Here is a 56951-nt window from a genome sequence, read left to right on the forward strand (position 1 = left end):
CCGGCGGCGGCGCGCCGCTGACACACATGGGCAAGTACGAGGCGCGCGTGCTCGGCGCCCGACTCGCCGGCGCGCACGAGACGCCGCCGCCGCGTGACGTTCCCGTCCCTCAGGTCGTGTTCACGGACCCGCAGGTCGCGGCGGTCGGCTCGAGCGAGGCTCAGGCGCGCGAAGCGGGGCATGACGTCGTCACCGTCGCGGTGCCGTTCGCGAGCGCCGCGGGTACGGCTCTGCTGCGTGACGACGGTGTGGGGAGCGCCAAGATCGTCGTCGACCGTGCCACCGGGTGCCTGCTCGGCGCGACGTTCGTCGGCCACGAGGCGGCCGAACTCGTCCACGCGGCGACGGTCGCCATCGTCGGCCAGGTGCCGGTCGGCGTCCTTCGGCACGCGGTGCCGAGCTACCCGACGTCGTCGGAGCTCTGGCTGCGCCTGCTCGAGGAGCTGCCGACGAACCTGCGCTGACGCGTGACGACGGGGCGCTCGGGGGCATGACGGGCGCCCCGTCGAGCACGCACAAAGGGACGGTTGCGTCGTACATCACAGGGCAAGAGCTACGCGTTGACGGGCGGCACCGGCGTCGCGGGCTCCGGTACAGCCGGCACGCCGAACGGCGGCTGCAGTGGTCCTGCCGGTTCAACAGCCCAGGTCTGCAACACGTACATCGGCATCTCACTCACGAACTCCTCCGGCGCGAGCAGCGCCAACCCGGCCTCCGTGTCGCTCAGTTACCTCGTGACTGTCGACGGCTACGGCACGACAACCGTGACGCTCAACGTCGCGTCCTTCATCAAGGACGGCACCAAATGGGCGGGGTCGGGCGTCACGTTCTGCTGACCATCGGAGCGCCGTGTCGGCTCACAACGCCTCCCCACCCAAGGATGGTGTGTCATGAACGCGCGCTATTTCGCGCTTTCGTGACACAACATGGGCCGTCTCGATGCTCATTCTGCTCGGAGCGCCTGAGCCCCGACGGGGCCTGAACGGCCGCCTGTTTCGCCACTTTCGCTGACAGGACCGGTGCGACGTCAGCGCCTCAGCGCACCCGGTAGTCGATGGGTTTGCAGACGCCGGCGTTCGATTTCTCGGCCGAGCAGGCCGTCAGCCCGACGAACAGGTCGGCTTCGGCGCGGATGGCGAAGACGTCGCCCGCCTGCGTCGGCGGCGGGTCGATGTGCAGTTCACCGTCGGGGCTCGTCCACACGTCCATGAAGATGTTGAGCGTCGTGCCGATGTGGTCGGGCGCGACGCCGACGGGTTCGAGCGCGCCGCACAGGTTCGCGAAGCAACTCGGGTGCGGGGCGCCGTCGAACTCGGGGTAGAGGATGTCGAACGTCTGCTGGCTGCACGGCGTCACCGTCATGTCGTGGATGCCCACCGAGTCCGCGACGATCGTCGCCATGACGCTGCTGCGGTTGCTCCACAACCGGTGCCCCGTCGATGGGTACAACGTGTTGTTGTAGTCGACGGTGCGCCCCGCCGAGAAGCACTCGGCGATGTCGTCCTGCATGACGGCGTAGAAGTCGCTCACCTGCTCACCACACGGGTCGACGACCTCGAGCACCTGACCGGCCGCCAGCGGCACGAGCACCCCCGTCTGCGGGGCGATGCGCGACCAACCGTCGGCGGGAGCTTCGGGGCCGCCCGCGTACGGCGGCCGCGGCGTCGGCGGGTGGGGGGAGCGCGGGCGTCGCGGGTCAGTCATCAGGATTCTCCTTCGAAGGGTGCGCGGTGAACGGGGCACGCCAGTCGTCCTCCACGTGCCGCCCAGAGTACTGACGCGCCTCCGACGAGCGTCCATGATCAGTGACGACCGGATTGATCGAACCCTGCAACGCAGCATCGCGGCGGCGGATCGCGTCGCGCATCCGGTCGAAGCCGCCGTCAGCTCGCAGCTGCTCGAACTGATCGTGCAGGTTGAACACGACCGTCGTCAGCGGAGCACGGCGCGCGATGCGCGAGGCCTGCGGATGCAGCCCGACGAGGAAGAACGGCACGCCGCCGAGGCTGAAACTGAAGTGCGGTGACGTCGTGTCGGGCGACACGCGCTCGGCCCACGGCGCGTCGTCACGATCGTGCAATCGCTGCAGCATGCCCCACAGGAGGTTCTCGAACTCCCGCTCGTCGCCCACCCGCGGGCGACGGAAGACGGCGATGAACGAGCCGAACTCGCGCGGGCCACGCTCGATCGCGGCGAAGTCGGCCAGCTCAGCGCTGAGCGTCGAGAGACACGCGTCATCGGTCATGTCGTCGAAGACGCGGACGAGCGCGCCGTCGCGTTTCAGCGCCGAACGCGCTCCGAGGCACGGAAACCGAGGGTGCTCGATCATCGCGCCGATGACGTCGCGGATGGCTGCCTCGTCCGCGCCCTCGAGGCCCGCGTCGGCTTGTTCGGCGAGCCAGTCGGCGAGGTCAGGGGCCTGCGACTCGTCGTCATCGGTTGGGTGCGTCGACGAGCCGGATGATGAGGTGGGTGCCGCAGCTGGCGGCCAGTGATCGTCAGACACATGACCACCGTAGCCGCGCGCCAGACCCCACAACACGGCTTGAGGGCGCGTCTGCACGTCCATCGCGCGGTAGGCGCCTCTGATGTGCGACTTGACGCTGTTGACGCTCAGGTGCAGGCGCTCGGCGATCTGCGCGTTCGGCATGCCCGAGCAGATGAGATCGACGATCTGCGCCTGACGTGCGGTCAGCCCGTCGGAGGGGACGGTCGGCCGCGCGTCCGTGGGGGAGGGTCGAAGCACCGCGGGGCGGACGATTCGGCCCGCGACCACGTCATCGACCCCGGCGCGCAGATCGGCGGCGCTCGCCGACCGTCCGACGACTCCCGACGCGCCGTGCGCGAGGAGCCGGCTGATGGCGGCCTCGTCGGTGTGCAGCGACGACACGAGCAGCTTCGTCGTCGGGTTCGCGGCGTGCAGCGCGCGTAGTTGATCCCAGGCGTTGCGGTTGGGTTCGTTCCACTCGAGCACGGCCACGTCGGCATCGAGCGCGAGATCCTCGGCGCGCAGGCCCGGGCCACGCACGAGCACGAGGCGTGTCGCGACGCCGAACGCGTCGAGAGCCGCCATCGCGCCGCATCCGAACAGCTCGCTACGTGCGACGACGGCGACGGTGAGGCGGGGCACAGCTCTCCTTCGAGCGATCCGACGATCAAGGGTCGTGAGGTGTCGGTGGTGATGAGAAGTGTTGTCGCTCACCGTGTTTCGCGCCACACCCGCAAGGAGGTGAAGCGTCGGCTGCCTGATGGACCGCCGTTGCGCGGCGCCATGCTGGAAAGTGGTGAGCGCGTCAGGGCCGGCCGTCGACGTGCAGTCCGCGGGCGACGCCCCACAGCACCGCCTCGCTGCGGGAGGCGACGCCCATGGTGCGGTAGGCGGAGCGGATGTAGCTCTTGAGCGTGTTGAGGGAGACGTTGAGTTCGTGCGCGATCGCGCCGTTGGGCAGGCCGCGGCAGATGAGCGTGACGGCCTGCGCCTCTCGCTCGGTGAGCCCCTCGGCGCGCCCGGGCCACCAGTCGTCACCCAGCTCGACGGGGAACGCGGGGTCGACGACGCGCTCGCCGCGGGCGACGCGTTCGAGTGCGGTGACGAGCTCGTCGGCCGTCGCGTGCTTCGTCAGCACGCCCGCGACGCCGAAGTCGGTGAGCGCACCGACGTGCGCCTGCGGAGGGTCGTTGGTGTAGACGACGAGGCGCGCGACGGCGGCTGTGTCGCGCAGGCGCGCCAGCGTCGCCCACCCCGGCTCGGGGGCGGCGAAGCAGTCGAAGAGCGCGACGTCGGTGGGTTCGGTGGGCACGCCGCGGCTGCACGTCGCCTCGACGCGTGCGGCGTAGGGCGCGAGCAGTGCCTGAAAACCGGCCATGACGAGGGCGTCGTCGTCGACGAGGGTGACGCGCAGTGCGCGGGGTGCGGGCGTGCCCCTCGACTCCTCACCCGTCGCCAGACGGAGGTGTGCGGCTCCATCCGGGCTCGGGTGGGACGACATGGGGATACCTTGCCAACATGTTGCGACACAAGGAAATCAACCATGACGAACTTCCGACATCCACCGAGTTGCGTCGGGCTGGTCGCGCGCACGGTGACCTCCTAGGCTGACGGTGACACCCGTTCTCGCAGACCTGCAGGAGGTCGATCATGGAATCGCGCGACAAGTTCGTCACCAGCTACGTCGCTCATCACTGGGCCGCATCGAAGGGTGGGCTCGACCTGTTCGAGCGCGCGTCGCGCTCGCAGAGTTCGGCGCGCACGCGGAAGGTGCTCGCGACGCTGACGCGGGAGATCGCCGAGGACCGCGCACGCCTGCGCGTCATGGCCGACGCGCTCGGGGTGGGTGAGGCGCGGCTCGCGCAGCTCGCGCTGAGCGTCGGCGAGACCGTCAGCCGCGTGAAACTCAACGGCCGTTTCGTGCGCCGCTCGCCGCTGAGCGACGTGCTCGAACTCGAGGCGCTGCTGGCGGCCGTTCGTGGCAAGCGGGCCGGCTGGGAGGGCATGCGCGTGCTCGCGATCAACGATGCGCGCATCGACGTCGCCGAACTCGACGACCTCATCGTGCGCGCCGACAGCCAGATCGAACGCCTCGTCGCCGCCCATGCCGAAGCGGCCGCGACGCTGCGCTGAGCTGACATCCGCTGCGCTCCGCTGGCGAGCCGTCGGACGAGTCACCCCGCTGGACCGCGCGGGCGCCTCGCCCTGCCTGACCGCCCTGACGCGGCCTGACCCCAGCTGCCCAGGTTGGTCGGTGGTGTCCGCCATGTGTGGCGTCCCTCCCGAGGCGCTTTCATGGGCGCCACCTGCTGGCCAGTAAAAACAAGGGTCATTCAAGTATGGCGCGCACCACAGTGCATGCCGCCGCTACATTCGAGGTGAAGTTCATCAGCACCCTGCTGTGCAACGTCATCGACGGCGAGGCACACGGGGAGGGCCGACTGGATGTCGTCAACCCCAGCACCGGCCAGGTCGTCGCGACGTCGCCGATCAGCGGCGCCAGGGACGTCAACGCCGCGTTCGACGCGCCGGGAAGGCCGCGAAGACGTTACGGGCAGGTCAAGGTCACCGAGGTGGCGCGCAAGGCCGTCGCCGCGTTCATCGCGACCGTCGTAGCCGGCCCCAGAACGCACAGCCGTGCCAACGTCGGCATCGACAAGCCCCGCACCGACGGCGACAGGCCGGCCTGGTACTGCGCGGCCCCAGGTGTTGTGATTCCAAGCTCCGGGGGAGCGGGCGGCCGCTGCGTCACCTTCGACGATGGGATGGCGGGTGACTCACGGGTCGGCGCGTAGTTGCGTGCCTACCCGTGAGTTACCCGCTCTCCCGTCGTATGGCCGGGGGTGGGGCCGACGCGCTCAACCCATCGCGACGATGCGCTTGGCTTCCTCGACGGCGCCGTCGAACGCGAGCTCGGGGCGGGTGCGCAGCAGGTCGGTCGCGCGAGCATGTTCGGTGACGGCCGCGTCTTGGCTCCGGATTGCCGACGGGACCGCTGGGACGGCGGCGTCGCCGAGAGCCAGCAATGCGATGCTCAACGCCATCTGCGTGCCGGCGTCCCCACGGCCGAACTCCTTGACCAATTCGTCAGCGAGAGAGCCATGTTGACTCTCCGGGGCCAGTGCGGCGGCCGCGCGCCAAGCGGTGCGGGCGAGATCGTCGTCGGCGTCGTGCAGGAACTCGGGCGTGATCCAGGGCCATGCGCGCCCGTCGCCGACCTTCGACAGCACGTGCAACGCCTGCGTGCGCGCCTGGATGTTCTTCGACGCCAGCTCGCGCTGAACGCGCGGCAGGACGTCGTCAGCCGGCAGGCGCGTCAGCGCCCAGGCGAGGGTCTCGCGGACGAAGAAGTCGGGCTCGACGCCGCAGCGACGCACGAGCGTCTCCAGCAGATCGGGATGCGGATGCGTGCCCGCCGCCATAGCGGCCTGCAACCGCACCGACTGATCCTGCACGTCGAGGGCGCGGGCGATGTTCGCGGCGTACTGCTCGGGCGTCATGCTCACTGCAGCGCGCGTCGCGCCCGCACTATTCCGCGCACCATTTCAGGCGGCGCCGCCTGCACGTAGAACGCACGATGGCGGGTAACTCACGGGTCGGCGCCTAACCGCGCGCCTACCCGTGAGTTACCCGCCGTCCTGTGGTGGCCGGGCGGCCGGGTGGCCCAGCGTCTCGGTGGACGCCGACCCGATCCCAGGCCGTCAGTGCGTCAGGGCTTGAGGACGACCTTCTGGCAGCCGTCCTGCTTCTTCTGGAACACGTCGTACATCGTCGCCGCCTCGTCGAGCCCGACGCGGTGCGTCGCGAGCTGCTCGACGCCGAACGGGTCGGCGTCGACGAGCACGTCGCGCAGCTCGTCGGTCCACTGCTTGACGTGGCACTGGCCCATGCGCATGGCGATGCCCTTGTCGAACATCTGCATCATCGGCATCGGGTCGAGCGCGCCGCCGTAGACACCGGAGACGGAGACGGTGCCGCCGCGGCGGACGCTCTCGATCGCGGCGTGGAGCGCGGCGAGACGGTCGATGCCGGCCTTCTTCGCGAGCGGCTCCGAGATCGCCGACGGCAGCTTGCTCACGGCCGACAGGCCCGCAGCGGCAACCGGGTTGCCGTGTGCCTCCATGCCGACGGCCTCGACGACGCCGTCCGCACCGCGCCCGTCCGTCAGGTCGCGCACCGCGTCGCCGACGGCGGTGACCTGCGAGCCGTCGAGGTCGTCGAGGTTGATCGTGCGGGCGCCGCGGGCCTTCATGCGCTCGAGGCGCTCCGGCACGCGGTCGACGACGATGACGTCCTCGATCCCCAGGTACTGCGCGCTCGCGACGGCGAGCTGACCGACGGGGCCGGCACCCATGACGGCGAGCGTGTCGCCGGGGCGCACGTTCGCCCATTGCACGCCCTGCCACGCGGTCGGCAGGATGTCGGACAGGTAGAGGTAGCGCTCGTCCTCGCCGGCCTCAGGCACCTTGATGGGGCCGAAATCGGCATGCGGCACGCGGACGTAGTCCGCCTGGCCGCCGGGCACCGCACCGTACAGGCTCGTGAAGCCGAACAGGCTCGCGCCGGTGCCCTGGTCGACGTTCTGCGTCGTCTCGCACTGCGCGAACAAGCCTCGGCTGCACATCCAGCAGTGGCCGCAGGAGATGTTGAACGGCACGACGACGCGGTCGCCGGGCTTGAGGTTCGTGACGCCCGAGCCGACCTCCTCGACGATGCCCATGAACTCGTGGCCGAGGATGTCGCCCTTCGTCAGGAACGGCGCGAGGACGGTGTAGAGGTGCATGTCCGAACCGCAGATCGCGGTCGAGGTGACGCGCACGATCGCGTCGGTGGGCTCCTGGATGCTCGGGTCGGCGACCTGCTCGACCGAGACCTTGCCCTGGCCCTGCCAGGTGAGTGCTCGCATCAGTTTCTCCTCGAGAGGATCACCGCGACGTGCGGCGATCGGGTGGTGGGGATGGGGTGGTGGGGAGCGTGGCGCGGGGAGCCGCCGCGCGTCGGTTCGGCTCCCGGGTTCTCACAGCTCGGTCGTGGCGCTCTGGCCCTTCGGACGCTCGCCGCTGACGCGCGCCTTGACGATGCTCGCGAGCGCGGAGGCCTTGCCTCCGGGCTGGCCCCAGAACTGCGCGGACTCGCTGACGACGCGGACGAGACCGAGGTCCGGGTCGTCCTTGCCGCCGTCGTACCAAGCGGCGACGTCGTCGCCCCACAGCTCGTCGATCTTAGCGCGGTCGTCGACGAACTCGACGCGTCCCGCGACGGACAGCCACGAACCGAGATGCGCGAACGACAGGTTGACCTGCGGGTTGCTCTGCAGCGCCTGCGCCTGCTCGGTGCCGAGGCCGACGAAGAACCACACGTCGGCGTCGTCCGTCACCTCCTGCGGCGTCATCGGGTGGCTGTGCAGGGCCCCGTCGACTGCGATCGAGGTGAGCATGACGAAGCGCTCACCACGCATGATCTCGACGACCTGCTCCTGCGAGATGTCGGACTTCGGGGTTCCAGCAGACATGGTGCGTGCCTTTCGTCGGGGGTCTCGGATAATCGGGTGGTTGGGTTCAAATCTTCGGGTGGCACGACCCGGGGCCGCTCAACCCTCGGGTTCGAGGTTGCTGCGCGACGCGCGATCACCGAGCGTCGTGAGGAGCTTGACGAATCGTCCGGCCTTCGGTGCGAGCTTCGATCCGGGGACAGGCGTCGTCGCACCGGGAACGGGCCCGGGCAGCGCACGCCCCACGAGGCCCATGACGCGCGTCGTCACACCCGGCATGACGCCGTGGACGCGCGCGCCGAGCTTCGCGGCGGGCGTGAGGATGACGTACGGCTTGCCGGCGAGGACGCCGTCGACCATGCGTCGCGCGGCCTTCGTCGCGTCCATGCTGACGAACGGCAGCGACGCGGCGGGCGCAAACCACGCGTATTCGGCCTGCGCGTTGCCGTAGAACTGTGCGGCCGTGTGCGAGCCGGTGCGCATCAACCCCGGGGCGATGACGGTGGCGCTCACGCCCGTGCCGGCGAGCGACGCGGCGAGGCCCTCGGTGTAGCCGACGGCCGCGAACTTCGCCGTCGAGTACGCGAGCAGGTGCGGTGCGCTCAGCAGGCCGCCGATGGAGGTGACGACGCCGAAGCGTCCGCGCCCGCGTTCGCGCATGCCGGGGATGACGGCGTCGGAGAGGTTGATCGGCCCCCACGCCATGATGTTCATCGCGCCTTCGATGTGCTCGTGCGTCGTGTTCTCGGCGGGGCCGACCTCTATGACACCGGCGACGTGGATGGCGACGTCGATCGGGCCGTGCTCGCCCTCGACCTGGGCGACGGCTCGAGCCACCCCGTCGTGATCACTCACGTCCATGACGATCGTCGAGACGGCACTGCGCGCATGGCCGTGGGAGACAAGCGTGTCGGCGGCCTTCGCCAGGGCGTCGGCGGAGCGAGATGCGAGGACGACGCGGTGCCCGGCGTCGGCGAGGGCGGTGGCGACGAGAAAACCGAGCCCGCGCGAGGCTCCCGCGACGAGTGCCAAGGGCTTGTCTGACGAAGCCGATGCATTCTGGTTCGGCGAACTGACCGGGTGATCCGACTGGCTGCGCGACGTCTCCATGCGTTTCACCCTAGAGTCGATCCCTAATTTTTCCAATGGGTTTCGCCTCTCACACCGAGTCGTCACCCACACGGGTGCCCGCCGGCTCATGTCCCGTCAGCGCCCTGGGCCTCCCTGCGATTCTTGTCCACATCTGCGATTTTCGTCCACCTCCGTAGGGGCGTGGTGAGAGGGGATGCGGCGGCCTTACTCTCCGACATAGGGTCGAGAGGCCATGATCGAACGACCACCAGCATGAGGAGAGCCATGAGCGACAACGAGCGCACCACGAGCCCCGACACGCGCGGCACCGGAGACGAGCTGCACCAGGGGGTGACCGGTGGCAACGCCATGACGACGTCGCAGGGTATTCCGGTGACCGACGACCAGAACCAGCTGCGTGCGGGCGACCGCGGCCCGTCGCTGCTGCAGGACGCCGCGTTCCGCGACAAGATCATGCACTTCGACCACGAGCGCATCCCGGAGCGTGTCGTCCACGCCCGCGGCTACGGCGCGCACGGCGTGTTCGAGAGCTACGACGACCACAGCGACCTCACGGCCGCCTACCTGTTCGGCAAGAAGGGCCGTCAGACGGAGACGTTCGTTCGTTTCTCGACGGTCGCCGGCAACATGGGCTCCGCCGACCTCGCGCGCGACGTCCGTGGCTTCGCGACGAAGTTCTACACCGAGGAGGGTAACTGGGACCTCGTCGGCAACAACATCCCCGTCTTCTTCATCCAGGACGCGATCAAGTTCCCCGACCTCGTGCACTCGGTCAAGGAGGAGCAGGACCGCGGTTGGCCGCAGGCGGCGAGCGCGCATGACACGTTCTGGGACTTCATCTCCCTCATGCCCGAGTCGACGCACATGGCCCTGTGGGCGATGAGCGACCGCGCGATCCCGCGCAGCTTCCGCTTCATGGAGGGCTTCGGTGTTCACACCTTCCGCTTCGTGACGGCCGACGGCAAGAGCTCGTTCGTCAAGTTCCACTGGAAGCCCGTGCAGGGCATGCAGTCGGTGGTCTGGAACGAGGCCGTCAAGATCAACGGCGCCGACGCCGACTTCCACCGTCGTGACCTGTGGAACGCGATCCAGAGCGGCGACTTCCCCGAGTACGAGCTCGGTGTCCAGGTGTTCGACGACGCGTTCGCCGACAGCTTCGACTTCGACGTGCTCGACTCGACGAAGATCATCCCCGAGGAGATCGTCCCGATCCGCCCGCTCGGCAAGATGACGCTCAACCGCGTCGTCGACAACGTCTTCTCCGAGACGGAGCAGGTCGCGTTCATGACGCAGAACGTCGTGCCCGGCATCGACTTCACGAACGACCCGCTGCTGCAGGGCCGCAACTTCAGCTACCTCGACACGCAGCTGTCGCGCCTCGGCTCGACCAACCACACGCAGCTGCCCGTCAACGCGCCGAAGTGCCCCGTCGCGCACTTCCAGCGTGACGGTCACATGCAGTTCGCGCACCAGAGGGGCCGCGCCAACTACGAGCCGAACGGCTTCTCGGGTGACGACCGTGGCCCGCGCGCGCTGACGACGTTCCAGCCGGACACGTACCCGACGAAGGTCGAGGGTGAGGCGCGCCGTCTGCGTGCGGAGTCGTTCGCCGACCACTACAGCCAGGCCAATCAGTTCTGGAAGAGCCAGACGGAGGTCGAGCAGAAGCACATCGTCGACGCGTTCGCGTTCGAGCTCGGCAAGTGCGAGATCCCCGAGATCCGCACGCGCATGCTCGGCAACCTGCGCAACGTCGACGAGTCGCTCGCGCAGCGCGTCGCCGACGAGCTCGCGATGGAGCTGCCGGAGGCCTCGCCCGCGAAGGTGGCGCCGCGTCACGACCTGCCCGTCTCCGAGGCGCTGAGCATCGTGAAGAACGGACCCGACAGCTTCGCCGGCCGCAGGATCGGCGTCGTCGTCAGCGACGGAACCGACGCCGACCTGTTCGCTGCAGTGCGTTCGGCTGCCGAGGCCGAGGGCACGGTCGTCGAGGTCGTCGCGAAGGCTGTCGGCGGCGTCACGCTGTCGAACGGTGAGAAGCTCGCCGCCGATCACGCCATCGCCGGTGCGCCGTCGGTGCTGTTCGACGCCGTCGCGCTGCTGCCGTCGGCTGACGGTGCGGCGGCGCTCGGCAAGGTCGCCGAGGCTCGTGACTTCGTGACGGACGCCGTCGCGCACAACAAGTTCCTGGCCCTCGGCCCGGACGCGTCGGGTCTCATCGAAGCCGCGGGTGTGGCGTCGAAGAAGGACGACGGGTTCGTCGACGTCAGCGACGCGGCCGGCGCGAAGGGCTTCGTCGAGACGTGCCGTGCGCTGCGCTTCTGGAAGCGGGAGCTCTCCGCTTGAGCGAACCCTCTCGCGCGCTGTGCCGCCCCGATATCCCTGCTGGGGACATCGGGGCGGCGCTTGCCGCTGCCGGTGAATTCGCTTCCGCCGCAGCGGCGTTGGGCCGCGACAGCGCGGTGTATCTCGACACGCTCCGATCGCTCGGCGCCTCCGACCTGACGACGGCCCGCGTCATCGAACCGCACCTCGATGCGCTTGCGATCCTCGCCGAGGCGGGGGTTGCGCCGGGCGACGTGCTGCCCGGCGGTGGGGACGGCGCCTGGGGCGTGTTCGCGGCGCGGGCGCCGGGCCTCGCCGCGCGTCGCGAGGGTGACGGCTGGATGCTCGACGGGGTGAAGCCGTGGTGCTCGCTCGGTGAGCAGTTGTCGCATGCGCTCGTGACGGCCGGTACGCCTGAAGGACAGCGGTTGTTCGCCGTCGACCTCACGGATGCGCGGGTGCGTGGCGCCGAGGAGCCTTGGGTGTCGCGTGGGCTCGTCGCGATCCGTTCGACGTCGCTGACATTCGACGCGATGCCCGCGACGCCCGTCGGGGAGCCAGGTTTCTACCTCGGCCGTGACGGTTTCGCGTGGGGTGGCATCGGTGTCGCCGCCGTCTGGGCGGGCGGCGTGGACGGCCTCGTCACAGCGGTTCGTGCGGCTGCGGGGCGGCGTGAACCCGATCAGATCGCGCTCATGCATCTGGGCCGGCTCGAGGTCATCACGTATCTGCTCGACGCGGTACTCGCCGACGCAGCCCGCGCGATCGACGGTGGAAACGCCTGCGGTGCAGCGGGTCTCGCGTTGTCGTCGCGCGTGCGAGCAGTCGTCGCCGATGCGGCGGAGCAGGCGCTGACGATCTGTGGCCACGCGCTCGGCCCCGGCCCGTTGACGAGCGACGAGACCCACGCGCGGCGCGTTGCCGACCTCGGTGTCTATGTGCGCCAGCACCACGCCGAACGCGACCTCGCCGCGATCGGCGCCGCCACGCTGGAGCGTCACTGATGCGCGGGATGCCCGCCGCGCCGGCCTCGTGGTCGTCGCGGGAGCCCGGCACGAGCGAACGCACGTGGTTGCGAGGGACGCCATGGGCGTCGCTTGGCCACCTCGACGTCGAAGCCCTCGCTGCCCGGTACAGCCGCGTCGTCGTCGTCGCGGCTCACCCCGACGACGAGACACTCGCCGTCGGCGCATTGCTGGCGATGCTCGCGGACGCGGGGTTGCCCGTAGACGTCGCCCTCGTCACCGACGGCGAGGGATCGCACTCTGCGGCAACGGGACTGACATTCGAGGTCGTCCGCGAAGTCCGTCGTCGCGAGTTCGACGACGCTCTCGGTGTGCTGCTCGGCGGTGCGCTCGGGCGGGTTGAGCGCCTTGCGCTACCTGACGGCCGCGTCGCTGACCACCGTGCCGAGCTGGCCGCTGCGCTGGAGCGCGTCGTGCGGGTAACTGCGGCGGAGGCATCCACGGTGTCGGACCAGTCGCCCTCGAGAGCGGTCGGCTGCGATGACGCAGCCGCCGATGTGACCTCGACGGTGACGCCGTCGATGACGCCGGTGCGTGGGTCGGGAACTGAGCGGGTGCTCGTCGTCGCCCCGGCGGAGGCCGATGCGCACATCGACCACGACACGTGCGGAGCCGTGGCGCGTGACGTCGCGGCGCAGCTCGGGGCGGCGTGCGTCAGCTATCCGTTGTGGTGGTGGCACTGGGGCGATCCATCGTCGGTCGCCGAAACGGTCTGGGAGAGCAGTGTTCTCGCTGTCCCCGACGTCGCCTCGCTCCAGCGCAAACGCGCAGCCATCGCGGCGTACTCGTCACAGATCGGGACGTTCGCGCGCCCCGCAGCCGAGCCTGCGATGCTCGACGCCGGCGTCCTCGCCCACTTCGAACGTCTCGTCGAGACACTCTTCGACCCCGATGGCGCGCTGCCCCGCGTCGCCTCGTTCGATGACGGCCGCACGCCGGCGGCATCCTTCGACGCGATGTTCGAGGGCAGCGACGACCCGTGGGGTGTCGAGACGCGCTGGTACGAGCGGCGTCGCCGTGCCCTCATCGAGGCGATGCTGCCTGACGAGCATCTCGGGCGCGTGCTCGATCTCGGATGCTCCACGGGCGCCCTGACGCAGGCGCTCGCCGAGCGCGCCGACGGCGTGGTCGCGGTCGACGGGAGCGCCCAGGCGCTGGCGCGCGCTCGTCGACGTGACGTCGACGGCGTCGACTGGCGCCACGCCGAACTGCCTTCTGTGCTCGATGAACTCGCCGACGAAGGGCAGCGGTTCGACACCGTCGTGCTGAGCGAGATCGGCTACTTCCTCGACGGCGCGACGCTGCTGGCGACCCTTGCCGGCATCGACGCACTGCTGCGCGATGACGGTGTCGTCGTCGTGGCGAACTGGCTGCACCCGACGCGTGACATCCCCCTCGACGGGCGTCTCGTCGATGAGCAGGTGCGCCTCGTGTGGCCGACGCTCGCGCGTTACGAAGACGACGACGTCGCCATCGTGGTCGCTCGCCCGAGCAACGGCGATGCCGCAACCGCCGCATCGGCCCCCGTGTCGCGCAACACCCGCGGTGTCCTGCGAATCCCGTCCACATCGGCGAACCCCGTCCACATCGGCGATTTTCGTCCACATTCGTCGGCTGACGGCGAGCGCGGCATCGGCGCCGTCAGCGGCGAAAGTGCCGGAGATGACGTCGAAGGAGACGCCTCATGACAACGCCTGCCGTCGAGGCGACGCCTCGCAACCTGCACTACGGCGAGTTCTACGGTCTCGCCGACCCCGTGCCGACGGCCGATCCTGACGGCCGCCCGGTGCTCGTCGTCCACGGCAACTGCCAGGCGGAGTCGCTGCGCGTACTTCTCGACGGTCGGTACGGCGATCGCATCCGCACGATCCGCCTCGTCCCGGCGCACGAACTGGTCGCCGATGACGTGCCGCACCTGCATCGCACCCTCGCGCAGGCCCACTACCTCGTCACGCAACCCGTCGCCCCCGGGTATCGCGGCCTGCCCGTCGGCACGGAAGAACTGCTCACGGCGGCGCCGCACGTCAGGTCGACGATCGTGCCCGTCATGCGGTGGGCGGGGCTGCACCCGGCGCAGGTCATCGTCCGCACGCCCGCGGGCGAGCCGCCGATCGTGCCGTACCACGATCTGCGCGTCATCGCGGCGTGCCGCCGAGCGGGTGACCACGCGGCTCGTGTGACGAGCGCCGACCTGCCGCAGCTCGACGAGCGCGCCGTCGCTGCCCTGCGCGACGCATCCCTCGCTGAGCTGACGCGGCGCATCGAGGCGCACGGCGCCGTCGACATTCGTGATGCCCTCGCGCGCCCTGGACGCCGCAGCGTCCACGTCATCAACCACCCGACGAACGACGTCCTCGTCGAGGTCGCCGACCGCATCGCGGCCGCCCTCGACCTCGGCGCACCCCGCGAGTACGACCCTGGCCGGTCGCTGCTCGGCGCCCTCGTCGCGCCGATGGACGAGCGCGCCGCCGCGCTCGCGCAGGTGCCGATGAGCGATGACGACGTCGCCCGCGTGTGGCAGGTGCGCGGTCAGGCGGTGGGCGAGGACGAGCTCGTCGCCGCCCACGCCGCGTGGTACGCCGAGCACCCGCAGGCACTCGCGGACGCGGTGCGTCGACATGCGACGTTGCTCGAGATCGTGGACGGTGACGTGTGAGCGCCGCACCGAGCGGCGATGCGTTCGAACATCCGACGGACGTCAAGATGACGAGAAGCCCCGTCGCACATGACAATACGAGGATGACGACGACGCGCCCGGCGAGCACTGCCGCTGAGGACCCCCGCAGCGCGCACGTTGCATCGGGTGATGCGGCTGAAACCGTCGACCACCTCCTGCTCGGCCCGCCCGAGCACGGGGTGACGCGCCACGGGGCGGCTCTCGCCGGTGCGCGCCGCACGTCGATGCTCGACGTGGGGACCGGCGCGCATGACCTCGCGGCGTACCTCGCGGGCGATGCGGGGCCCGTGCATGTTCACCTCACCGACGCGCTGCTCGGCGCCGACCACCGGGCGATCGAAGCCGGGGTGCGCGCGATCGAGGGCGCCGCGCGGCCCGTGCACGTCACGCTTCACGACATTCCGCAGCCCGCCGAGGGGCAGGCGCGCTACGAACGTCGCGCTGCGCTGTATGCGCGCATCGTCGCGGCCGCCGCGTCTGTTCAGGTGTGCAGCGAGGCCGAGCGCGCGATGCTGGGTGACGTCGTCGCGGCGCATGCCGGTGACGCTGACAGCGCCGCTCGGGGTTTCGGCGACGCCGATGTCGCTGGCGTCGGTGTCGTCACGTTGCCGGTCGATGCGCGAGCGAGTGCAACCGCGGCGGGCGACGCGGTGCTCGCCCTGGGCGATGACGCGCCCGTCGGCGTCCTCGGGTTCGTCCATCCGGGCAAGGATCCGCAGTTGGCGCTCGATGTTGCCGCGGCGCTGGGTCGCGACGTCGTCATGCTCGGCGCGGTGGTCGAGGGGCACGAGGACTTCGTCGATGACTTGCGCCGCGCCGCGAACGCGCGCGGAATCGAACTGCGCGTTCTCGGGCACCTGAGCGAGGACGAGATGGACGCCGCGATCGCGACGATCGCCGTGCCGCTCGCGGCCTACCGTCACATCTCCGCGTCGGGTTCGATCGGCCGATGGATCGCCGCCGGTCGCCGGCCGATCACGCTGGCGACGCCGTGGGTCACCGAACTGTCGACGGCGGCACCCGGTTCGGTGACGGTCGTCGAACCTTCTACTGATGCAGGCGAATCGGGCGATCGTGATGGTGTGATCGATGTGCTCGTCGATGCCGCCCGGACGGCGCTGAGCGACCCGATGGTGACCGTGACGAACCCGTCGCATCCCGGCTCGCTCACGACGCCGGACGCCGCGCGTCGCCAGACCGAACTGCTCGCCGCGCACCTGCCGCCCCTGGGTGGTGTCGGGTGAGCGCGAACGCTCGCGCGGGCGAGCAAGGGGCTGACCTGAGCGTGGGTGACGGACGCGACGTCGACGTCGTCGTCACGCATTTCGAGGACCCGCAGCGTCTGCGATGGGTTCTGGATTCCCTGGCGGCGCAGGATGATTCGTCGCTGCGCCTCCACGTCGTCGTCGCGGATGACGGTTCGGCCACCCCGCCGAGCGTCCCCGACGGCGTCACGCTCCTGCGACAGGCGAACGAGGGCTTCCGCGCCGCGGCGGTGCGCAATCTCGGCGCGCGCGCCGGGTCGTCACCGGTCGTCCTCTTCCTCGACGGCGACACCGTGCCGACGCCCGGCTACTGTGCCGCGATGGTCGACGCCTTGCGAGAGGCGTCGCGCGAGGCGCCGGGCGCCGGCGCCCTCGTCGTCGGAGCCCGTCGGCATGCCGATCTCAGTGCCGTCGCCGCGCGGGGTGACGACGTCGTGTCCTGGTGTGCGGCAACCGATCCCGAGGCGCCGGCCGACGGTGACGTCCTCGCCGCACCCCAGTGGCTGCGCGACGGCTATACGCGCACGAACGACCTGCGTGACGCCGGCGACGGCGACTGGCGACTCGTCATCAGCGCCGTCATGGGCATGACGCGCGACGCGTTCGAACGACTCGACGGGTTCGACGAGAGCCTCGTCGGGTACGGCGGCGAAGACTGGGATCTCGCCTATCGCGCCTGGAACACCGGCGTCGCCCTGCGTCATGCGCCGGCCGCGGTGGCCTGGCACGACGGCCCCGACGCGGGGGAGCGAGCCGATCTCGCGCAGCTCAAGGAGGGCGAGCAGCTCGCGCTCGCTGCCCGCATTCCACAGCCAGACGTGCGGGGGCGCCACGGTATCTGGCGCGCCCCGCGCGTCGTCGTGTTCTGGCGGCCGGCGCGAACGGTGGCACCGAGCGGCGAGTACGCCGCCCTCGAGTCGTGGCTCGCGCTCGCGGACGTCGGGATCTGGTGCGGTGAACACCGTCCCGACGTGCTCGCCGATGACTCTCGCGTGTGCGCCGGCGAACCGTCCGACGACGTTCTGCAGCGCGCTGAGTTCATCGTCGACGTCATGCAGCCGTGCGTTCTGCGCGATGCCGAGGGTCTGCTCGCAGCGTGCGACGGCGCGCCATGGGTGGGCGGCGTCGTGACGGCGGCGCGCACCCGTCATCGGACGAATGTGGACGAAAATCGCAGAAATGACAGGGTCGCTGGGCCGGTCGAATCGTCCGCGGATGCGTCACCGATCGTCGACACCGTGCCCGCAGACGGGCCCCTCGACCTCGAGGCCTGGGGCCGACGGAGGTGGTCATGAGCGAGCGCACCTATCCGTGCGTGACACGTGCGCTCACTCGCAGCCGTGACGGTTCGCCTCGCCCTGCTCTCGCCGGCGCCACCGTCATCGTGCCTGCGCGTGACGAAGAGCAGGCGCTTGCGCACTGCCTCACGGCGCTCGAACGAGCGCTCGTCGAGGTTGCTCATCTCGCGCCGGCGATGACGTTACGTGCGTGCATCGTCCTCGACACGTGCACCGACGACAGCGAGGCCATCGTGCGTGCCTTCGCGGGCGCCGCGGCGCACCGCGGGCAGTTCAGCGTGGAGCCGCTCGTCGTCACGGCGGGGAGCGTCGGGCGAGCGCGTGCCGCGGGAGTGCGCTGCGCGCTCGAATGGGCGGAACGTGACGGCATTGATGCCGACGCGCTGTGGCTCGCGTCGACCGACGCCGACACGCACGTCCCGCCGCACTGGCTGAGCGCCCACATCGCGACGGCCAACGCCGGCGCCGACGCGTACGTCGGCACCGTCGAACCGGACGCGGCTCTCACCGGCGCGCGGCGCGCAGAGTGGATGGAACGACACCATCTGCGGGAGGGGCATCCTCACGTGCACGGCGCGAATCTCGGTGTGCGCGCCTCTGCGTACCTGCGGGTCGGCGGGTTCGCGCCGCTGTCGCTGCACGAGGACGTAGACCTCGTCGAGCGGCTGCGCGCCGAGGACGAGCGCCTCGTGCGGGCGGCCGATGACGCGCGCGTCGTCACGTCGAGCCGTCTCGACGGGCGAGCTGTCGGCGGGTTCGCGACGTATCTGGCCAACCTGCGAGGAGGAGTCGCATGACGTCGCTGCGCATCGCCGTGCTCGCCACGAACCGCAACCCGTTGAGCGAGCCGTTCGCCGGCGGCCAGGAATCGCTGACGGCGGCGCTCGTCGCCGGGTTCCGTCGGCGCGGCCACCACGTCGTGCTGTTCGCGGCCGAGGGGACGCCGGCCGACGTGGCCGACGAGGTCGTGACGTACCCGGCGCTGCCGCCGTTCTCGGCGGTTGCCGCGCTCGACCCGCAGCTGCCGGAGAAGCCGTTTCTCGACGACCATCACGCGTTCACGTTCGCGGCCGCCGAACTGGCGCGCCGGGATCGTGCCGGTGAGCTCGACGTCGTCGCCAACCACAGCCTGCACCACCTGCCGATGTCGCTGTCGCGCGCCTACGACGCGCCGGTCGTCACGACGTTGCACACGCCGCCGTTTCCGTGGATGGAGCTCGGCGCTGCCCTCGCCTCGCCGGCGTCGCGGTTCGTCGCGGTGTCGAAAGCCCTCGCGGCGCAGTGGTCGACGGTGACGCGGCAGGTCGTGGCGAACGGTGTCGACGAGTCGCGTTTCGTCCTCGGGCCGGGTGCTGCCGACGGCCGTCTCGCCTGGGTCGGTCGGATCACGCCGGAGAAGGCGCCGCATCTCGCGATCGATGCGGCGCGGATGGCCGGGCGACGGCTGGCTCTTGTCGGGCCGGTCAGCGATGCCGCGTACTTCGAGGCGGAGATCGCGCCGCGGCTCGGGGGTGACGTCGAGCATCTCGGCGCGGTGCGGCCGCAGGAGGTGGCGAAGGTCGTCGGGCGGAGCGACGCGTTGTTCGTCACACCGGCATGGGATGAGCCGTTCGGCCTCGTCGCCGTCGAGGGCGCGATGTGCGGGACGCCTGTCATCGCCCTCGCACGAGGTGGTCTCGTCGAGGTGGTGCGACCGGACATGGGTGTCCTCGTCGACGTGTCGACGAATCCGGTCGTGGATTCGTCTGAGCTCCCGGCAGGAGCCGTGATGGCGGCGCCCGACGACGTGCTGGTCGCCCGACTGGCCTCTGCCGTCACCGAAGTCGACGCTCTCGAGCGCGCGGCGGTGCGCGAGTGCGCCGTCCGCCATTTCTCTCTCGATGCCTGCATCGACGGGCATCTCGCGGTGCTGACGGAGGCGGTTGACGCGGCGCGCCGTTCGCAGCCTGGATCGGGCGCGCGATCCGTCGAACGTCACACACCGCTGGACCCGCTCCCGAGCGACGCCGACGCGCGGCGGCTCGTCATCCGTGAGGACATGAAGCCTCCAGCCGGGGTTCGTCCGGGGGTGAGCGCGCCGAACGGCATGGGCAGTGACGTTGCGGACCGTCCGTTGCTCCCGGGGAGCCTTTCGGGCGACAGCGTCTCAGGCGGCGCCCAACCGGACGCGACAGGGGCGATGTCGTGATGCGCATCGGTTATTACGTGCACCATCACGGGCGGGGGCACGCGACGCGGGCGGGCGTCATCGGTGCCGAACTGACGCGGCGCGGGCACGTCATCACCTATCTCGGCAGCGGCGCACTGCCCGACGGGGATCAGGTCGCGCTCGCGTCGGATGCCGATGAAGCGGATGCACCGTTCGTCGACCCCGATGCGGGTGGGCGTCTGCACTGGGCTCCGCTCGGCGGTGGCTACGCCGAGCGTTCGGCGCAGATCGCGGCGTGGGTGACGCAGGCGCGCCCGGACGTCGTCGTCGTCGACGTCTCCGTCGAGGTGAGCGCTCTCGTGCGGCTGCTCGGCGTCCCCGTCGTCGTCGTGGCTCAGCCCGGGCGACGCGACGACGCACCGCATGCGCTGGCGTTCGACCTGGCGGCGGCTGTGCTGGCGCCCTGGCCGGCGCGGCTCGTCGTCGCGCCGCACCTCGAACGCCATCGCGACAAGACGGTCGAAGTCGGTGGCCTGTCGCGCTTCGCGGGTCATGCTGCGGGGCCGAACGCTGCGGGCGGTGGTTCGTCGGCATGTGCCTCCCCGAACTCCTCGGAAAGTGTTGCGTCGGGCCCGCGGGCGGACGGTTCCCGCGATGCCGGCGGCTGCGGCGTCGCGGCGGACGTCTCGCAGAGCACTGCACCGGGCGCCGGATCCGGCGGTGCAGCAATAGACGCTGCGGGAGGCCCTTCGCTGGGCGCACGGCGAGGCAGCGATTCTGACGGTGCTGCGGTGAACGTTCCGGAGGGCCTTTCGGCGGGCATGCCGAGAGGGGCCTTCTCGGACGCGACGTCGCGGGGCGCCCAAGAGATACCAAGGTTGCGTGGTGTGCTCCTCGTCGGCGGCGAGGGCTGGGACGACGCTGAGCTTCCGGGCGCCGTCGAACGCGCTGTGCCGCAGGTCCATTGGCGGACGCCCGACGCCGACCACCCCGTCGAGGTTCTGCTCGCGACGGCTGACGTCGTCGTCACCCACGCGGGGCAGAACGCTCTTGCGGACGTCGCTGCCTTCGGTGTTCCTGCCGTCGTCGTGCCGCAGGAGCGTCCGTTCGACGAGCAGGCCGACATGGCTCGTGCTCTTGACGACGCCGGCATCGCGCGCGGGCTGACTCTGGGTGCGACCGCTGACGAGGTCGCTGCCGGCATCCGTGAACTCCTCGCCGGAGGCGACGAGCGATCGACAGGACGTGCGTGGGCGCGCTGGTGCGTCGACGGCGCTGTTGACCGCGCGGCTGACGTCATCGAGGCCGCTGCGCGCGGGGGCGTCGCTGACCTAGCTGCTGGAACTGACGCCGACGATCTGGGAGGTGCTGTGCGTGGGAGCAGGCACGGCATCGACGATGTTGCGCGCGCAGGTGTCGCAGAGCGAGGCGTCCGCGAAGCCGGGGGCGTTGCGCGTGGAGTCGAGGGCGGCTCCGGCTGGCCAGCCGCTACTGGCGCCGAGGCGCCCGCACTCGGAGATGGGACGCTGCAGTGATGACCGACATGGGGTCGGGCCGGAGGCTGCCCGTCGCCGTCGTCACTCCGGTGCGGGGGCGTCTCGAGCACCTCGTCAATCAGCGACGGTTCCTCGACGAGGTGGCGCCCGACGTGCGACACGTCATCGTCGCCGTCGACATGCCTGATCTGGGTGACGACCTGCGCGCGGCGGGCGTCATGGGTGAGAGCGTCAGCATCGTGCCCCTCGACGATCACCCGCTGGGCATGCCGACCGCGCGGGCCCGCAACGTCGGCGCGACGGCGGCACTCGATGATGGCGCGGAACTCATCGTCTTCCTCGATGTCGACTGCGTCCCCCTGCCCGGTTTCGTCGATGCGTCGCGTGACGCGCAGCGTCAGCTCGATGCTCGCGGCGAGCGTGCGGTGCTCAACGGCATCGTCACGTATCTGGGGGAGGACGATCGTCTCGACGGTGAATTCCCGGCGGCTGCAAGACGTTTCGTCGCTCCGCATGCTGCGCGCCCCGCGCCGTCGTCGGGTGCGGTCGAGGTCGACGACGACCATCGTCTCCTGTGGTCGCTCGCGTTTGCGCTCGATGCCGACGCCTGGCGCGCGTGCGGCGGTTTCGACGAGCGGTACGTCGGGTATGGCGCGGAGGACACCGACTTCGGCATGCGAGCCCGTGACGCGGGCCTGCGGATGGCGTGGGTCGGCGGCGCGCACGCGTTGCATCAGTGGCATCCGAGCGCGAACCCGCCGCGCCATCACGTCGTCGACATCGTGCGCAACGCGAACCTCTACCGCGAGCGGTGGGGCACCTGGCCGATGGAGGGCTGGTTGCAGGCGTTCGCCGACGAAGGCCTCGTCGAGTGGACCCCTACGTCGTTGTCCCTGGCGTCGCCGCATTGAGCCTTGCGGTGTGCCCGAATGTGGACCGGATTCGCAGGAGTGTCCGAGAATCGCGAATGTGGACGAAAATCGCAGTCGTACACGGCGTTCCGGGGCCATCCTGCGATCTACGTCCCCATCTGCGAATCCCGTCCACATTCGTACCGCGGGGTGACGCATCGCCACCGAGACCAAGAGCGCGGACGGGCCGACTACGCGCCGTCGCCGCCGCTGCGCGGGGAGGCCTCAGCCTGGGCGCTTTCATCGACGCGGATGCGGCTGTACATGAACATGTCCTTGCGCGAATCGCCCACCTGCTGCCAGGAACGCAGCAGTCCTTCGCGTTCGAAACCACAGGCCTCGGCGCAACGCCATGACGCCTCATTCCACGGCTCGACGTAGAGCTCGAGGCGGGCCACGTCTTCGAGCGTCTCGGCCCAACCGCTCAGGATGGCGAGTGCGCGCTTCGCGTAGCCGCGTCCCCGGAACGCCGGCGCAGCCAGTACCCCGTCGAGGCACGCCCCTGGTGGATGGAGCTGAGCCACAGGCCGATGTTGCCGATGCACTGATCGTGCTGGTCGGTGATGGCGAAGGAGTACCCGGCGCCGGTCCGTAGTCGCTCGTGCTGACGCGCTATGTAACTCAGCGCGTCGTCATGGGAACCGCTCGCGGGGACGGTCGTGAGGAGGGGAATCAGCGGGTCGCGGGCAACGCTGCGAACCAGATCCTCGTCATCGTTCACGAAAGCGCGAAGCGTGACACGTCCGTCCCCCAGGTTCGGCAGTTCGGCGGGGAGCATGGTCTCACTCTCCCTCCATCGGCGATCAGCGGCAACCGGGTGACATGCCGAAGGCTCAGGATGCGCGGTCAGGGGGTGAGTCTCGCGATACGGTCGAGAAGTTGCCTCGCGGTCTCCGTCCGTGCTACACATCGCCTGAGCGTTATCGCCCCGATGATCGGAACCTCGAATGTTCTCGCTCGAATCGCCACTGCAGACCGACGCATGGGCCAAGGTCCAACGCAAGCTCGGCAAGCCGACGTCGACACTGCAGGGAGACGGGTGGTCGGCACTGTGCGTCGAGGAGAAGCGCGCGGTCGGCTCCTACCTGTACGTGCCGTACGGGCCGATCTGCCGTGACGCGGGCGCACTCGACGACGCCTTGCGCGCCATCCACGCCCATGCTCGTCGACGGCGAGCCTGGTGGGTTCGCGTCGAGCCGCGCAGCAGCGAACGCGAGGCCCTCTGGTCGGACCTGCCGCTGTGGCGGGACGTGCTCGAGGCAAACAGATTCCACCCGGCGCTGCACGATCATCAACCGAAGCACACTCGCCTCATCGACCTGACTGCGGGCCCGGACGCCATCCTCGCCGCGGCGACGGGCAGCATCCGCACGATTCACCGCAACCACGCGAAGAAGGGCCTGGAGGTGCGGACGAGCCGCAACCCGGACGACGTCACCATCCTCGCCGCGTTCCTGTCGCAGGCTGCGGGGCACAAGCACATTGTCGCCCGCTCGGCCAGCTACCTGCATGCGGTGGCTTCCGCGATGATGCCGGTGGACGCGGCGACCCTCTACTCGACGTGGAAGGACGGCGCCCCGCTGTGCGCCACCCTCGTCTACGACAGCCCCACCCAGCGGCTCTTCGCCCACGCCGCGATGCCCGTGGAGCATCGAAAACTGCGTCCGAACCAGCCCCTCATCACGCGCGCGCTGCTCGACGCCCACGACGCAGGCATTCGGACCGCTGACCTGTTCGGGCTCGCACCACCGGACGAGCCGAACCATCCCTGGGCGGGATTCAGCGCCTTCAAGCGTTCCTTCGGTGGCGAGGACGTCACCCACCTCGGCACCTGGGAACGCGACATCGTGCCCGGAGCGCGACGTGCCCTCGAAGCCCGCGAGCATCTCGCGGAACGTCGTCAGACGCAGCGGGCTCGAGGCCCGGAGGCCACCGCGGACTCGTCGGCGCCCGTGGCGAGCACCGTGGCGACGACGGCGTCAGCGGAGAACAGCTCGGTGCCGCACTGACGATTGGCCGACGGGTCAACGGCGCGACTGGGGCGTCGTAGGGTCCGCGGGGGGGCGACGGGGCAGCGGTGGTGACCACGACATCGCCGATGTGACAAGGATTCGCAGACCGGGACGCGGCTCGCAGAGGTGGACGAAGATCGCGAATTTCGTGCACATTCAGGCACACGACGTATGTCGCTCACAGACGCGCCAGGGGCGACGTCGCTTCAACGAGTGGGAATGCTGGCGCGGTAGATCTCGGAGTGAACGCGTGCTCCGGCATCGCGTTCGTCGCGGCGTGCGGCGACGTCGGCCGGGGCAGCGCGCCCTTGGTCGACGGCGACCAGGATCGTGTCGGCAAGCCTGCGAGCGTCGACGGTGGCGTCCTCACTCGCGGCCGCACCGTCCTCGGCCTCATCGCCCCGGCCCGCGAGATCGTAGAGGACGGGCGCGTGCTGTTCGCCGTAGAACCCGACGTTCGGTGCCACGACGCGCACGCCGAGGTCGTGACACATCTCGATCCACCCCGAGTGGGTGCCCCAGACGTTCGCCATGACGCTGACGTCGAGGCCGCCGACGAACGCGAACAGCGTCGCGTCATCCATCGGCTCGTGCAGGACGAGCGTGATGGCGCCGCGCGCCGCCAGCGCCTCGGCGCGCTCGACGACGCAGGCGTCGTGACCGCGATCGGTTGGGTCCGCCACGGCGCGGTGCATCGTCACGACGATCTCGACGTCAGGCCGCTCATCGGCGACGAGGGCGAGCGCGTCGAGCGCTCCCGCTGCGTCTACGTTCGTGCGAAGACTCTTGAGGTGCAAGCCGATTCGCCGACGATCATTTCGCGCGGGCGCCGCTGTGCTGTCGTCGCTCGACCGCGCGTCGGCGCGGTTCGTCCGAGAGGAAGTGTCATCGAGCAGGAGCGCGGCCATGACGTCCAGCGGCACGATGTGCGGGTGGCGCACGACGACGGCGTCGCGACCCCAGCGAGCCTGGATCGCATCAGCCGCGCCCTGCGTCAGCGTGATGACGGCGTCAGCCGCCGGCACGAGCGCGTCGAGTCGGCTGAGCTGCGCCGCCGGGTCCTTGATGTGCGGGTTGCGCAGGTCGTGCACCGTGACGACGACGCCCTTGCCCAGCTCGTGCGCCACGTCGACGACCTCGCGCAGGTGCTCAGGGCTGAACGACTCGAACCCGAAGTGGACGTGCAGCACGTCGAACTCGCCGGCATGCTCGCGTAGCCAGGCCGGATCGAGGATGCGCGGCGGCCACCAGCGCGTCGAGCCGTCGTCAGCGATGACGGGCGGGTCGGGCAGGCGGATCACCTCGTCGCACCCGTCGCCTGGTGTCTCGCCGGTCGGGGAGAGGTGCGCGACGTAGGGGTGATCGGCCGGAACCGACGCGACACGAATCATGGCTTCTCCTGGACGCGATCTCATCGGCTACGACACTGAGCACGACACAGTGAACGCGACCGAGGGCGGGCGCCGTCACCCTACCCGCAGGCTCGCCCGTTGACGGATCATCGTTGCCCGGATTCGCGTCATGTTCGACGCCAATCCGGGCAACGATCGTCCCTCGGCCTGACAAGTGCATCGCGCATCTGCAGTCAGACGGTGCCGCCGACATGAGCCAGGCCCCGGGGAGGCGGCGCGAGGCAGCCCCGTCTTCATCGGCTCGGGCATGTCGGACGTGCTCCGGTGGACACGCGGCGGCGTGGGCCGTCACAGTGGGCGGGTGAGTGAACCCGAGCGCACCCCGGACGGTCGGTACATCGTCGTGAACGGTCGACGCTGGCGCGCGTCCGACCCCGGCATCCCGCCGAAGCTGCGGCAAGAACTCGTCGACGAACTGATGGCCGCCCGTCGCCTCGTGCGCACGGACGCCGAGCACGCCCGACCGCGCGTGCAGGAGGCCAAGATCGCTCTCGGCGAACGGGGCTACGAATGGTGGACTACTCCGTCCGACGACGAACGCGACGTCCGCATCGAAGCGACGATCCGTGCGCTGCTGCGTCATCGCGCCGGCAAGAGCATCTGCCCCAGCGACGTCGCGCGCGTGGTCGGCAGCGGCGCGCACACTGACATCCATGGCGGCGGTATTTCGAAGGCGAGTGGCCACGAGACGGCGACCCAAGTCGGAGGCGAGTCGACCACTACCGGGGGCAGCGATGCGACGAACGGCGATGACGGGTGGCGCGACCTCATGCCCGCCGTCCGCGCCGTGGCGCATCGAATGCGAGCGGCCGGCGAGGTGCTCGTCACCCAGAAGGGCAAGGCCGTCGACGAGACAGCTCGCGGGCCCGTCAGGATCATCTTTGCCGACGGTGGCGCTGACGATGACATTCGTGGTGACGCTGGGGAGCGCCCCACGTCGTGATGTTCCCCGACATCGCGGCGCTGCCGACGCGATGTCGGGCGAAAATCGCTGACGCTCAGTCTGACGACGGGCGTATCACTCGAGATCCGCCGCGACCGTCCCCCGACGCCGCCCTGAGTGCCAGCCTGGCACCACAGGTTGACATCCACCGTAGATCGCAGCGGGGGGACACCCATGTCAAGGGCGTCGGGCGGCCGATCTCACTACACGACGTGCGGCAGGACGAACAGCATGAGCATCGACCACGTCAGGTGCGTGACGATCGGCCCCGCGAGCGAGCCCGACTGCTGACGCAGGACGGCGACGACGAAGCCGAGCATCGCCGCGGCGAGTGCGAGCAGCGGAATGCCGGTCAGGGCCGTGACGGCGGTGTAGGCGACGGTCGTCCACAGCACGCGCTTCCTCGGCGACAGCACGCGCCAGAGCCCGTCTCGGTAGAACACCTCCTCGGCGATGCCGTTGACGGCCGTCGTCAGTGCGACGATCGGCAGGCTGCCCTTGCGGGCATGGTCGAGCAGGTGCGAGACGGGGTCGCGCAGCGCCGGGATGAAGCGCACGAGAAACGCGCCGACGACGAACAACAGCGCCAACGCGATGCCGATGCCGAACGCCTCGAGCAGTTCGCGTCCGTCAGCGCGCCAGCGCAGCCTGGTCGCGCCGACCCGGCCGGCCGCGAAGATCCCCGCTCCGTAGATGACGGCGACGAGGAACGTCGCCGGGTAGAACAGGGCCTGCCCCGGCTCGAGATTGAGCGACCACGACAGTGCGACGGCGGCCGCGACGCCCGTCGCGCCGATGATGACCCGCGTCGCCCCGAGACGATGCTCGGGCACGGGATCGGTTGCGGCGTCACGTAGTTCGACGTCGCGTGCCCCTGCGAGCGCGGCGCCGAAGACGTGGCGAGGTGAGCGGTGCGATGTCGCCATCAGCGTCCCGGGTTGCGACGGGCGATGACGGCGCTGAGGACGGTGGCGAACCCCGTCCACGCCGCGTACGGCGCGAGCACGACGCCCTTCTCCGGCGAGGCCTTGTGCGCGCGGCGCACGAGGTCGGCCGAGCTGGCGGCGAGCACCGCAGCCTCCAGCACCGCCGGACGCAGCTTCTTCGCGGCGAAGAACGTGCCGTTCCAGCCGACGTTGAGGGCCAGGTTCGCGGCGAGCGCCGCGATGTACGCCCGCTGTTCCTTGGTGCGGCCCGTCTCGGCGAGGTCGGCGATCGTCAGGCTCGAGATGAGCGCGAGGTCGGTGTAGAGCGCGCTCCACACGATCGGGAACGCGGCGGGCGGCGGCTGGATCGCCGGCTTGCGCAGCGTGCGGTACCACGCCGACTTCGGGTCGGTCAGCAGCGAGCCGGCGACGGCGGTCGCGGCGACGGCGGCGGACGTCAGCCCGAGCGTGCGTACCCAGCGCGAGGTGTCGAGGTCCTTCACGGCCGCGCGCACGGCATCCTCGAACGTCGTGTGACCGCCCGGAGGTGCGCCGACGAGGTCGTCGAGGTCGCGTTCGTGGACGACGGTGTCGTGCTGCAGGCTGCCGATGAGCGGCGCCGCCAGGCTGCTGGAGACGGGCGTCACGAGGCCGATCCAGTGCCCGGCGAGTCCGGCCGTCGTCACCGGCGCGGTGCCCACGATGCGCGGCAGCCAGCGCTTCGTCGCCTTCGCGTAGCGCTTCATCATGTCGCCGTACGGCATCGGTTCGGGGCCGCCGATGTCGAAGGTGCGGCTGACGTCGGCGGGCAGGTCGGCGGCACCGACGAGATAGTGCACGGCGTCGGCGACGGCGATCGGCTGGATGCGGTTCTTGATCCACTTCGGCGCGATCGCGCCGGGCAGGCGCTCGCTGAGGTTGCGCAGCATGATGAATGACGACGACTCGTCACCGATGACGACGCCCGCCTGCAGCGCCGCCGTCGGCACGCCGGAGTCGATGAGCACGTGGCCCACCTCGACGCGCGAGCGCAGGTGGTCGGACAACTGCTCGACGTCCTCGTCGTCCGGGTGCAGGCCACCGAGGTAGACGATGCGCGAGACGCCGGCGTCGCGGGCGGCGTCGGCGAACGTCGAGGCCATCTCCTTCTCCTCGGAGACGAAGTCGTCGGACGTGCTCATCGAGTGCAGCAGGTACCAGGCGACGTCGACGTCCTCCATGGCGCGCGCGACGTCGGAGGCCTCGGACGCGTCACCCTCGACGACCTCGACGTGCTCGCCCCACGGCAGCGCACGCACCTTCTTCTCGCTGCGGCTGAGCACGCGCACGCGCCATCCCCGCTCGACGAGTTCAGCGGCCACCTGGCCGCCGACGTATCCGGTGGCCCCGGTGACGAGGGCGAGGCGAGAGGTCATGAAGTCCATCCGTTTCATCGAGGAATGCGCGTGGATCACGTTGGAATTTCAGGATAGTCCTACCTGACGTCGGCGTCAGCGGCGCCGGTCACAGCGGGGTTGCTCAGCGCGGGCGTCAGCTGCGCCGCTCATGCGGGCGCACCTGAGCGCCGCGGTGCGTGGGGAACGGTTCGCCGTCATTCCAGCCTGCCGGCGCCCACGAGGGGGCTGGGCGGCTGCGGCCTACACTCCTCGACGTGTCCGAACCTCAGGGCGAGCCCTCGCACCCGCCGCTCCGAGCCGAGCGCCGCTCGGCTCGGCGCGAGCGTTCGGCGGCGGCATTGCTCGTCCTCGGGCTCGTGCTGTGCGTGGGCGCGTACGTCGCGGCGGTGCATGCTCGGGGTGCGTCGTTCTCCTGGCGGCGCGCGATGATCAGCGACCTCGGACGCACGATCTGCCGCGACTGGCACGGATTCTGGGTCTGCTCGCCGCGCGCCGACCTCTTCAACGTCGCCGTGGGCGTCGCAGGAGCCTGCATCCTGACGGCGGGGGTTCTGACGCACGATCGACTCGGACGATTGCTGACGGCGGCGCTCGTCTGCCTCGGCGTCGGACTCGTGTGGGTCGCGGTCTTTCCCGCTGACGGAGCCATCGGGGTGCACATGGTGGGCGGCGTGCTCGCGCTGCCGGCGCCGTCCGTCCTGTTGCTCGCACATGGGCTGGTGGGGGTGCGGTCGGCCGACTCACGAGGGGATCACGATCGGTTCGCGAGCGAGCGCGAGCCCCGTCACACGCTGACGCGCGCGCTCGGGGCGCTGGGTGCCGTGTCGTCGCTCATGAGTCTCGACCACGTCATGCCGGCGCCGGCGCCCATCCCGCGCGGGGTGGCGGAGGGCGTCTCGCTGCTGGCGCTCGCAGTTGCTCTCGTCGTCGTGGCGTTCGACCTGCTGCGACGCCCGCGCGACATCACCGCACCCTGACACACCCCGCCTCCCTCGATGTTGCCCGGGTGTCACGGCGCCCGCGCCCCAAGAAGTGGGCAACATCGCGGCCTTGGACGCGCGCCGCGCCACACGAGGAGTGGGGGAGTGCGCCTCAACCGCCGAGGCGGCGCAACGTCGGCCAGACGGCGCCCCATCCTCCTCGCGGGTCGGAACATCGCAGCATCGTCGTGCCGTCGAGGCCGAACGGGTCGTGCGGCGCGATGAGCCGTCCAGCGGGGTCGCAGCGTGTGAACGCCGCACGGATGCGGTGCTCGTCCCCACCGACGGCGAGGACGTCGTGCGTGTCCCCGTCGCTGCGTGGCGGCCCGAGGCTCCAGAGCGCGTTGTGCCACGAGGCGACGTCGGCACGCGGCACCCCGAGCGCAGGGCCGTACTGATGTGCAGCTCCGGCGAGGGCATACGAATCGGTGACGATGGCCGCACCCGTCGGACGGGCTGTCGCCATCTGGGCGGCGAGTGACGGCCAGTCGGTCTGGTCGCGCTGCATGGGGTCGAGGGCGGAGACGATGGAGAACGCCGGTGACGAAGCGGGCACGATCGGTAGGCAGATGAGGGCTGCGACGACGGCGTTCGCCGTCACGACGATGGGCGCGCGCCGCCACACGTGCTCCTCGTCCGCAGCCGCCCGCGCCCAGCCGACCGCGACAAGCGGCAAGAACACCGCGACCGCGTAGTAGGGCTGCGCAGGGGAGACGAGCGCGAACACGAGGACGATCGCGGCCATGACGGCGAGCACGGGCCCGGTGCGCTGTCGTGGTGGGTCCGGGGCGATGCGGCCGGCGTGACCGTCGTCGGTGGAGAAAGGATCGTTCGTGACGCCGCCGAACGCCTTGACGCGGGCGTCGTCAGCGGGACCGCTGCGCCAGCCGTTCGCCTCGGCGTGCCCACCGCCGTCGTCGCCGCCGTCAGCTCCGGGGTGGGCGGCACGACGACTTCCCGGGTGCCACCACAACCCCCGCCACGCGACCTGCACGAACGGCGGTCCGACGAACACGACGAGCAGCGGCACGACGAGCCATCGGTTGAGCGCGCCATGGCGGGCGACGACGTCGGCCGAGACGTCGAGCATCGGCACGCCGTGAACGATCTGCGCCCCCACTTGGAACCCGCCGACCGCGACGAGCAACGCGGCGCCGCACCAGGCGTCACGGGTGCGCAGCACCCACCGGGCGCACGCGGCGAGCGCGACGAAGACCGCCGCGACGAGCACGAGGACGAGCAGCTTGTTCCAGCACGCCACCCCAGCCGCCGCGCCGGCCCACGTCAGCGCATGGCGACGCCCCGTCAGCGCAGCGACGACACCGAGCACGACGAGCTGCCACGCGAGCAGATCGAGGCTCGCCGTCAGCATGACGTGCCCCATGAGCAGCGGATAGACGGTGAACGCATGCGCCCACGCGGCGATGCGCTGCACCCTCACATCAGCGCCGAGAAGCCGCGGAAACAGCCCCGCGACGAGCGCGCCCGCCCCCGCCGCGAGCGCGGCCGGCAGCCGTTGCACCCACACCGCGTCACTCACCGACGCCGCTGCGTGCGCGAGCCAGACGGTGAGCGGCGGCTGATCGTCGTACCACCACGCGGGCGGCAACATGCGAAAGTACAGCTCGTCGCCGTGAAAACCGTGGCGCGAAGCCGTCGCGAGCAGCACGATCATGACAGCCAGCGCTGCCGGAGCACCGGGGCGCCACCACGGCTGCGCCTCGACGAACCGCGCCGACACACGCCACCTCGATGAACTCGACGCGGACAGCGTCACGTCATGCCCCGCCGACGAACTGTTCGATGGCGGCGACGGCCACGCCCGCGCCGTCCTCGGTCGCCACCTGACGTCCGAGATCCGCTGCACGCTCGCGCATTTCAGCACTCATCGCTGCGCGCAGCCGACGCGTCAGCAACCCCGCGGTGAGCAATCGACGCGGCAGCGGCGCGGGTGCGGCGTCGAGCGTGTGGAGGCGGTGCGCCCAGTGGTACTGGTCGGCGAAGTGCGGGACGACGACGCTGGGCGCGCCCGCGGCGAGCGCGGTACCCGTCGTCCCCGACCCGCCGTGGTGGACGACGGCGCGCACCTGCGCGAACAGCGCGTGGTGCGGCTCGTCACCGATGCCGACGACGACGCCATCCGCCTCGCGCGGCGCACCGTCGAGCTGGACGAGCGCACGCACGCCGAGTCTCCGGCACGCCTCGGTGACGACGTCGACGACGCGGCCCGGTGAGTTCTGGTGCATCGAGCCGAACCCGACGGCGATCCACTCGTCGCCGGAGGCGAGCAGCGCCCGGGTGCGCTCCGACAAGCCCTCGTGCGGCGCCTCGCGCCACCACCCCGTGATGACAGTGCGGGAGTCGTCCACCGGGTCGGCGAGCAGCGGGCTGTACGCGTGCAGCGAGCCAAGAGTCGCCGTCGTCAGGCCCGTGGGGTGGGCGGCGCGCAGGTCGAGTCGGCCGTCGGCCCATCCGCCGTCGACGCCCGCGAAGTACGGTTCGACGCGCCGCAGCGCTCCACGCGCGCGACGCCGCACACCGGTGGGCAGCGTCCACGCGTACGGCAGCAGCGGCATCGGCCCGTCGAGCCTGTCGAACTCGGGCCACAGGTGCGCGCGGACGACGGGGACGTCGGCGCGCATCGCCTCGTCGACGGCGGCGATCGCGAAGCTCGAGGCGACGAGGACGTCGGCGCCCGCGAGCGCCTCACGCGTGGTCGGCCCGAACGACTGCAGGAACTCGGCGAACACGTTGCGCGTGCGGTTGAGCGCGCGCAGATCACCACGCCGCAGTGCGGTGCCCGCCGGGCCGGCGAGGAGGGCGCCCGGATCGCTCGCCACCGTCACGACGCGCGGGCCGTCAGGCATGACGTGCGCGAGCGACGCGTGGGTGACGACGGTGACGTCGTGCCCACGGGCGACGAGACGCGCGGCGAGCACCCCGAACGGGACGGCGTCGCCGCGGCTGCCGGCGGCGGCGATGACGACCCTCATGCAGCTTGCTCCGACGGGTGAACGCACGGGGTTTCGGTGCTCGCGTCGCGTTCGCGCGGGCGTCGGAATCGCATGGCACACCTTCGAATAGCCGGACGGGTGCCCTCATCGTAGTGCCGCCACGACGGCACGAACGGGCCCGCAGAGTCGCCGCGGCACGGTCGCGAACGCCAACCCCCATGGTCGAATTCCGTGATTTTCCAACGCCTCCGGGGCGCTCGCATCGGCGCGTCGGCGGCTATGCTCATGGTTCGGACCCGCGAGCAGGTCCCCCTCACCTGCGACCGGCCGATGGACGTTCACACCCCGCCACCCGTGGAGGCACTCGTGACAGACCCCGAGGCCCTCCTCACGCATGGCTACCGCCAGGCGCGCGACATCACCCGCATGCACGGCACGACGTACTACTGGGGGACGCTGTTCCTGCCGCCGCAGCAGCGCCGCGACGTCTACGGCCTGTACGCCCTGTGCCGCCTGGCCGACGACATCGTCGACGAGCCCGAGGAGGCCACCGGGCACGGCCTCGACGCATCGTTGCCGCCGGGGGAGCGTCTCGCGCAGTTCGAACAGCGCTTCCAGGCCGACCTCGCCGCGGGGCGCAGCGACGACCCGTTGTTCGCCGCCATCGTCGACACCGCCCGGCGTCTCGACCTCGATTCCGGTTGCTACGACCGCTTCTTCGGCGCCATGCAGCTCGATCTCGTCCGCACGTCGTGGGCGTCGTGGCCTCAGCTGCGCGACGAGTACATGGAGGGCTCGGCCGCCGTCATCGGCGAGATGATGCTGCCTGTGCTGCGCCCGCGCTCGCGGGAGGCCGCGTTCGCTCCGGCCCGCGCGCTGGGGCTCGCGTTCCAGCTGACGAACTTCCTGCGCGATGTCGGCGAAGACCTCGAACGCGGTCGCGTCTACCTGCCCGCCGACGAACTCGCCGCGCACGGCGCCGACCCGTGGCTGCGCCGCGTCACCCCGCAGTGGCGCGCGTTCATGGCCGAGCAGATCGCCCGAAACCGCGCGCTGTTCCACGACGCCGAAGCCGGTCTGCCGCACCTGCCGGCCTCGTCGCGACGGTGCGTCGGCGCGGCGCTCGCGATGTACTCACGCATCCTGTGCCTCATCGAGGCGGCCGACTACGACGTGTTCAGCACGCGCCACCGCGTCTCCGCAGCACGCAAGAGCGCCATCGCGGGAGCCGTCGTCGTCACCGGACGCGCCCGAACTGCTGCGCCGGTCGCCCCCTCGTCATCGGCCGTGGCGAACGAGCCGGCCGTGACGTCGTCCGCGTCATGAGCGAGGCGCACCCGACGATGGAGACCGGCTCGACCCACCGCACCCCCTCGCCCACCCAAACTCGCCGAAGGAGCCGCAGATGAGACGCCCGCCCCGCAACCGCGCCGAACTGCGTGCCGAGATCGCGCGGCGCAACCCGATCCGACGCGTCCCGCAGCCGCCGGAGGAGCAGATTCGCTCGACGTGGCGTCAGGCCGCGGTGCCCCGCATCGAGCGGATGCTGGCGCGCGCCCTCGCCCAGGACGCAGGTGGCTGGCACGTCGCGGCGGCGAGCACGGACGTCGTCGCGGGGCGTTCGACGGTGCGCACGATCCTCGGACGCGAGATCGCGTTGTGGCGCGGCACCGACGGCTCGGCGCTCGCGGGGCCGGGCGCGTGCCCGCACATGGGTGCGCTGCTGGAGAACTGCCACACCGATGACGGCGACGTGCTGTGCCGCTGGCACGGGCTGCGGCTGCCGAGCGAGTGGCCGGGCGAATGGCTCACCTTCCCCGCGCACGATGACGGCGTCCTGTTCTGGGTGCGGTTGTCCAGCGACGGCGAGACGCCGAGCGATGCGCCGGTGCTGCCCGCGCGCGCTCCACTCGACGAGGCGCTCGTCGCGGTCTACACGCGTGAAGCGCGCTGCGAGACGTCCGACGTCATCGCGAATCGCCTCGACCCGTGGCACGGGGCCTGGTTCCACCCTTACGCGTTCAGCCACCTCGTCGTCGACGAGGACGCGAGCGACGACGACTGCCTCGTCACCGACGTGACGTTCCGCCTCAACCACACCTACGGCGTTCCGGTGCGCGCGGCGTTCACGTGCGCCGACAGCCGCACGATCACGATGACGATCATCGACGGCGAGGGCGTCGGCAGCACCGTCGAGACCCACGCGACGTGCGTGCAGCCGGCGAGCGCCGAGCAGCCGGCTCGCAGCGTCATTCACGAGGCGACGATCGCGCACTCCGAGCGCCCCGGTTTCCGTGCGGCGCGGGCGTTCGCGCCGCTCATCCGCCCGCTCGTGCTGCGCACGCAGGGCCAGTTGTGGGTCGACGACCTCGAGTACGCGGAGCGTCGCTACGAACTGCGTTCGGGTTTCGCGAGGGACGGGCAGTCGTGACGTCGGCCGACGTCGTGGTGGGGTGGGCGACATGAGCCTGCCCGCGTCCTGGGATCCCTATCAGTACCTGCTGCTCATGGGTGGATGCCTGCTCATCACGCTGCCGCTCGAACTCGTCCTGCGCGCCCGCGTGTACTCACGCCCGCGACGGTTGCTCGCGGCGCTGCTGCCCGTCGTCGTGCTGTTCAGTGTGTGGGACATCGTCGGGATCGTGCGCGATCACTGGTCGTACTCGCCGCGGTTCACGTCGGGTTGGGATGTGCCGCTCACCCCGATGCCGATCGAGGAGCTCGTGTTCTTCGTCGTCATCCCGATCTGCGGGCTGCTGACGTACGGAGCCGTCGGGTTCTGCCTGCGCCTGCTCGCCTCGTGGCGCTCGAGCGGGAGCGCGAGAAGTGCTCTCGCCCGGGTCGATTCGGACGGGCGGGCGGGCGAGGGACGCCATGTGGCGGCTGATGGCTCGTCCGCGCGAGGCGATCATCGCCCGTCGAGGGAGGTGTGACGTGCCCGAGTACACCGTGCTGACCGTCGCGTCGATGATCGGCGTCGTCGCTCTCGAAGGGCGTTGGCGCACCGGCATCTTCACCTCGGCGCGCTACTGGTGCTCGATGGTCATCGTGTTCGCGTTCCAGATCCTCGTCGACGGCTGGCTGACGAAGCTGAGCGACCCGATCGTCCTCTACGGGCGCGATCAGTTCCTCGGCATCCGCTTTCCGTGGGACATCCCGATCGAGGACTTCGGGTTCGGCTTCTCGATGGTGACGCTGACGATCCTGCTGTGGGAACACCACGGCGCCCGCCGAAAGGAGAACGCACGATGAGCGCGACGATCGAGGCCTTCACGGCGGGGCTGCGACGGGTGCCGCCGTGGCGCCCCGGACGTGATGCGGCGGCCGAACGGCATGAGCCTGACGGTCGGGGCGGCCCTGCTGCGTCGAGGGTGGCGGACGCCGCGGCCCCCCACGTCGTCGTCGTGGGTGGTGGGATCGCCGGCATCAGCGCCGCCGTCGGGCTGGCAGAGCGCGGCGTGCGCGTCACGCTCATCGAGGCGGAGAGCAGCCTCGGTGGCCGAGTGCGCAGCTGGCCCGTCGACGTGCCGACCCGGGGCGCTGACGCGTCGGGCGCCCCGGACGATCGAGCGACGATGAGCCGCGGGTTTCACGCGTTCTTCCGCCAGTACTACAACCTGCGCGCGCTGCTGCGCCGCGTCGACCCGAGCCTCGAATGCTTGCGCCCCGTCGACGACTACCCGCTGCGTCACGCGGACGGTACGCAGGATTCGTTCACGCAGATCGCGACGCGGCCGCCGCTCAACTTCCTGTCGTTCGTCGCCCGCAGCCCCTCGTTCGGTCTGCGCGACCTGACGCGCGTCGACGCCGACCGCGCCCTCGACCTGCTCGACGTCGACTTCCCCGCCACGTATTCGCGCTACGACGGGGTGAGCGCCGCCGACGCCCTCGACGCGCTGCGGTTCCCCGAACGCATGCGCTCGCTCGCGCTCGAGGTGTTCGCTCGCAGCTTCTTCGCCGGCCCGCGCGACTTCTCCGCCGGCGAACTCGTCGCCATGTTCCACATGTACTTCCTCGGTTCCGGCGAGGGGCTGCTGTTCGACGTCAGCCGCGACGACTTCGACACGACGATGTGGCGACCGCTGCGCTCCTACCTCGAGGACCTCGGCGCGCACGTCGTTACGGGTTGTCGCGTCGAGTCGATCGAGCGCGACGGCGAGGGTTTCCGTGTCAGCGCCGGCGCGGCTGCGGGTGCGGCGGGTACCGACGAGGCGAGTCGCGGCCGCCTTGACTTCGCCATTGACCGTGACGATGCCCATGGCTCGCTCCGCGCCGACGCCGTCGTCATCGCGACGAGTCGTGACGTGCTGCAGCGTCTCGTCGACGGCACCGACCTCGGCGACGAGGCCTGGCGTGCGTCCGTGCTGACCGGGGAGATGGCGCCTCGTTTCATCGTGCAGCGACTGTGGTTCGACCGCCCCGTCGCGGCGGGCCGCGCGCCGTTCGTCGGCACGGCCGCGTACGGCCATCTCGACAACGTCTCTCTCGTCCACGACCTCGAGGACGGCGCCGCGCAGTGGGCCGAGCGGTGCGGCGGCAGCGTCGTCGAACTGCATGCTTACGCGGTGCCCGACGACGTCACCGATGACGAAGTGCTCGCCGACCTACGACATCAGCTCGAGCGCCTGCACCCTGAGCTCACCGGGTGCGAGCCGGTGCACGAGGAGGTGCTCGTCGAGGCCGACTGCCCCCTCGCCGGTACGGACGAGTGGGCCGCGCGCCCGGGCGTCGTCACGCCGCAGCCGAAGCTCGTCCTCGCCGGTGACGGCGTGCGCTGCGAGCTGCCCGTCGCGCTCATGGAGCGGGCGGCGACGACCGGTTTCCAGGCCGCGAACGCGTTGCTGCGCCACTGGGGGTTGCCCGGGCACGAGCTGTGGAGCGTGCCGACGCGGGCGCGGTTCCCGCGGTCGCTGCGCGCCGCCCGTGCGGCGCTGCGCCTGCGCGAGCGTGGCCTCACGACGGTAGGTCGCGATTCGTCAGGGCGTGGCCGATGAGCGGACGGCAGAACGACGTCGCCCCCGACGCCGGACGTTCCGGGCTCGAAGGACTCGGGCGCGAGCGGCGCGCCGCGGGACGCTGCGACACCGAGAGTCGAGATGGAGGACGCCGCAGCGACGCGTGCCGTCTCACCGATGCCGCCAGCTTTCTCGACGCCGTGCAGGCGCGCTTGGCCGAGAGCCTTGCCTTCGCGGCCGACGCCGGCGGTGTGGTGACGGCCGGACTGCCCTCGTCAGCGCTGGTCGAGGCATCGTCGCTCGAGACGCTCGTGCGTGATCTTCTCGCAGCCGGCGGCAAACTCGTGCGGCCCCGGCTCGTCCGCCTCGGGTACCTGGCGGCGCGCGAGTGCACCAACCCCGACGACGACCCCGCGACCACCGACGCTGTCGTTCGTGTCGCTGCGGCGTTCGAGTTGTTGCACCTGTTCGGGTTGCTGCAGGACGACGTCATGGATGCCTCTGACACGCGACGCGGCACTCCGACCGCGCACCACCAGGTGAGAGCCGCCGCAGCTCAGCCCGACGGCCCCGACGCTGCGCGCCTCGGCGACAGCGTCGCCGTTCTCGCCGGTGATCTCGCGTTCGCGCTCGCGAACCGCCTCGTCCGCGCTCTGCCGGAGCACGTGGCCGACGCGTGGGACGCAGCGGTCGTCGAGCTCGTCACCGGGCAGCGGCTCGACCTCGTCTTCGCCGCCGAGGCACGCCTCGACGAGGTGAGCACACGCCGCGTCGCGCACGCAAAGTCGGGCGCGTACACGGTGCAGCGCCCCCTCGAGATCGGCGCGTTGCTCGCCGGCGAGAGCGCGCCACCGACATGGCTGAGCCGGTTCGGCGCCGCGCTCGGTGAGGCGTTCGCGCTCGCCGATGACATCATCGGCCTGTGGGGCGAACCCGCCGTCACGGGCAAACCGGCGGGCGAGGATCTGCGCGAACGCAAGCCGACGACCGTCCTCGGCCTCGCCGACTCGGCCCTCGACGGCGAGCTGACGCGACGCCTGGCGCCGGGTCGCGAACCACTCGACGAGGCCGAGACACACGCCTGGTTGCAGCGCCTCGACGCGGCGGGCGTGCGCGCGCAGGCCGTCGCCCGCATCGCCGATCGCCACGCTGATGCCCTCGATGCTCTCGCGGCGCTGCCGCAGGGCGCGGTGCGTGACGAACTCACGCGTTTCGCCGACGAACTGGCGGTGCGCGATGCGTGAACGTCGTCAGGATCATCCAGCACCTCACGCCGACGACTCGAAAGAAGCACCCCCGATGCGCGAGACGCCGATGATCGACGCGCCCGGCAAGCCAGCGGAAGCGACGTTCGGTGCCGCGCCCGCCGCTCCTACTAGGGGTGTGCCGGCCGCGACCGACGACGTCGTCGTCCTGCTCGACGATGACGGCGCCGCGATCGGCACGTGCCCGCGCGCCGAGGTGCACACCCGTGACACGCCGCTGCATCGCGCCTTCTCGAGCTACCTGCTCGACGACGCGGGTCGCCTGCTGCTCACCCGTCGCGCGCTGACGAAGGTCGCGTGGCCGGGTGTGTGGACGAACACCTGTTGCGGGCATCCGCGCCCCGACGAACCCACGCAGGACGCGGTGAGCCGGCGCGTGCGTGAAGAGCTCGGGCTGGATGTGACGCAGTTGCGCGTCGTCCTGCCGAGCTACCGTTACCGTGCGGTCGACGCGTCCGGCATCGTCGAGCACGAGATCTGCCCGGTGCTGGTGGGGCGCATCGACCCGGCGCAGCTCGAACCGCACCCCGACGAGGTATGCGAGTGGGCCTGGGTCGCCTGGCCCGACGCGGTCCACCTCGCGCGTCGCACTCCGGCGCTGCTCAGCCCGTGGGCAGCCGAGCAGATCGTGCTGCTCGCCGAGCAGCTGGGGGAGAACGGCCTCTCGCCGCTCGCGCTCCCGCACGATGAGACCGCGCACGAGCACACGCAGCACGAAGAACACGAACCCCTCGATGAGAAGGATCTCGCATGAGTCGCGTCGTCGTCATCGGAGCCGGCCTCGCCGGCCTGGCCGCAGCCTGTCATCTGCGCGGCGCCGGGCACGACGTCGTCATCGTCGAGAAGCAGGCGCAGGCGGGTGGGCGCGGTATCCGCCTCGAGCGGGACGGGTTCACGTTCGACACCGGCCCGACCGTCCTGACGATGATCGACCTCGTCGACGAAGCCCTCGCGCAGATCGGCGTGGGCGTGCACGATGTGCTCGACCTGACGCTGCTCGACCCCGCCTACCGCGCCTGCTACGCGGACGGTTCGACGATCTTCGTCCGCCACGGCCACGAGGCGATGCGCGAGGAGATCGCGCGCGAGTGCGGCGCGAAGGACGCGGCGGCGTTCGACGACTTCGTCGCGTGGCTGCGGCGGCTGTACGAGGTCGAGATGCCGCACTTCATCGACGCGAACTTCGACTCACCCCTCGACCTGCTACGCAACCCGGCTGCAGCCGCGCGGCTCGTGAGGCTCGGCGGGTTCCGTCACCTCGGGCCCGTCATCCGCGAGCGCTTCGACGACGAACGCCTGCGCCGCATCTTCTCGTTCCAGGCGATGTATGCGGGTCTCGCGCCGGAGAAGGCGCTCGCGCTGTACGCCGTCATCACGTACATGGACTCGATCGAGGGTGTCTGGTTCCCGGCCGGCGGCATGCGCGAGGTGCCCGAGGCGATGGCGCGTGCGCTCGGGCGCGCAGGCGTCGAACAGCGCTACGACACGACGGTGACGCGCATCCTCACCCGCGCTGACGGCGCCGTCGCCGGGGTCGAGATGTCCGGCCCGAGTGGTGACGAGCGGCTGCCGTGTGACGCGATCGTCTGCACGACCGACCTGCCCATCGCCTACCGCACGCTGCTCGACGACCTCGAACCGCCGGCCGTCCTGAAGCGTGCGACGTACTCGCCGTCCGCGGTCGTCTGGCACCTCGGGGTCGAGGGTGTGCCGAGCGACGCCGCGCACCACAACATCCACTTCGGCACGGCGTGGGAGGAGTCGTTCGACGATCTGCTCGTGCGCGGCACGCGGATGCAGGACCCGTCGCGGCTCGTCACCATTCCGTCTCGTGACGACGCCACCGCCGCGCCGGAGGGTTGTTCGACGTTGTACGTCCTCGAGCCCGCACCCAACCTCGACGTCGGGCGTGTCGACTGGGCGGCCGAGCGGCCGCGCATGAAGGAGGAACTGCTCGCTTTCCTCGATGACGCCGGCTACCCGACGACGATCGTCACCGACGAGTTCGTCGATCCCACCGACTGGCAGGCGCAGGGTATGGCCGCGGGAACGCCGTTCGCGCTCAGCCACACGTTCCTGCAGACCGGCCCGTTCCGCCCGCCGAACGTCGAACGCCGCCGCCCCGGCGTATTCTTCGCCGGTTCCGGCACCGTGCCGGGTGTCGGCGTGCCGATGGTGCTCGTCAGCGGCAAGCTCGCCGCGGCGCGCGTCGAGGCCTACGTCGGGCGCTGACGGCTCGACGCTCAGGCGTCTCAGGGCGCCGGCACGAGGACGCGCAGGGCGTCGGGCAGCGCACGGAACGTCGTCGGCGACGCCTCGAGCAGGTCGCCGTCGGCATAGACATCCCCGACGTGGGGCGTGATGACGCGGATCTCGCGTCCGCGCAGCGCTCGAACACGTACCCCGTCGACATGGGTGCCGCGAAACAGGCGCGGCAGCATCGCCGGGTAGTGCCAGCGTGGGATGTCGGTGACGACGGTGACGTCGAGCAACCCGTCGCTCATCGACGCGTCGGGGTTGACGCGCATCCCGGCGCCGAATCGCCCCGAGTTGCCGATCGCGACGTTCCACCCGGTGAACTCGTGCGTCACCCCGTCGACGACGAGCGTCAACGGTCGCGGCCGCGCGGGCACGAGCGTTCGAGCGCCGCCGTAGGCGTAGACGAGCGAACTCGGCACCGCGCGCGGAGCGTCGTTGGCGTACGTGTTCGCCATCGAGTCGTAGCCGAGCGTCGCCACACCGAGGAAGACCGTGGCGGTCGACGGGTCGCCGTCGCCGGCCAGTCCGACGTCGAGGCGGCGTTCGCGCGCGACGGCGAGCAGCTGCGCGGCGCGTCGCACGTCGCCCGGGCCCCCGAGTGCGCGGACGAGGTCGTGCCCACGCCCCGCGGGCAACGGCGCCATGAGGCAGCCGCTGACGACGGCGCCCGCGGCCACCCGCCCGTAGAGCCCGTCGCCGCCGAGCGTGACGAGCAGGTCGTCGACGCTCGCGTCCGCGGCGACCTGCGACGCGTGGTCCGCCGACCGCGTGACCACGACGTCGACGTGCCAACCGTGCGCGCGCAGGATGTCCGTCACCGGATCGATCATGCGCAGCGTCGCACCCTTGCGCGCAGCCGGGTTGACGACCAGGGTGACGGGCCGCGTCATGACGCCCCGGCCTCGCACGCGTCGGGGGCGTCGTCGACCGGCGGAACGAGCTTGCCGGGGTTGAGGATTCCGGCCGGGTCGAGCTCGTTCTTCACCGCGCGCAGGATGCGCGCGCCGAGCTCGCCCATCTCGTCAGCGGCCCAGGCGCGGTGGTCGGTGCCGACGGCGTGGTGGTGCGTGATCGTGCCACCGTGTGCCGCGATGACGTCGCTCGCGGCCGTCTTGACGCGGCGCCACTGGGCGAGTGGGTCGCTCTCCTCGCGGCAGAAGAACGTGTAGTAGAGCGAGGCGCCGCCGTCGTAGAGGTGCGAGACGTGGCACTGGACGACGGCGTGCGGGCCGATCTCGGCGCTGATCGCATCGCGCACCGCGCGGTAGAGCGTCGGCAGGTTCGCCCACGTCGTCGCCGTCTCGAGCGTCTCGACGAAGATGCCGCGATCCATGAGGTGGTCGCGCTGGTAGGGCCCGCGGAAGCGGTGGCTGATCCAGTGCTCGGCGATCGACGCGGGCGCACGTCGCGCACCCGACGCGCGCAGCACGCGGTGCGCCTGTCGCCGGCGCCGACGCAGGGTGGTGCGGTCGGTGTCCTCCCAACGCAGCACCCCGAGCGACGGCTCGCGGGCGCCGCGCGCGGCGAAGGTCGCCATCGCCGCGAGCCCTCGCGCCGACTGGGCCAGGATCGTGCGTGATTCCTCACCGTCGGAGAGGCGGCTGACGTCCGGCATGACGCCGTGGCCGAGATCCTGCGCGAGCGCCCGGAACGCGTCGAACCCGTCGGTGAACGAGTCGAACGCCCAGGTTTCGTAAACGAACTCGGTCGGTCCCTCGTGCAGCTGCAGCGTCATCTCGGTGATGACGCCGAGCGTGCCCTCGCTGCCGATGAGCACGTCGATGAGCTTCGGCCCGGCGGCCGTCGCCGAGCTGGGAGTCCGCCCGCCGAGCGTCAGCTCGCCCTCGGGCGTGGCGAGGGTGACGGCGACGACGTTCTGCTCGAACCGTCCGTACCCGGAGGACGCCTGCCCGGAGCTGCGCGTCACGAGATATCCGCCGAGCGTTGCCTGTTCGTAGCTCTGCGGGAAGTGTCCGAGCGTGAGTCCGCGCGGACGCAGCACGGCTTCGAGCTGGGCGCCGCGCAGCCCGGGCTGGAGCGTCGCGGTGCGCGACGTCTCGTCGATGCTGACGACGGCGTCGAGGCGCCGTAGGTCGAGACTGATGACGCTCGCGAACCGACCGCGCACGGGGTCGACACCGCCGACGACGCTCGTGCCACCGCCGAACGGGACGACGGCGATCTCACGCTGCGCGGCGAGGCGCAGCACCTCGACGACCTCGCTGCCGTCGGCGGGAAACACGACGGCGTCCGGCGCGTGACTGCCGTCGCCGGTGCGCAGCCGATACAGGTCGGGGTAGCTCTTGCCCCCGGCGTGCTCGATGCGCTCGCGTCGTTCGACGCTGACGTGCGCGTCGCCGACGAGTGTGCGCAGGGCGGCGAGGCCGTCGTCGTCGAGGGTGGAGGCGGGCAGCTCGACGTCGTCGAGCGCGACGGGCGGAGTGTCCTGCTCAGCCGGTTCGATGCCCTTGGCGAGCTTCAATCCGCGCCAGACGAGCGGGGAGAGTTCTTTCTTGAGCTGCGGGTCTCCCCAGCCGTGCCACACCGAGCGCGGGGCGGTCTCGACGAGGTTCGCGTCATCCTTCATGACCCCATCATGCCGTGCGTGAGACACTGAGTCACGATTTGTCTCAATGTTTCATCGTTTCGACGGGCCCGTCGTGGCGGCGACCACACAGCGAGGAGGACGCATGACGCAAGACGATGCAATGCTGGCCGCAGTGCGGGCGGAGGTCATCGCCTACGGTTTTCGCCGCGCGACGATGACGTCGGTGGCCCGCCGCGCAGGCATGAGTCGGGCCACCCTCTACCGACGTGGCGCGACGCTCGACGACCTCGTGCGCGAGGCCCTCGTCGCCGACTTCGCCGCCGCCGCAAGCGACGCGCTGCCCCAGGTTCCCTCGAACGAAACCGCAAGCGAACCAGCCGACGGCGAGGCGGGCGTGGTCACCCGCGACGTCATCGTCCGCGCCGCGATCACCACGCTCGAGGCGCTCTCGACGGAGTTCACGCAGGCGCTGATCGAGCACGACCCCGAACTGCTCCTGCCCTATCTCGTCGAACGTGTCGGGCGCAGCCAGCGCAGCATTCTCGACGCGTTGAGCGCCGCGATCGCCCTCGCGCAGCTCGATGGCTCGGTGCGCGACGCGCCGGCCGACGTCCTCGCGATGGGCGCGATGCAGGCGCTCATGCCCTACCTCGTCAGCCGTCGACCGCTCGAGCAGATCGCCCCTCGTCAGGTGTGGCTCGCCGAGGCGGCCCATCTGCTCGACGGGTACCTCGCGCCCAGCCCGGCAGCCTCTGACCACCGGACCACCCCACGGAAGGCCGCTCCTGATGTCGACCACCCCCGGCCACCCCGCCAGTGACCCCAGCGTGGGCAGCCTCAACCCCACCCAACGCGCTGCGGCACTGCACCGCCTCGCCCACGAGCGCTACGACGTCATCGTCGTCGGCGCCGGGGTGACGGGTGCCGGCGTGGCGCTCGACGCGGCGTCGCGCGGGCTGCGCACGGCACTCATCGAGCGCGTCGATCTGGCGGCAGGGACGAGTCGGTGGAGCAGCAAGCTCATCCATGGCGGCCTGCGCTATCTCGCAAAGGGTGACCTCGCCGTCGCCTACGAGTCGGCGCGCGAGCGTCATCACCTGATGACGAGCATCGCGCCGCATCTCGTGCGGCCGCTGCACACGGTGGTGCTCGACACCGGCATCGGTGAGACGGCCGTCTCGAACCTCGGCATCACCCTCTCGGACGGGCTGCGCCGCGTCAGCCGCACGCCGTCGAACGTCCTCGCCGCGCCGCGCCGCATTCGGGTGCGTGACGTCGAGTCGCTCGTCCCTGGGGCAGTGCGCGGCCGCGCGGCGCTGCGCTACACCGACGGCCAGCTCGAGGACGACGCGCGCTTCGTGACGACCCTCGCGCGCACCGCCGCGGCGCACGGCGCCGACGTCGTGACGCGGTGTGCGGCGCGTCCGCTCGACTCTGAGTCCGTCGAGCTCACCGACGAGCTGACGGGGGAGTCGTTCGTCGCCCACGGCCACATCGTGCTCGCGACGGGGGTGTGGAGCGGCGAGCACGACGAGCGTCTCACCGTCACGCCCTCGCGTGGCTCGCACCTGGTCGTCCGGGCGAGCGCGGTGGGTGACCCTTCGGCGCAGCTCGTCGCACCGGTGCCCGGGCACTTTGGCCGCTACGTGTTCGCGATTCCGATCGTCGACGGGCTCGTCCTCATCGGGCTGACGGACGAGGCCGACCCGGACGCCGACCCGCTCGCTCCTTCCGTCCCGGACGAAGACGAGGAGTTCCTGCTTGCGACGATGAACGCCGTCCTGGCCCGTCCGCTGACGCGTGACGACGTCGTCGGGCGCTTCGCTGGTCTGCGACCGCTCGTGACGCGCGCCGACGCCTCGAGCGGGCAAGGCGCGACCGCGGACGCCTCGCGCAAGCACCTGCTCCTCGACGAGCCGGGCGCCCCGATCACCATCACGGGAGGAAAGTTCACGACGTATCGCCGCATGGCGCAGGACGCCGTCGACGCCGTCGCCCGGCGCGTCGGAGGCGTGGTCGCATCGTGCCGAACGCGTGAGCTTCCGCTTCTCGGCGCAGCCCCGACTGACGTCCTCGCTCGCGTCGTGGCGCCTGAGCGGCTCGTGCGCCGCTACGGCACGTTGGCCCCGTCAGTGGCCGCGATCGCCGACGAATCGTCGTTCTACGCCGAGCGCGTCGTGCCCGGATCGTCGACGCTGGTCGCCGAGTTCGTCCACGCGGTGCGGCACGAGGGTGCCATGACGCTCGACGATCTCGTCGAGCGCCGCACGCGCCTGGCTTTTGTCGACGCAGACCTCGAGCCGGCTCGCGCCGTTGCGGCGGAGGTTCTGCGGCGCGAGATGGGTCTGGACACCTTCAGAGAACTCCCAGTCGCGCACCACCGTGCCTGAACGTCCCTGACCGCCCTCGGCCAGTACCCTGAGGCCGGGAGGCCGATGCCGTGGCGTCCGAAAACGTCGTCGCTCGGAGGTCGCATGCTGCTCGTCCTGCTGCTGGCTGTCGCCTCCAGTGCGTGTGCGGCGCTGTCGACGGTGTTCAAGCACCGCGCCGCACAGCATGCCGTGGAGCAGCCGGCGGTCGACGAGCGAGCGGACGGTGAGAAGCTCCCCCGGCGCGGGTTGCGCGCCGCGGCGGTGGCATGGGTCGCGAACCCGACGTTCGCCATCGCCATGGTGTTCGACGGGCTGTGCGTCGTCTTCCAGATCCTCGCCCTCAAGTACGGCAGCCTCTCGGTCGTGCAGCCGGTGCTGTGCATGTCGCTCGTCATCAGCCTCGGGCTCAACCACGTCATGCTGCGTACGCGCCCGACACGTTCGGAGATCCTCCATTCGCTGACGCTCGTCGCCGGCCTCGTGATGTTCCTGCTCGTCTCCGACGCGATCTCCGCACACGGAGAGACGGCCATCGGTCGTCGCGTGCCCGCCATCATCCTCGCCGTCGTGGGCGGCCTGTTCGTCCTCGGCGCGGTGTTCGGCACGCGCTCGATGCGCCCGCGGATGCGTGCCCGGGCGCTCGCAGCGTCCGTCGCCATCGTCTACGCGACGACGGCCGGGTTGATGAAGTCGACGACGCAGATCTCACACCTCTTCGGTCTCGACGCGGTGCTGACGTCGTGGCAGCTGTGGGTGCTCATCGCGCTCGCTGCCTGTGGTCTGGCGCTCAACCAGGTGGCGTTCGCGGCGGCGCCTCTCAACGTCGTGCTGCCCGTCGTCGCCTCGCTCGATCCGCTGTTCAGCGTCCTCATCGGTGTCGGCGTCTACGGCGACCAACTGCGCGACACGCCCCTCGCCGTCGCCGGTGAGGTGGCCGGGCTCGCGCTGCTGCTGTACTCGGTCGTCAAGCTGAGCTCGGTGCGTGCCGCCCAGGGCGCGGCCGCCGAGGCCGAACTCGCGGCAGCGATGGACGGCGGCGCCACACCGCTGTCGATGCGTAACGAGTGACACCGGCGGCGCACACCTACCCGGCTCGATGCTCCGATGCGCGCTCGAGGTCCTGCTCGGGCTGGAAGTGACGCTCTCCGCCCACTGCTCCAGCTGCTGCGGGTCACCAACTGTTCACCTTCGCGGGACGCGTGGAATGAAGCCCGCGGGGCCGCTCGTGTTAGCGTGAGGGTGGTTGCTTTGCAGAACCCGGTTTTACCCCTGTTGTACATCACCTCAGGCGTTCACGGCATGCACATCAGCCTGAGCCTGCAAAAAGTGCAGGCTCAACGCAGAGAAACAGATTGAGGGATTTCCCATGGCACAGGGCACTGTGAAGTGGTTCAACGCTGAGAAGGGCTTCGGCTTCATCGAGCAGGACGGCGGCGGCGCCGACGTCTTCGTTCACTTCTCCGCCATCCAGACCAACGGCTACCGCTCGCTCGACGAGGGTCAGCGCGTCGAGTTCGAGATCACGCAGGGCGACAAGGGCCCGCAGGCCTCGAACGTCACGGCTGCCTGATCATCTGATCTCGTAGCGTTTTCGTACGAAGCCCCCAGCCGTTCGGCTGGGGGCTTCGTCGTGCGCCGACTCCGTCATGCTCGGGCGGGGCCCGTCACGCAGACGAGTGCGCCGCCCGTCCCTCGTGGGGTGGGCGGCGCAGCCGAGTCTGCGTTCAGTCGTGCGCACGATCAACAGGTGGCCGTGGTGTCGTCGATGGCCTGGTCGCTGCTCGACGAGCTGGTGCTCGCGCTGCTCGACGACGAGTTCGGGGCGGTCGACGACGAAGCGCTCGAGCTGGACTTCGGCTTCGGGGCCGGCGTCGAGCGATCCATGCCCTTCTTGATGAGGGCGCGCACCTTGTCGTAGTCGGGGTGGCTGTCGCTGATGACGGGGTAGGCGAGGTTGACGCTCTTCGTCTGGCCCTTCTTCATCGTGTTCGCGAGGTCGGCGAGGTCGGGCAGTTCGCTCTGCGGCAGGTCGAGCAGGATGTTCTCCTTGGCGACCTTCATGATCGAGGGGAACTGGTTGACCAGTGAGATGGGGTTGGTCTGGTCGATGAGTGCGTTGACCATGCAGCGCTGACGGCGCATGCGGTCGCCGTCGCCGGTCTCGACGCGGCTGCGTGAGTACCACAGGGCTTGCTGACCGTTCAGGTGTTGGCGTCCTTCGGGGATGCGGCCGGTGATCGAGCCGGGCACGATCGCGCCGCCCTCGATCTTGCCACCGATGGCGATGCCCCCGGGAGGGATCGTCATGTCGACGCCGCCCATGGCGTCGACGAGGTCCTGGAAGCCCTTGAGGTTGATGACGGTGGAGTAGTCGATCGGCATGCCGATGATCTCCTGCACGACGTCGCGCGTCGCGTTGAGGCCGGCGTACTGCTCACCGGGGAACAACTCCGGGTGCTGCGTGTCAGCTTCGCTCCACACCGCATCCATCCAACAGGGGTCGCCCGCACCACGTTCGGGGCAGTGGAAGCCGTTCGGGTAGAGCTTGTGCAGCGGGTTCGACTCGGGGAACGGGACGTAGTTCCAGTTGCGCGGGATGCTGATGAGGGTCGTGTCACCCGTGTGGGTGTCGATCGAGGCGACCATGAGCGAGTCCGTGCGGATGCCCGTGCGGTCGCTACCCGCGTCGGAACCGACGAGCATGAGGTTGACGCGGGCCTTCTTCTTGAACGCGTTCTCCTTGGTGGAGGCGGCGCCCTTGCCGTTCTCGATGAACATGGTGCCGAACGCGTCCTGCGTGACGGTGACGGTGCTGACGGCGCGCGCGAGCGGCATCGTCACGGCGAGGCACATGAGGGCGGTGAAGGCCTTGAACAGGATGTCGCCGCGGTGCGACCAGCCGTCGGTGTGCGTCGTGCGCGCGGTGAGAACGATCGACGTCAACCACAGCACGAGGGCAGCGGCCAGCGCGACGAGGGCGAGCTTGAGGCCGGTCGAGGTGAGGACGTTGGCGGCGCCGGTGAGGACGTTACCGCTCAGGAGGAAGATGCTGAGAGCGATGCCGGCGATGACGGCGATGAGCAGGAGGATGACGCCGACGGTGCGACGTTTCGTCCACATCAACCCGAGGCCGGGGACGAGGGTGCTCAGAAATGTCAACGACAGAGAGCGGCGTAGCGTCGCACGGCGGCGTTGACGCTCGCTCGAGCGGGTCACGTCGGACGGTGCGTGCGCACCGGATGGTTCGTGCTCCGCCTGCCTCGCCATCGTGGCCCTCTCTGTTGCGTGTGAGGGCACCGAAAGCTGCCCCTGACACTCCATCATGAGGGATGAAGGAGGAAATGTCTCAATCTGGTGACGAAGCTCGACGCCGGCCGAAGCCCAGGTGTGAGTCTCCTGTGTTGACGTGTCGGGGGGAGGCGGTTTGGTGTGGCGGGGCGGGTCGGATAACCTTTCAGGGCTGCAGCGAAAGCTGCGCGGAGGAGGCGTCGCCTAGTCCGGTCTATGGCGCCCGCCTGCTAAGCGGGTTTGGGGTTTATAGCCCCATCGAGGGTTCAAATCCCTCCGCCTCCGCCAGCGAGAGTGACGAGGGCCCCGCCGGGCGCGACGAAGTCGCCCCGGCGGGGCCCTCGTCACTCTCGCTGAATGGGTACGGGGGATTTGAGGAGGAGGCACGACGCCCGCGAGCGAAGCGAGCGCGCGTCGCGCCGACGGAGTCCCTCCGCCCGTTCCGACAGCTCAACAACTCGCCCGGGCCGCCACAAGAGCGAAGCGAGCGCACGTCGCGCCGACGGAGGCCCTCCGCCCGTTCCGACAGCTCGGCCGCCCGCCCGGGCGCCACGGCACCCCACCCCTCGGTATCGCACCTGTCTCGACGGGCCACGCGCCCACGTCGGGGTCGTTAGCCTCGCAGGTGGTGTGTTCGTGGAGTGAGGAGTTCGTCGTGTCGGTGGGTGTGCAGCAGCAGGTGGAGCACGTCGATGTCGTCGTGGTCGGTGCTGGGTTGTCGGGCGTCGGGGCGGCGTGTCGCATCCAGGAGGCGAATCCGGGCGTCGATTACGTCGTTCGCGAGGCGCGGGATGCGCTCGGTGGCACGTGGGATCAGTTCCGGTATCCGGGGGTGCGAACGGATTCGGACATGTACACGATGTCGTATCCGTTCGCGCCGTGGCATCAGGAGAAGGCGATCGCGGCGGGTGAGGACATCCTCGACTACATCCGTTCGACGGCCGACGCGTTCGGTGTGAGTGAGCGGATTCGTCTGCGGCACAAGGTCGTCAGCGCGGATTGGAGCAGTGCTGACGCGGTGTGGCGGCTGCGCGTCGACACACCTGACGGCGAGGTCGAGACGACGGCCGGCTTCATCCACGCGTGCAGCGGTTACTACAGCTACGCCGAGCCGTATGCGGCGGACATCCCCGCTCTCGCGGAGTTCGCGGGCCAGGTCGTGCATCCGCAGTTCTGGCCGCAAGATCTCGACGTGGCGGGCCGGCGCGTCGTCGTCATCGGCTCGGGTGCGACGGCGATGACGCTCGTGCCGGCGCTCGCCGATCTCGGCGCGGAGGTGACGATGCTGCAGCGAACGCCGACGTATGTGCTCGCGCAGCCGTCGCGTGATCCGCTCGCGGCGGCGTTGGCGAAGATCCCGGACGAGCGGCTCAGCCCGCAGCGCAAGCACGCCGTCATGCGGGCGAAGAACGTTGCGGCGCAGTGGGCTTCGTACCAGACGGCGCGGCGCCTGCCGCGGGCGGCGCGTGCGGTGCTGCGTGCGAACGTCCGTCAGGGCGCGGGTGAGGAGCACGTCGACAGCTTCACCGCGCCGTATGCGCCGTGGGATCAGCGGTTGTGCATCGTGCCTGACGGCGACCTGTTCAAGGCGGTCAAGCACGGGCGTGCCAGGGTCGTCACCGACACGATCGCGAGCGTCGAGCCGGGCGGGGTGCGTACGGGTTCGGGTGAGCTGCTCGAGACCGACGTCATCGTGACGGCGACGGGTCTGGCCGTCGAGTTGCTCGGCGGCGCGAGCCTGCGCATCGACGGCGAGCCGGTCGACGTCTCGCAGCGTCTCGTCTACCGCGGCTGCATGCTCGAGGGCGTGCCGAACGCGGCGCTCTGCGTCGGCTACATCAACGCGTCGTGGAGCTTGCGCGGTGACCTGTCGCACCGGTTCGTCGCGCCGATGATCAAGCATCTGCGTGACGGCCGCTACCGCAGCGCGACGCCCGTCCCGCCGTCAGGGCTCGGCCGGCGACCGCTGCTCGAGATGGATTCGGGCTATCTGCGCCGCGCGGCCGACATCATGCCGCGTCGCAGCGACGCCGCGCCGTGGACGATGCGGCAGAACTATCTCGCCGAGGCGCGCGAGATGCGCCGCCCGGACGTGACGACGGACGTCGTCTTCGCCTGAAGCGGAACTGCGAAGACGGATCCCCACGGGCGGTGGAACCTGTTGTTGGACGCGGAGGTTGGCCGGACGGCCGAGTGCGGTGCTGAATGCATCACGAAGTTGGAGCATCGACGCAATGACCGGTAGCACCCGGTGAAGCGAGGACCTGTAGATCGGGGGGCGGACTAGACGGGCCTCGATGGCTCGGGCGCACCGTGCGCCGCGCCCGTTCAGTCCCGGGCGGCGAAGATACGGCGGAACACCACGAAGCGGATGACGGTGGCGATGGCGTTGCCGACGGTCACCGTCACGGTGTCCCACAACGTCGAGGCGTGCGGCCACTGGTGATGCTCGAGGGCGAGGGCTCCGCTCGTCACGGCGAGCGTGACGACGAGGATGGCGAGGCTCTGCAGGTGAGCGTCACGGCCGCGTTCGTGGCCGGCCGCGTCGAACGTGAACCGCTGATTGACCCACGTGTTGAGCACCGTGCAGATGAGCAGCGCCAAGATGTTCGCGATCTGGTGGTTCATTCGCGTGTCGAGAACGGCGAACAACGCCGTGTAGAGCACCGTCGAGGCGATGCCGACCATCGCGAAGCGCATCGCCTGCGCCGCTCCGGGGGAGCGCAGCGCGTCGAGGCGGCTGCTGCCTGGAGCGTTCGCCGTCATCGACTCGTCGCTCGAACCCGATGAGGTCGAAGCAGTAGAGACGGGCGCGGTCGTCGAGCGGTGCGCGGTGTCCGCGCCGGGCGTCGGGTTCACGATCGGTCCTCCTGAGACGATGGCCGCGGATCTTCGAGGGGCAGGGACACCGTGAAGCACGTGCGTCCCGGCCGGCTCTCCACCCGCACGGTACCGTGATGCGCCGCGACGACCGCATCGACGATCGACAACCCCAACCCCGTCGAGCCCTCCGTACGCGTTCGCGCTGCGTCCCCGCGCGTGAACCGCTCGAACAGGTGCGGCATGAACTCGGGCGGGATGCCGGGGCCGTCATCGGTGACGGTGAGCAGCACGTCGTCATCGCGCCGCGCGAGGCCGGCCGTCACCGTCGTGCCCGCCGGGGTGTGACGCCGCGCGTTGGCCAAGAGGTTGATGACGACCTGACGCAGGCGCGCCTCATCGCCGATGACCTCCGGGAAGTCCTCCAGATCCTCCGGCAGGTCGAGATGCCACACGTGCTCGGGCCCAGCCGCGTGCAGATCGCTGACGGTCTCGACGACGACGCGCGTCAGGTCGACCGGTTCGCGTTCGAGCTCGCGCCCTGCGTCGAGTCGGGCGAGCAACAGCAGGTCTTCGACGAGTGTCGTCATGCGTCCCGCTTCCGACTCGATGCGGCCCAGCGCATGCGTGACACCGACGGGAACCGGCTCCTTCTCGCGCCGCGACAACTCCGCGTAGCCACGGATCGATGCGAGTGGCGTGCGTAGCTCATGGCTGGCATCGGCGACGAACTGGCGCACCTGCATCTCGCTCTCGTGACGCGCGTCGAGCGCCGAGTCGACATGGTCGAGCAGGTTGTTGAGCGCCAACCCGACGGTGCCGACCTCGGTGTGATCGTCGGTCAGCGCCACCGGCACGCGCTCGTCGGTGCGCACGTCACCACGCCCCAGCGGCAGTTCAGAGACACGTTCCGCCGTCGCTGCCACCTGCTGCAGCGGCCGCAGGTTACGACGCACGAGCAGGAACGAGGCGCCCCCGATCGTGACGAGACCGAGCAGCCCCATGAGTGCGATGTTGCCGGCGAGCGCGCGGATGTTGTCGTCGATCGGCGCGAGCGGTAGCCCGATGAACGCGATGTCCCCGTCGGGCTTCGGGACACGCACGACGCGGTAGCGGCCGAGGGAGCCGTCGAAATCCATCGTCTTCGGCGTCGTGCCCAGGTCTGCCGTCGCGAGACTGCGAATCTGCGCTTGCGACAACGTCAACTGTGTGCCCGTCGCGGACGAGACGTAGTTCTGGTCGACCACGAGCGAATCAGGCGTCGACGACGCGTCGAGCGTCAGCCGCAGCACACTGCCCCCGAGGCCTGGTGCGCGACGGTGCGAGTCCTTGTCCGCCGGCCCGCCCAGCTCCGTGGTTCCCGCCGGCCCGCCGCCGACGGCGCGCTCGACGTCGATGAGTTGCTGATCGACCTGCTTCATCAGCGAAGTGCGCATCGACAGCACCGTCGCGGCGCCGATGAGCGTCAGCACGACGATGAACAGGGTGACGATGGACGCGAGCAGCTTCGAACGCAGCGTCCACCGGGCCGGGTTGAGGATCATGACGGGTCGCTGTCTCCCAGCTGCTCGAGGGCGGGTGGTCGTCTCCGCGTGGGGATGGGGACGGGCTCCAGGCCTTCATCCTCGCCCGTGATCGCGTCGTGCTCGACGCGTTCTCGGGCAACGATCGCTGACGACGGATGCCCGCCGCCGCGATCAGCCGGCCGGTTTGAGCACGTAACCGGCGCCGCGCATCGTGTGGATCATCGGTTCGCGGCCCGCGTCGATCTTCTTGCGCAGGTAGCTGATGTACAACTCGACGACGTTCGCCTGCCCACCGAAGTCGTAGTGCCACACGCGATCGAGGATCTGCGCCTTGCTCAGCACGCGCTTCGGGTTGCGCATGAGGAAGCGCAGGAGCTCGAACTCCGTTGCCGTCAGGTTGATCTCGGTGCCGGCGCGCATCACCTCGTGGCTGTCCTCGTCGAGCGTCAGGTCGCCGACGGTGAGCAGCGACGTCTCCTCCTCGGCGAGCTGCACCGAGCGACGCAGCAGTGCGCGCACGCGTGCCACGACCTCCTCGAGGCTGAACGGCTTCGTGACGTAGTCGTCGCCGCCCGCCGTCAGACCGGCGACACGATCCTCGACGGCGTCGCGTGCCGTCAGGAACAAGACCGGCAGCGCCGGGTCCTCGTCGCGCATGCGCCGCAGCACCTCGAGGCCGTCGAAGTCGGGCAGCATCATGTCGAGCACGACGGCGTCCGGCTTGAACTCCTTGGCCGTCTTGACGGCCGAGTTGCCCGTGGCCGCCGTCTTGATGTCCCACCCCTCGTAGCGCAGCGCCATCGAAAGCAGTTCGGTGAGGTTCGACTCGTCGTCGACGACGAGGACGCGGACGTTCGAGCCGTCAGGACGCTACAGGGCAGGAACAGCGGTGCTCATGACTCCGAGTCTGCGCCACCTGACTGTGTCCTTTCAATGCCGTTTCTGTGACGTTTCTGTGTGAGCGGCGAGCGGTGTCGTCCCACATGGCGCCGATGCACACCGAGTGGGAGCGGGACGGGGAGGTCGACGTCGCATTCGGATGCGGTGGTGTTGCTCGCGGCGCTGCGCGCTCGTTCGTCGCCGAGACGGCCGCCGGGCCGATCGCGATGGCTCCGCCGGCCGATCTCCTCGGCGAGGTCGTCGATCGGGTGCCGCTCGTCGACGCCGTGGTACTCGCCGACGCGGTGCTCGCGCGTCATGAGCTGATGGCGAAGGACATGCTGAGCGAGTGGTCGACGAACCCACGCCTGCGCCAGGTTGCCCGTCTCGCCGACGGGCGCGCCGAATCGCCGATGGAGGCGCGCCTGCGTCCGTTGTTCGTGCTGGCGGGCTTGCCGACGCCGGTGCTGCAGCACCCGGTACGCATCGAGGGAGTGAACCGGCGCTTCGACCTCGCACATCCGCAGTGGCACCTCGCACGCGCACCGTGTGGGGAAGACGTGACGCCGCGTCGTCCCACTCGGCGTAGAACTGCACCGAGTGGGGAGAACCCCGACACTCGACGTCCCACTTGCCGCGCATCTGCGACAAGTGGGACGTGTGGTCGGCGCTCCTGCGGACGGACCGTCAGCGGGTGGCGACGACCTTGCGCAGCTGCGGGCGCGGGTCCGGAGCGGACAGGCGGGCGGCGTCGGATGCCTCGTCGGTGTCGAGCTCCTGCGACTTCACCTCGGCAGCGACCCGCTCGGTGTACGACTCGACCTCGGCGTCGCGCTGCTCCTGCGTCCAGCCCAGGATCGGCGCGATGATGTCGGCGACCTCGGCGGCCGCGTCGACGCCGCGGTGCTTCGTCTCGATCGACATGCGCGTGCGGCGCGCGAGGACGTCCTCGAGGTGCATCGCACCTTCGTCCGTGACGGCATACGCGATCTCGCAGCGCAGGTACTCGTCGGCGTTCGTGACGGGCTCGAGCAGCGACTCGTCGTCCTTCGACAGGGCGAGCACGTCGTACAGCTTCGAGCCGTAACGGTTGAGCAGGTGCTCGATGCGCCACTCGGGCAGGCCCGACTCGGCGGCGATCTCGTGCTTGAGGTTGAGCATCGCGGCGTAACCGTCGGCGCCGACGAGCGGCGTCACCTCCGTCACCGACTCCTTGATCGGGCCGAGGTCCTGGGCCGCGGCGTCGACGGCGTCGGCGGCCATGACGCGGTACGTCGTGTACTTGCCGCCGGCGATCGAGATGAGGCCCGGCTGCGGACGCGCGACGGCGTGCTCGCGCGACAGTGCGGAGGTGTCCTCGCTCTCGCCGGCGAGCAGCGGACGCAGACCGGCGAACACGCCGAGGATGTCGTCACGCGTCAGCGGCGAGGCGAGCACCGTGTTGACGTGCTCGAGGATGTAGTCGATGTCCTTGCTCGTCGCGGCGGGGTGCGCGACGTCGAGCGCCCAGTCGGTGTCGGTCGTGCCGATGAGCCACTGCTGGCCCCACGGGATGACGAACAGCACCGACTTCTCGGTGCGCAGGATCAGGCCGACCTCGCCGGCGATGCGGTCGCGCGGGACGAGGATGTGCACGCCCTTCGACGCGCGCACGCGGAAGCGGCCCTTGCCACCCGTCATCTTCTGGATGTCGTCGGTCCACACGCCCGTGCAGTTGATGACGACCTTGGCGCGCACGTCAGCCGTCTCGCCGGTCTCGACGTCGCGGATCTTCGCGCCGACGACACGGTCGGCCTCGGTGATGAGCGAGACGACCTCGGTCGAGTTGCGCACGATCGCGCCGTACTGCGCGGCGGTGCGGGCGACCGTCATCGTGTGACGTGCGTCGTCGGCCTGGCAGTCGTAGTAGCGGATCGAGCCGACCATCGCGTCGTTCTTGAGGCCGGGGAACATCTTCATCGTGCCGCTCTTCGTCAGGTGCTTCTGACGCGGGACGGAGCGGGCGCCGCCCATCTGGTCGTACATCGCGATACCGGTCGCGACGTACGGACGCTCCCACGCGCGGTGCGACAGCGGGTACAGGAACGCGACGGGGTGGACGAGGTGCGGCGCGATGCGCGTCATCATGAGCTCGCGCTCCTTGAGCGCCTCGGCGACGAGCGCGAAGTTGAGCTGCTCGAGGTAGCGCAGGCCACCGT

48 protein-coding genes, 1 tRNA gene and 3 pseudogenes (1 of these 52 running past the window's edge) are annotated in these 56951 nt (G+C 70.3%); 31 read left to right on the top strand and 21 right to left on the bottom strand.

What is annotated here, in order from left to right; genetic code table 11:
* Both HMPREF0321_RS11635 and HMPREF0321_RS11640 read left to right on the top strand, forming a co-directional pair.
* Positions 1-464: pseudogene (locus HMPREF0321_RS11635) on the top strand (NAD(P)/FAD-dependent oxidoreductase); the annotation flags it as partial.
* 63 nt (positions 465-527) lie between these two features.
* A complete protein-coding gene (locus HMPREF0321_RS11640; protein ID WP_040014962.1) occupies positions 528-836 on the top strand; it encodes a hypothetical protein in 309 nt (102 codons plus the stop codon).
* Positions 837-1035: 199 nt separating this feature from the next.
* On the opposite strand, the gene HMPREF0321_RS11645 is transcribed toward HMPREF0321_RS11640, so the two are convergent.
* The 3 genes from HMPREF0321_RS11645 to HMPREF0321_RS11655 form a co-directional block, all read right to left on the bottom strand.
* Positions 1036-1704 (bottom strand): DUF1989 domain-containing protein, encoded by a 669-nt coding sequence (locus tag HMPREF0321_RS11645; RefSeq protein ID WP_006946721.1) that lies wholly within the window; start codon positions 1702-1704, stop codon positions 1036-1038.
* The gene (gene gntA / locus HMPREF0321_RS15665; protein WP_083607339.1) at positions 1697-3130 is read right to left on the bottom strand and encodes a guanitoxin biosynthesis heme-dependent pre-guanitoxin N-hydroxylase GntA; all 1434 of its coding nucleotides are present in this window, start codon (positions 3128-3130) and stop codon (positions 1697-1699) included. The genes HMPREF0321_RS11645 and gntA overlap by 8 nt, the downstream gene beginning before the upstream one ends.
* Before the next feature lie 163 nt (positions 3131-3293).
* On the bottom strand, positions 3294-3989 hold the full coding sequence (locus HMPREF0321_RS11655) for a response regulator transcription factor (RefSeq protein ID WP_006946720.1): 696 nt from the start codon (positions 3987-3989) through the stop codon (positions 3294-3296).
* Between the two features lie 149 nt (positions 3990-4138).
* Here HMPREF0321_RS11655 and HMPREF0321_RS11660 point away from each other — a divergent pair, with 149 nt between their 5' ends.
* Both HMPREF0321_RS11660 and HMPREF0321_RS16555 read left to right on the top strand, forming a co-directional pair.
* Entirely contained in the window at positions 4139-4621 is a 483-nt protein-coding gene (locus HMPREF0321_RS11660) for a hypothetical protein (RefSeq protein WP_006946737.1), read from the top strand.
* 206 nt (positions 4622-4827) lie between these two features.
* Positions 4828-5283: a hypothetical protein gene (locus tag HMPREF0321_RS16555; RefSeq protein WP_006946703.1), complete on the top strand. Its 456-nt coding sequence runs from the start codon at positions 4828-4830 to the stop codon at positions 5281-5283.
* Between the two features lie 63 nt (positions 5284-5346).
* Here HMPREF0321_RS16555 and HMPREF0321_RS11670 read toward each other — a convergent pair whose 3' ends face one another.
* From HMPREF0321_RS11670 to HMPREF0321_RS11685, 4 genes are all read right to left on the bottom strand, one after another.
* Positions 5347-5988 (bottom strand): HEAT repeat domain-containing protein, encoded by a 642-nt coding sequence (locus HMPREF0321_RS11670; RefSeq protein WP_040014963.1) that lies wholly within the window; start codon positions 5986-5988, stop codon positions 5347-5349.
* A 209-nt stretch (positions 5989-6197) separates the two neighbouring features.
* Positions 6198-7394: a zinc-dependent alcohol dehydrogenase gene (locus tag HMPREF0321_RS11675; RefSeq protein ID WP_006946748.1), complete on the bottom strand. Its 1197-nt coding sequence runs from the start codon at positions 7392-7394 to the stop codon at positions 6198-6200.
* A 111-nt stretch (positions 7395-7505) separates the two neighbouring features.
* On the bottom strand, positions 7506-8000 hold the full coding sequence (locus HMPREF0321_RS11680) for a pyridoxamine 5'-phosphate oxidase family protein (protein WP_006946673.1): 495 nt from the start codon (positions 7998-8000) through the stop codon (positions 7506-7508).
* A 78-nt stretch (positions 8001-8078) separates the two neighbouring features.
* A complete protein-coding gene (locus HMPREF0321_RS11685) occupies positions 8079-9089 on the bottom strand; it encodes an SDR family oxidoreductase (RefSeq protein ID WP_006946684.1) in 1011 nt (336 codons plus the stop codon).
* A 246-nt stretch (positions 9090-9335) separates the two neighbouring features.
* Between HMPREF0321_RS11685 and HMPREF0321_RS11690 the strand changes: the two genes are divergently transcribed.
* The 10 genes from HMPREF0321_RS11690 to HMPREF0321_RS11740 all read left to right on the top strand — a co-directional run bounded on the left by HMPREF0321_RS11690 (position 9336) and on the right by HMPREF0321_RS11740 (position 22217).
* Complete coding sequence (locus HMPREF0321_RS11690) at positions 9336-11417, top strand: catalase (protein ID WP_006946671.1); 2082 nt, start codon at positions 9336-9338, stop codon at positions 11415-11417.
* On the top strand, positions 11414-12400 hold the full coding sequence (locus HMPREF0321_RS11695) for an acyl-CoA dehydrogenase family protein (protein WP_254653992.1): 987 nt from the start codon (positions 11414-11416) through the stop codon (positions 12398-12400). The genes HMPREF0321_RS11690 and HMPREF0321_RS11695 overlap by 4 nt, the downstream gene beginning before the upstream one ends.
* Entirely contained in the window at positions 12400-14109 is a 1710-nt protein-coding gene (locus tag HMPREF0321_RS15040) for a PIG-L family deacetylase (RefSeq protein WP_006946685.1), read from the top strand. The genes HMPREF0321_RS11695 and HMPREF0321_RS15040 overlap by 1 nt, the downstream gene beginning before the upstream one ends.
* Positions 14106-15077: a WcbI family polysaccharide biosynthesis putative acetyltransferase gene (locus HMPREF0321_RS11705; protein ID WP_006946712.1), complete on the top strand. Its 972-nt coding sequence runs from the start codon at positions 14106-14108 to the stop codon at positions 15075-15077. Before HMPREF0321_RS15040 ends, HMPREF0321_RS11705 begins: the two co-directional genes overlap by 4 nt.
* Positions 15078-15160: 83 nt before the next feature.
* Complete coding sequence (locus HMPREF0321_RS11710; RefSeq protein WP_139023646.1) at positions 15161-16342, top strand: glycosyltransferase family 4 protein; 1182 nt, start codon at positions 15161-15163, stop codon at positions 16340-16342.
* Between the two features lie 41 nt (positions 16343-16383).
* Positions 16384-17658 carry a glycosyltransferase family 2 protein gene (locus HMPREF0321_RS11715; RefSeq protein WP_175282490.1) on the top strand — a complete coding sequence of 425 codons (1275 nt, stop codon included), beginning with the start codon at positions 16384-16386 and terminating at the stop codon, positions 17656-17658.
* On the top strand, positions 17655-18458 hold the full coding sequence (locus HMPREF0321_RS11720) for a glycosyltransferase family 2 protein (protein ID WP_082740547.1): 804 nt from the start codon (positions 17655-17657) through the stop codon (positions 18456-18458). The genes HMPREF0321_RS11715 and HMPREF0321_RS11720 overlap by 4 nt, the downstream gene beginning before the upstream one ends.
* Positions 18455-19849 (top strand): glycosyltransferase, encoded by a 1395-nt coding sequence (locus tag HMPREF0321_RS11725; RefSeq protein WP_006946681.1) that lies wholly within the window; start codon positions 18455-18457, stop codon positions 19847-19849. The genes HMPREF0321_RS11720 and HMPREF0321_RS11725 overlap by 4 nt, the downstream gene beginning before the upstream one ends.
* Positions 19849-21345, top strand: coding sequence for a glycosyltransferase (locus HMPREF0321_RS17115; protein ID WP_006946666.1), 1497 nt, complete (start codon positions 19849-19851; stop codon positions 21343-21345). Before HMPREF0321_RS11725 ends, HMPREF0321_RS17115 begins: the two co-directional genes overlap by 1 nt.
* Positions 21345-22217 (top strand): glycosyltransferase family 2 protein, encoded by an 873-nt coding sequence (locus HMPREF0321_RS11740; RefSeq protein WP_006946690.1) that lies wholly within the window; start codon positions 21345-21347, stop codon positions 22215-22217. Before HMPREF0321_RS17115 ends, HMPREF0321_RS11740 begins: the two co-directional genes overlap by 1 nt.
* Positions 22218-22408: 191 nt before the next feature.
* Here HMPREF0321_RS11740 and HMPREF0321_RS17460 read toward each other — a convergent pair.
* Positions 22409-23127, bottom strand: a pseudogene (locus HMPREF0321_RS17460) (GNAT family N-acetyltransferase).
* 37 nt (positions 23128-23164) lie between these two features.
* Here HMPREF0321_RS17460 and HMPREF0321_RS11750 point away from each other — a divergent pair.
* Positions 23165-24226: a GNAT family N-acetyltransferase gene (locus HMPREF0321_RS11750; protein WP_006946727.1), complete on the top strand. Its 1062-nt coding sequence runs from the start codon at positions 23165-23167 to the stop codon at positions 24224-24226.
* A gap of 209 nt (positions 24227-24435) precedes the next feature.
* On the opposite strand, the gene HMPREF0321_RS11755 is transcribed toward HMPREF0321_RS11750, so the two are convergent.
* Positions 24436-25620, bottom strand: coding sequence for a glycosyltransferase (locus tag HMPREF0321_RS11755; protein ID WP_006946716.1), 1185 nt, complete (start codon positions 25618-25620; stop codon positions 24436-24438).
* Positions 25621-25942: 322 nt separating this feature from the next.
* Between HMPREF0321_RS11755 and HMPREF0321_RS17130 the strand changes: the two genes are divergently transcribed.
* The gene (locus HMPREF0321_RS17130; RefSeq protein ID WP_254653994.1) at positions 25943-26584 is read left to right on the top strand and encodes a DUF3253 domain-containing protein; all 642 of its coding nucleotides are present in this window, start codon (positions 25943-25945) and stop codon (positions 26582-26584) included.
* A 203-nt stretch (positions 26585-26787) separates the two neighbouring features.
* Here the strand turns inward: HMPREF0321_RS17130 and HMPREF0321_RS11765 are convergent, their stop codons facing one another.
* A complete protein-coding gene (locus HMPREF0321_RS11765; protein WP_006946682.1) occupies positions 26788-27510 on the bottom strand; it encodes a CPBP family intramembrane glutamic endopeptidase in 723 nt (240 codons plus the stop codon).
* Positions 27510-28925 carry a tryptophan-rich sensory protein gene (locus tag HMPREF0321_RS11770; protein WP_040014985.1) on the bottom strand — a complete coding sequence of 472 codons (1416 nt, stop codon included), beginning with the start codon at positions 28923-28925 and terminating at the stop codon, positions 27510-27512. Before HMPREF0321_RS11770 ends, HMPREF0321_RS11765 begins: the two co-directional genes overlap by 1 nt.
* A 236-nt stretch (positions 28926-29161) precedes the next feature.
* Here HMPREF0321_RS11770 and HMPREF0321_RS11775 point away from each other — a divergent pair, with 236 nt between their 5' ends.
* Positions 29162-29884 carry a hypothetical protein gene (locus tag HMPREF0321_RS11775; RefSeq protein WP_040014964.1) on the top strand — a complete coding sequence of 241 codons (723 nt, stop codon included), beginning with the start codon at positions 29162-29164 and terminating at the stop codon, positions 29882-29884.
* A 115-nt stretch (positions 29885-29999) separates the two neighbouring features.
* Here HMPREF0321_RS11775 and HMPREF0321_RS15055 read toward each other — a convergent pair whose 3' ends face one another.
* Positions 30000-31628, bottom strand: a complete 1629-nt coding sequence (locus HMPREF0321_RS15055) for a glycosyltransferase family 39 protein (RefSeq protein ID WP_006946669.1) — start codon at positions 31626-31628, stop codon at positions 30000-30002.
* A gap of 37 nt (positions 31629-31665) precedes the next feature.
* Positions 31666-32880 carry a glycosyltransferase gene (locus tag HMPREF0321_RS15060; protein WP_006946670.1) on the bottom strand — a complete coding sequence of 405 codons (1215 nt, stop codon included), beginning with the start codon at positions 32878-32880 and terminating at the stop codon, positions 31666-31668.
* Positions 32881-33207: 327 nt separating this feature from the next.
* Between HMPREF0321_RS15060 and HMPREF0321_RS11790 the strand changes: the two genes are divergently transcribed.
* From HMPREF0321_RS11790 to crtI, 8 genes are all read left to right on the top strand, one after another.
* Positions 33208-34167: a phytoene/squalene synthase family protein gene (locus tag HMPREF0321_RS11790; RefSeq protein ID WP_006946711.1), complete on the top strand. Its 960-nt coding sequence runs from the start codon at positions 33208-33210 to the stop codon at positions 34165-34167.
* A 79-nt stretch (positions 34168-34246) separates the two neighbouring features.
* Positions 34247-35272, top strand: coding sequence for a DUF5914 domain-containing protein (locus HMPREF0321_RS11795; RefSeq protein ID WP_006946718.1), 1026 nt, complete (start codon positions 34247-34249; stop codon positions 35270-35272).
* A 31-nt stretch (positions 35273-35303) separates the two neighbouring features.
* Positions 35304-35774, top strand: coding sequence for a lycopene cyclase domain-containing protein (locus HMPREF0321_RS11800; protein WP_040014990.1), 471 nt, complete (start codon positions 35304-35306; stop codon positions 35772-35774).
* Position 35775: 1 nt separating this feature from the next.
* Positions 35776-36093: a lycopene cyclase domain-containing protein gene (locus HMPREF0321_RS11805; RefSeq protein ID WP_006946675.1), complete on the top strand. Its 318-nt coding sequence runs from the start codon at positions 35776-35778 to the stop codon at positions 36091-36093.
* Positions 36090-37835 carry an FAD-dependent oxidoreductase gene (locus HMPREF0321_RS11810; RefSeq protein WP_006946679.1) on the top strand — a complete coding sequence of 582 codons (1746 nt, stop codon included), beginning with the start codon at positions 36090-36092 and terminating at the stop codon, positions 37833-37835. The genes HMPREF0321_RS11805 and HMPREF0321_RS11810 overlap by 4 nt, the downstream gene beginning before the upstream one ends.
* The gene (locus HMPREF0321_RS11815; RefSeq protein ID WP_006946707.1) at positions 37832-39040 is read left to right on the top strand and encodes a polyprenyl synthetase family protein; all 1209 of its coding nucleotides are present in this window, start codon (positions 37832-37834) and stop codon (positions 39038-39040) included. The genes HMPREF0321_RS11810 and HMPREF0321_RS11815 overlap by 4 nt, the downstream gene beginning before the upstream one ends.
* Positions 39041-39095: 55 nt before the next feature.
* On the top strand, positions 39096-39815 hold the full coding sequence (gene idi / locus HMPREF0321_RS11820; protein WP_074046427.1) for an isopentenyl-diphosphate Delta-isomerase: 720 nt from the start codon (positions 39096-39098) through the stop codon (positions 39813-39815).
* Positions 39812-41293: a phytoene desaturase family protein gene (crtI, locus tag HMPREF0321_RS11825; RefSeq protein ID WP_006946680.1), complete on the top strand. Its 1482-nt coding sequence runs from the start codon at positions 39812-39814 to the stop codon at positions 41291-41293. Before idi ends, crtI begins: the two co-directional genes overlap by 4 nt.
* 20 nt (positions 41294-41313) lie before the next feature.
* On the opposite strand, the gene HMPREF0321_RS11830 is transcribed toward crtI, so the two are convergent.
* Both HMPREF0321_RS11830 and HMPREF0321_RS11835 read right to left on the bottom strand, forming a co-directional pair.
* Complete coding sequence (locus tag HMPREF0321_RS11830) at positions 41314-42210, bottom strand: diacylglycerol kinase family protein (RefSeq protein ID WP_006946688.1); 897 nt, start codon at positions 42208-42210, stop codon at positions 41314-41316.
* Positions 42207-43907: an FAD-binding oxidoreductase gene (locus HMPREF0321_RS11835; RefSeq protein WP_006946699.1), complete on the bottom strand. Its 1701-nt coding sequence runs from the start codon at positions 43905-43907 to the stop codon at positions 42207-42209. The genes HMPREF0321_RS11830 and HMPREF0321_RS11835 overlap by 4 nt, the downstream gene beginning before the upstream one ends.
* 103 nt (positions 43908-44010) lie before the next feature.
* Between HMPREF0321_RS11835 and HMPREF0321_RS11840 the strand changes: the two genes are divergently transcribed.
* The 4 genes from HMPREF0321_RS11840 to HMPREF0321_RS11855 all read left to right on the top strand — a co-directional run bounded on the left by HMPREF0321_RS11840 (position 44011) and on the right by HMPREF0321_RS11855 (position 47810).
* On the top strand, positions 44011-44688 hold the full coding sequence (locus HMPREF0321_RS11840; protein WP_175282491.1) for a TetR/AcrR family transcriptional regulator: 678 nt from the start codon (positions 44011-44013) through the stop codon (positions 44686-44688).
* Positions 44657-46258, top strand: a complete 1602-nt coding sequence (locus HMPREF0321_RS11845) for a glycerol-3-phosphate dehydrogenase/oxidase (RefSeq protein ID WP_050786583.1) — start codon at positions 44657-44659, stop codon at positions 46256-46258. Before HMPREF0321_RS11840 ends, HMPREF0321_RS11845 begins: the two co-directional genes overlap by 32 nt.
* Positions 46259-46342: 84 nt before the next feature.
* On the top strand, positions 46343-47308 hold the full coding sequence (locus tag HMPREF0321_RS11850) for a DMT family transporter (RefSeq protein WP_006946739.1): 966 nt from the start codon (positions 46343-46345) through the stop codon (positions 47306-47308).
* Positions 47309-47606: 298 nt separating this feature from the next.
* Positions 47607-47810 carry a cold-shock protein gene (locus HMPREF0321_RS11855; RefSeq protein WP_006946709.1) on the top strand — a complete coding sequence of 68 codons (204 nt, stop codon included), beginning with the start codon at positions 47607-47609 and terminating at the stop codon, positions 47808-47810.
* A gap of 170 nt (positions 47811-47980) precedes the next feature.
* Here HMPREF0321_RS11855 and HMPREF0321_RS11860 read toward each other — a convergent pair whose 3' ends face one another.
* Entirely contained in the window at positions 47981-49399 is a 1419-nt protein-coding gene (locus tag HMPREF0321_RS11860) for an LCP family protein (RefSeq protein WP_167539823.1), read from the bottom strand.
* A 322-nt stretch (positions 49400-49721) separates the two neighbouring features.
* Here HMPREF0321_RS11860 and HMPREF0321_RS11865 point away from each other — a divergent pair.
* Together HMPREF0321_RS11865 and HMPREF0321_RS11870 are read left to right on the top strand one after the other, a co-directional pair.
* Positions 49722-49816, top strand: a tRNA-Ser gene (locus HMPREF0321_RS11865).
* Positions 49817-50156: 340 nt separating this feature from the next.
* Complete coding sequence (locus HMPREF0321_RS11870; RefSeq protein ID WP_254653995.1) at positions 50157-51647, top strand: NAD(P)/FAD-dependent oxidoreductase; 1491 nt, start codon at positions 50157-50159, stop codon at positions 51645-51647.
* A gap of 209 nt (positions 51648-51856) precedes the next feature.
* Here HMPREF0321_RS11870 and HMPREF0321_RS11875 read toward each other — a convergent pair whose 3' ends face one another.
* The 5 genes and pseudogenes from HMPREF0321_RS11875 to HMPREF0321_RS11895 form a co-directional block, all read right to left on the bottom strand.
* Complete coding sequence (locus HMPREF0321_RS11875; RefSeq protein ID WP_006946741.1) at positions 51857-52387, bottom strand: GtrA family protein; 531 nt, start codon at positions 52385-52387, stop codon at positions 51857-51859.
* A complete protein-coding gene (locus HMPREF0321_RS11880) occupies positions 52384-53892 on the bottom strand; it encodes a cell wall metabolism sensor histidine kinase WalK (protein ID WP_006946668.1) in 1509 nt (502 codons plus the stop codon). The genes HMPREF0321_RS11875 and HMPREF0321_RS11880 overlap by 4 nt, the downstream gene beginning before the upstream one ends.
* A 153-nt stretch (positions 53893-54045) precedes the next feature.
* Positions 54046-54744: pseudogene (locus tag HMPREF0321_RS11885) on the bottom strand (response regulator transcription factor); the annotation flags it as partial.
* A 23-nt stretch (positions 54745-54767) separates the two neighbouring features.
* Positions 54768-55073, bottom strand: a complete 306-nt coding sequence (locus tag HMPREF0321_RS16815; RefSeq protein ID WP_217490550.1) for a hypothetical protein — start codon at positions 55071-55073, stop codon at positions 54768-54770.
* A 367-nt stretch (positions 55074-55440) separates the two neighbouring features.
* Positions 55441-56951: the 3' portion of a glycerol-3-phosphate dehydrogenase/oxidase gene (locus tag HMPREF0321_RS11895; protein WP_006946713.1), read on the bottom strand. 217 nt of this gene lie beyond the right edge of the window; the window shows 1511 of its 1728 coding nt (coding positions 218-1728); its start codon lies off the right edge, out of view; the stop codon is at positions 55441-55443.

It is taken from the genome of Dermacoccus sp. Ellin185, from assembly GCF_000152185.1.
In the GTDB taxonomy this organism is placed as follows: Bacteria; Actinomycetota; Actinomycetes; order Actinomycetales; family Dermatophilaceae; genus Dermacoccus; species Dermacoccus nishinomiyaensis.

Excerpts from the sequence above, each read along its gene's own strand:
- HMPREF0321_RS11660 (WP_006946737.1), top strand. The coding sequence starts at position 4,139 with ATGGAATCGCGCGACAAGTTCGTCACCAGCTACGTCGCTCATCACTGG.
- HMPREF0321_RS16555 (WP_006946703.1), top strand. The coding sequence starts at position 4,828 with ATGGCGCGCACCACAGTGCATGCCGCCGCTACATTCGAGGTGAAGTTC.
- HMPREF0321_RS11705 (WP_006946712.1), top strand. The coding sequence starts at position 14,106 with ATGACAACGCCTGCCGTCGAGGCGACGCCTCGCAACCTGCACTACGGC.
- HMPREF0321_RS11750 (WP_006946727.1), top strand. The coding sequence starts at position 23,165 with ATGTTCTCGCTCGAATCGCCACTGCAGACCGACGCATGGGCCAAGGTC.
- HMPREF0321_RS11670 (WP_040014963.1), bottom strand. The coding sequence starts at position 5,988 with ATGACGCCCGAGCAGTACGCCGCGAACATCGCCCGCGCCCTCGACGTG.
- HMPREF0321_RS11830 (WP_006946688.1), bottom strand. The coding sequence starts at position 42,210 with ATGACGCGGCCCGTCACCCTGGTCGTCAACCCGGCTGCGCGCAAGGGT.
- HMPREF0321_RS11655 (WP_006946720.1), bottom strand. The coding sequence starts at position 3,989 with ATGTCGTCCCACCCGAGCCCGGATGGAGCCGCACACCTCCGTCTGGCG.
- HMPREF0321_RS11850 (WP_006946739.1), top strand. The coding sequence starts at position 46,343 with ATGCTGCTCGTCCTGCTGCTGGCTGTCGCCTCCAGTGCGTGTGCGGCG.
- HMPREF0321_RS11835 (WP_006946699.1), bottom strand. The coding sequence starts at position 43,907 with ATGAAGGATGACGCGAACCTCGTCGAGACCGCCCCGCGCTCGGTGTGG.
- HMPREF0321_RS11800 (WP_040014990.1), top strand. The coding sequence starts at position 35,304 with ATGAGCCTGCCCGCGTCCTGGGATCCCTATCAGTACCTGCTGCTCATG.
- HMPREF0321_RS11645 (WP_006946721.1), bottom strand. The coding sequence starts at position 1,704 with ATGACTGACCCGCGACGCCCGCGCTCCCCCCACCCGCCGACGCCGCGG.
- HMPREF0321_RS11810 (WP_006946679.1), top strand. The coding sequence starts at position 36,090 with ATGAGCGCGACGATCGAGGCCTTCACGGCGGGGCTGCGACGGGTGCCG.
- HMPREF0321_RS16815 (WP_217490550.1), bottom strand. The coding sequence starts at position 55,073 with ATGACGCGCGAGCACCGCGTCGGCGAGTACCACGGCGTCGACGAGCGG.
- HMPREF0321_RS11815 (WP_006946707.1), top strand. The coding sequence starts at position 37,832 with ATGAGCGGACGGCAGAACGACGTCGCCCCCGACGCCGGACGTTCCGGG.
- HMPREF0321_RS11680 (WP_006946673.1), bottom strand. The coding sequence starts at position 8,000 with ATGTCTGCTGGAACCCCGAAGTCCGACATCTCGCAGGAGCAGGTCGTC.
- HMPREF0321_RS11725 (WP_006946681.1), top strand. The coding sequence starts at position 18,455 with ATGACGTCGCTGCGCATCGCCGTGCTCGCCACGAACCGCAACCCGTTG.
- HMPREF0321_RS11720 (WP_082740547.1), top strand. The coding sequence starts at position 17,655 with ATGAGCGAGCGCACCTATCCGTGCGTGACACGTGCGCTCACTCGCAGC.
- HMPREF0321_RS17115 (WP_006946666.1), top strand. The coding sequence starts at position 19,849 with ATGCGCATCGGTTATTACGTGCACCATCACGGGCGGGGGCACGCGACG.
- HMPREF0321_RS11770 (WP_040014985.1), bottom strand. The coding sequence starts at position 28,925 with ATGACCTCTCGCCTCGCCCTCGTCACCGGGGCCACCGGATACGTCGGC.
- HMPREF0321_RS11755 (WP_006946716.1), bottom strand. The coding sequence starts at position 25,620 with ATGATTCGTGTCGCGTCGGTTCCGGCCGATCACCCCTACGTCGCGCAC.
- HMPREF0321_RS11795 (WP_006946718.1), top strand. The coding sequence starts at position 34,247 with ATGAGACGCCCGCCCCGCAACCGCGCCGAACTGCGTGCCGAGATCGCG.
- HMPREF0321_RS11845 (WP_050786583.1), top strand. The coding sequence starts at position 44,657 with ATGTCGACCACCCCCGGCCACCCCGCCAGTGACCCCAGCGTGGGCAGC.
- HMPREF0321_RS11740 (WP_006946690.1), top strand. The coding sequence starts at position 21,345 with ATGACCGACATGGGGTCGGGCCGGAGGCTGCCCGTCGCCGTCGTCACT.
- HMPREF0321_RS11710 (WP_139023646.1), top strand. The coding sequence starts at position 15,161 with ATGACGACGACGCGCCCGGCGAGCACTGCCGCTGAGGACCCCCGCAGC.
- HMPREF0321_RS11675 (WP_006946748.1), bottom strand. The coding sequence starts at position 7,394 with ATGCGAGCACTCACCTGGCAGGGCCAGGGCAAGGTCTCGGTCGAGCAG.
- HMPREF0321_RS11685 (WP_006946684.1), bottom strand. The coding sequence starts at position 9,089 with ATGGAGACGTCGCGCAGCCAGTCGGATCACCCGGTCAGTTCGCCGAAC.
- HMPREF0321_RS15060 (WP_006946670.1), bottom strand. The coding sequence starts at position 32,880 with ATGAGGGTCGTCATCGCCGCCGCCGGCAGCCGCGGCGACGCCGTCCCG.
- HMPREF0321_RS11690 (WP_006946671.1), top strand. The coding sequence starts at position 9,336 with ATGAGCGACAACGAGCGCACCACGAGCCCCGACACGCGCGGCACCGGA.
- crtI (WP_006946680.1), top strand. The coding sequence starts at position 39,812 with ATGAGTCGCGTCGTCGTCATCGGAGCCGGCCTCGCCGGCCTGGCCGCA.
- idi (WP_074046427.1), top strand. The coding sequence starts at position 39,096 with ATGCGCGAGACGCCGATGATCGACGCGCCCGGCAAGCCAGCGGAAGCG.
- HMPREF0321_RS11840 (WP_175282491.1), top strand. The coding sequence starts at position 44,011 with ATGACGCAAGACGATGCAATGCTGGCCGCAGTGCGGGCGGAGGTCATC.
- HMPREF0321_RS11765 (WP_006946682.1), bottom strand. The coding sequence starts at position 27,510 with ATGGCGACATCGCACCGCTCACCTCGCCACGTCTTCGGCGCCGCGCTC.
- HMPREF0321_RS11855 (WP_006946709.1), top strand. The coding sequence starts at position 47,607 with ATGGCACAGGGCACTGTGAAGTGGTTCAACGCTGAGAAGGGCTTCGGC.
- HMPREF0321_RS11880 (WP_006946668.1), bottom strand. The coding sequence starts at position 53,892 with ATGATCCTCAACCCGGCCCGGTGGACGCTGCGTTCGAAGCTGCTCGCG.
- HMPREF0321_RS15040 (WP_006946685.1), top strand. The coding sequence starts at position 12,400 with ATGCGCGGGATGCCCGCCGCGCCGGCCTCGTGGTCGTCGCGGGAGCCC.